Raw genomic sequence first — 57,671 nt, 5'->3', positions numbered from 1 at the left:
TCACTTTATTCGCTAGGCGTGCCCGTTTGATCAGTTGATAGCGGAACGCAGGGGGGGAGAGGCGGCGCTGGTAATGACTATCCACCAGGGTTGCCAGCCACTCGCGATCGATATGAGCCGCAGTGGCTTCTTTAATATCCCGTATGCGGGGCAGATCATCTGCCCGGGTTTCCTGATTCAGCTGAGTCATCGCCATCGCTGTTTGCCAGCTATCCATTGGAATGCTGAGAATAGGCAGGCCTGACTCGCAAGCCCCCGCGCATAACTTCAGTACCGCAGCCGAGGGCGTAACCCCGCCGGTGAGTATCAGTGCTGCCAGCTCTACGCCATTAACGGCCGCCATACAGGCCGCTACAATCATATCGTCCCGGTCACCGGGGGTGAAAATCAGCGTGCCGGGGCGTAGCTCATTGATGGCATTGGCTACACTTTTGGCGCACAGGGCTATACGGTTAACCCGGCGGGTAGCGATCTCACCGGTGTTGATTACAGAGGCGCCCAGATAGTCTGAGATATCCTTCACTCTGGGGGTGATCAGATCACGATTCCAGGGGATGCAGCCAAGCAGGCGGAACTGGCTGTTGAAAATAGTGGCGTGTTCGCGGATGACCTCTTCGGTGAGACTGTGGGTGACGGTGTTTCCGGTGCTCAGGAACGGTTGCATATGGCCTTCGCGATCAATCGGCGCGCCCAGCTTGCTTAGGATGCAACCCAGCAACTGCTTGCTTTTGATGCCACCGTAGGCCCGGGCAGTGATATCGATATGGTCCTGCAGGGCTTCAACCGTGTCGTGTCCCGGGGTTGCCACCAGTACCACCTGAGCATCCAGAGCCTTGGCTATCTCCTGGTTAATACGGGTAGCGTAGGGCTGGCTTTCTGTATGCACCATCCCTTCGATAATCACCACTTCATTATCGGTGGGCAGGCTCTGTTCATAGCGGGCGACGATCTGTTCCAGAACCTCATTGCCCTTATCCTGGCTAACCAGTTGTTCAACATCTCGAATCGCAACCGGGCTGGCGATCGGAGAGGTGCAGTCTCCCTGTAGCATAGCAATCGTGATATCTGTGCTATGGCCATTTCCCTGGGCGATCGGTTTAAAAAAGTGAACTTTTATCCCCTGGCGGTTCATCGCCTGAAACAGGCCCAGCACAGCGGTAGTAAGACCTGCACCGACACCTGTAGGCGCAAGAAGTAATGCTTGAGACATCAGAGTTCCTCAGGGCGTTTGCCGCCCTTGTTCGTTCCCGGCACTTTATTCGGGTACTGAATCATATTAATTGAAAAGGAACCAGATCTGGAAGAGTTGTTATTGACTGGTATAAGTGTCGATTCTACGGGGTTGGAGGCGAAAATTACAGCTCGCCTCAGGGTGTAGAGGCAGTGGTTAAGAGAAAGCGGTTCACAGAGTGGCAGCTGAGAGCGTCATGATGGCTGATATCCCTGTTGTCCTGGCGATTTTCGGGTAATAGAGTCAATTTGATAAAGATGTTCATAATATTGTTATTCATAGCGATATTTTATGATTTTCAATAATTTGATATATGTTTTGAATATCGAACAAATGTCATCCCCTGAAAAGGGTAGTCTTACATAGTGGAGTGGGAGAAAGGCCTTTTCAGATGCATAAAACAGGCTTGTTTTTACTGATTTAAGTCATTAAAACAATAGATTACGGGTACATGTGGTGGAGGGTGAATGGTTTGACACGATGAAGAAAACCCGGTCAAAAATGATTGGTTTAGATGTCGTGTGTCTTTTTTATGAACACTTGTGCTTTCTATTTTTAATAAGCGATGTTAAAAATAACGAACATCTACCCCTGAGTGGTAGATCTATCAATCAGGTGTTTCACAGCAAAAATCAATTAATAGATTAGCTGTGATCTGACGGAAACCTGAGCCATCAGACTTAATAATAAAAGGACAACGATAGTGAAGAGAAGAGATCTGCTTAAAGCGGCTGCAACCGGTATTGCAGCAGCACCACTGGCCCTGTCATCCACAACTGCGAATGCCGGCGATAATGTTCGTCTGCGTATGCAAACTCTGTACGGTACAGAGACTGATGACCTTTACAAAATGTTCGCTAACGATGTTAAAGCGGTATCCAACAAAAGCGTGCGCATTCAGCGTTTCCGTGGTTCAGAGCTGGTGCCTAATGACCAGATGCTGGATGCAGTATCTAAAGGCACCCTGGATATGTGTCAGGGATATGCCGGATACTGGGCCGGACAGCTGGATATCGGCAAAATTGAATCGGGTATTCCCGGCGCCTGGACCAGCTATGATGAAGCGATCTACCTGCATCAGAAGCAGGGCCTGACAGCGTTGCTGGAAGAGGCCTATGCCGAGAAAGGGGTTAAATATCTGGGAGCCATTTTTGGCGGTCCTTACGATCTGCTGACAACTAAGCCGGTGAAAAGCCTCGAAGATTTGAAAACCATGAAGATCCGCGCCACTGCAACGGTTGCCGGTATTCTGGAAAAGTTTGATATCCCAACCGTCTATCTGCCAAGTCAGGAACTTTATGTAGCCCTGTCTACCGGCGCCATTGATGGTGTGATCTACGGTGGATCACTGGAATATAAAGCACTGAAACTGCACGAGTCTGCTAAATATTATACCTACCTGAATATGATCAACCCAGGTTATGCCGACGGCATGCTGATCAATATGAAGAAATGGGAGTCGCTGTCTGAAGATCAGCAGAAATCCCTGGAGCTGGCAACTGCTAAACACGCGGTGAATATGCATGCGTGGAACGTCAACGGTTGTCTGGATGTTAACGGTGAGGGGATCTTTGAGTTTGCTTCACTGCCTGAAGCGGATTCTAAAGCGCTGACCGCTGCAGCAATGGATGTCTGGAAAGAGGAAGCGGCCAAGTCGCCACGTAATGCCAAAGCGATTGCGGCCATTACTGCGACGGCTAAGGCGACCGGGAGAGTCTGATGGCAAAACTTTCTCAATATCTTGCGTTTCAGGACAGGGTATCTGAGTGGGTTGGCCGGACCTTCAGCTGGTTGTGTCTGGCCATGATTGCAGGGCTTTGCTACGAGGTGACGGCGCGTTATCTGTTTAACAGCCCCACCTCGTGGGCACACGAATCGACCACCATGCTGTACGGTACTTTCTGTATTCTGGCGGGGGTTTATACCCATAAACACCATGGCCACGTACGCAGTGAAGTGATCTATAACCTGTTCCCGGAGCGGGGGCGGGCCGTGCTGGATGTGATCACCGGCCTGATCGGTCTGGTGGTGTTTTCAGTGTTCTTTTACATAACCTTCAACTTCGCTGCCGATTCCTGGGCGATCAGAGAGGTTTCCTCTAAAAGTACCTGGGGTCCGGTCGTGTATCCCTTTAAGTCTGTGCTCCCTCTGGCGGTGGGGCTGATGATTCTGCAGAGCATCGCTGCGCTGATTCGCAGCTTTATGGTAGCGATCGGGGTTCAGCCGGACGCGCAAGTCTGATTTGGGTTGTATTCCGGCTACTGCTCTGTAGCTCCCTCTATCTGAACCGGTAGGCAATCTGATTGCTTACTGGTCAGTTCATCATTTAAGCGAAGGTGTATTTGTGTTAGATCTAGATCCCTTAGTGGTTACCTTTGGCATGTTCTTCTCGATGCTGATCCTGCTGGCAATGGGAGCCCCGTTAACCTGGGCGCTGCTGACGGTCGGCACCGGTTCGGCGTATTTTCTGTGGGGGCCAGCCGGGCTTGAGTTACTCGCCACCAGTGCTTTTTCGGCGATGGACAACTTCCTGCTGGTGGCGCTGCCGATGTTTATCTTCATGGGCCTGATGCTGCAGCGTTCCGGTATTACCGATGATCTGTTTGATATGATCAATAAACTCATGGGTGGCATTCCCGGTGGACTGGGTATGGGTACCGTGGTTATCTGTGCCATTATCGCTGCGATGGCGGGCGTTTCGGGTGCGGCAACGGTGAGTCTGGGTATTATTGCGTTGCCATCGATGCTGAGTCGTGGCTACGATAAGAAACTGGTGACCGGAACCATCATGGCCGGTGGTGCATTAGGCTTTCTGATTCCTCCCAGTGTACTGATGATTGTCTATGCATTTCTTGCACGGGAATCGGTGGGTAAGCTGTTTGCAGCCGGTATGATGCCGGGCCTGATGCTGGCCGGCATCTATATGCTGTATATCTTCCTGTTTGCCCTCAAGAATCCCGGGAAAGCCCCCTCTATCTCACTTTCAGAGCGTCTGGGGGCACTGGATAAACTGAAAGCGTTGAAGGCGCTGGTTCTGCCGGGTGCACTGATCACAACAGTGCTGGGATTTATTATCGGCGGAATTACGTCTCCTTCTGAAGCGTCAGCGGTGGGGGCGGCCGGGTCGCTGATCTGTGCCGCGATCTATCGCACGCTCAATCTGAAAATGCTCAAAGAGGTGTTGATGAGCACCACCCAGCTTATGGGGATGTTGCTCTGGATTACTATTGCGGCAGTGTTTTTCAGTAAGATCTATATCGGCCTGGGTGCGGGGATGCTGATTACTGAACTGGTTCAGGACTCTAATCTTTCGCCCTATCTGGTAATCGTCGCGATGTTGGCAACCTACTTCATTCTGGGGATGTTTCTGGATGATTTTGCCATCGTCTTTATCACCGTACCGCTGTTTGTGCCGATTGTGCAGGAGATGGGTTTTGACACGGTGTGGTTCGCCGTGCTGTTTATCATCAGCATGCAAACCGCCTATCTGACGCCGCCCTTTGGTTATAATCTCTTTTACATGCGCTCGGTGGCCCCGCCATCCATAACGATCTACGACCTGTATAAAGCGGTTATTCCGTTTATTATTCTGCAGATTATTGGGCTGGCGCTGGTGGTGATCTTTCCGGAAATAGCGCTTTGGTTGCCCAATCTGATATTTGAATCCTGAAGGGGCTGATAGTGCTGCCCAGAGGGTGAACGGTGTTAACAATACTTTATAAAAAAGCCGCGCGCGACGCGGCTTTTCTGTTTAGTGTCGCTGGCTTGAGTGCATCGCTTTGAGCCACTGGAGGCCATCCTTTTCGCTCAGAAATGCGCGAAAGTTTATGCCATGCATCATGGCGGACTGCTCGGCAATGATGTTCTCTTTCTGATTAAGCGGGTCGGTATCGATGTAGGCGATTGCCAGTTCCGGCCAGAGCCAGTGCTGAACCCCTTCAACAATATTGAATGTATCCATCAGTGAGCGTATTCCGCTGAGTCGGAAGACCGCCAGAATCAGATTGATGTGTTTCTCTTTGCACTCACTGGCAACATCCTGCCACATTCTCAGGGATTCAGTGGTTACATCGCTCCGGTCTCTGCTTCCGTTCACTTCAACCCGCAGGTAGTAACCACATTCCGTAATGGTGTACTGGTATGCCATTAATTGTCTCCAGGCACTAATCAACAGTGGAAGGATAGGTTGATATTGACGCAACAATCAAGCGTTATTATCGCCAGTGAAGCCAGTAGTTATATTCGATGCGATTGGAGTTGTTCAGTGTGGTTTTGAATCTCTCTGTAGGTTGAGGCAGGCATTGAACCGGCTGGAATTCGGGTTCTGCCCAGCCGGTCATGCCTCCCATATATGAGCGCTGATAGCCCCACTGACCGCAGGAGAGCAGTGCATCATAGTGTAGATCCCGCTGGCACACCACGCAGGTTTCAAAACGGACATCGATATTTTCCCCCTCCGTGCCCCAGAAATCAGAAACAAAGGGGGTATCGTAGATGGCAACGGTAGACGCTCTGACCGGTCGCCCATGCCAGGGTTTATCATGATCATCTGCCGGTACCTGGTGGACGCCCCGGCCATATTCAAGCGGATCATTGTCGTAGAAGGGGGCAAGAAACTGCTCCGGGACATCGATCTGTGAGCTATGCTCGCCCGGAACCATACGGGTATTGCTGTGACGGACCTGCAGTATCCTGTAGCGATCACAGTTGGGCAGGTTGAGTTGCTCAGTATCCCCGGCATCATTGCTGAAAAAATGTATCTCCAGGCCAACCCCGGTGGCATTATCGCCCGGGATGTAAGCCGCGTTGCTTCTGCTGCTGTGATACCACGCCCGGGAAAATACCAGGATGCCGACGGCCTGATTCTGAAATGTGACCGGACAGGTTTTGCCAACCAGCAGCTCTTCAGCTGTCAGTTGGGCAGGGATGAGGGGACTGACAAACAGCAGTAGTCCTGAAGCGATAATCGTGCTGCGTAACATAGTCTAAGTTTAGTTGCTGCGGCACGCACTGTTGTAAATTTAACGCAATTGTCACGTTTTATGATATTGCCGAAGGTGCCGCTACAGCGGCTCCAACGGCTGTGTTCTGAACAGCTGGTACGCTGCTGAACGGCGGCTCAGACAGCTATCAGCGTATGGCTGGAGGTTTCAGATAGTTGGTGAGAGGGTCCGGTGGTGAATCGGGAGTCACCATCCGTAATGAGTCGATAAACAGATGAAACATCTCTGCCTGAGAGTTGATATCCAGCTTGGCGTAGATGTTTTTACGGTGGTGTTTAATGGTTTCGGGGCTGATCTCAAGTTTCTCTGCGATATATTTCACCGCATAGCCACGCAATATCAGCTGTAAAATCTGAGTTTCTCGCTGGGTGAGTACCGAACTACCGAAATGACTCAGAGCACACTCCAGATGGGAATCGAGAAAATGATCTTTCTGTACTTTTTGCGAGCTGCCCCACCACTTTAGCAGAATCGCTTTAACGGTAGAGAAAACCCGTTGTATCAGACCCTGCTGGGCAGCGGTAAACTTAGGCTTGTTGTCCTGACGGCTGATCGAGACCTGAATGCTGGCATTGTCAGTGGGGATAATCAGGCAGATCTCATCGCCAAAATTGACCAGCCGGTAATACACCCGATAAAACTCACTCTGTTTAAAGCCATCCGGGGCAACATCAGCAAGGCTGTATACCCCTTCGGCAGAACCATCGGTCGCCAGACGATAGAAAGGGTCCAGCAGGTAGGCGCTCTCCAGATACTGATCGATATGGATACGCGGGTCTTCACCTTTACGGCGTTTACGTGACGGGCAATAGGGCTGTCGGCCTTCAGGGTAGACAATCAGAGTACTGCCATCGGCATCGACCACCCTGCGCAGGGTGTCCATCAGATTATCAACGGCTTCGTCATTCACCCCGTGGGTGATAATCCCGGCAATGGCATCATGCCACAACATCAGGGGCTGTTTAGCTACACGGTGAAACTTCGACAAATCAGCAAACCTTAATCAACGATCTCTAAGTTGCTAATTAAAGCCTGCTTTCAGTGTGGAAACAATAGCCGTTCCACCCGGGATGCAAATTTACATCTTTATCGTGATAGCAATGCGTTATATCGCTTTTGCTCAGTCGGCCTGCACCAGAACTTAACCCTCTGTTCACTCACAGACAAAGAATAAGTCACCGCCTATCAATAAACAGACTGCTCCCGCTCATAGACTGTTTGTTAACCCGTTTGACCCTGAACCCGGAGACGGACAGGGCAAACCCGATTCATACAAAAACAATAAGGGGTACAACATGTCTACCAGTGTCGATCCAATCACACTCGCCGTTGTCCGCGGAGCGCTGGAAACAGCGCAACGGGAGATGACGCTGACATTAGAGAAAACCGGTCGATCCAGTGTCTTCAATCTGGCCCATGATTACAGTAATGCGCTGTTTGACCACTTTCCTGAGATGATTCTGCAGGGACAGGATATCCCGATCCATCTGGGATCGCTGATCCCGGCGATGAAAGAGGTGGCAAAGTTTTTCGGGGATGATATCCATGAAGGCGACGTTATCTATCATAACGATCCCGCCTATAAAGGCAGCCATATACTCGACTGCTGTATGTACAAGCCGGTTTTTTATCAGGGAGAGCTGGTGTTCTGGACGGTGTGTAAAGGCCATCTGACCGATATCGGAGGGCCGGTTCCGGCAGGCTATAACCCGGATGCAAAAGAGATCTATGCCGAAGGGTTGCGGATTCCGCCGGTAAAACTCTGGGAAAAGGGTAAGCGCCGGGAAGATGTGGTTAATCTGTTGCTCACCAACATGCGTGCCCGCCGCGATCAGGAAGGCGATCTGAATGCGCAGTACGGTGCCTGCCGGGTCGGTGAGCGCAATCTGATCGCGCTGCTGGATAAGTATGGCGTTAAGCAGATTCAGGCCTGCATTGCCGAACTGAAAAATATGGCAGACCGGCAGATGCGTTCGCTGATAGAAGCGGTCCCGGATGGAGAATACTTTGGTTCAGCGGTGCTGGAAGATTCCGGTCATGGCTTTGGCGAGATGGAGATCACCTCTAAAGTGACAATCAAGGGCGATAAACTGCACATTGAAGTGCAGAGTCCACCACAGATTCCCTACTTTATTAATTCCTATGAAGGCAACTCGATGTCCGGTGTATACCTCGGGCTGATGATGTTTGCACAGTTGCCACCGCCCTATAACGAAGGTTTATATCGCTGCGTATCGGTGGATCTGGGGCGCAAAGGCACTCTTTGTAATGCTCAGGAGCCAGCACCCCATGTGAACTGTACCACCACGCCGATGGAAACCCTGACCGATGCCGTCCGCAAAGCCCTGGAACAGGCCGCGCCGGATCGGGTGGCTGCCTCCTGGGGGCATGCCAGCGGTATCAACATCGCCGGTATCGATCCGCGCACCGGCGAGCAGTATGTGACGATGGTGCTGGCATCGATTATTTCCGGTGCGGGTGCAACTCAGGTGATGGATGGCTGGCACGCCTGCGGCCCACTGTGCTGTTTCGGTGCACTGAGCTCCGGTGATATCGAACTGTTGGAATATTCCTACCCGATTATTATCCGCCGCTACGGTCTGATTCAGGACAGCGGTGGTGCGGGTATGTATCGCGGCGGCTCAGGCACCGTCTGGGAAGTTGAACCGATCGATCATGAGATGACCGTGGTGGCTTTTGGTGAGGGGCGACAGATCCCCACGATGGGCGCTGCCGGTGCAGAGAATCAGTTGATTGAGCCGAAGCTTGGCAAACTGGTTGTCAAGGGTGAGCAGGAGCAGGTGTATAAGGCCAATACCATCCTCACCGTTAAACCCGGCGAGCGGGTGGCAAACTTTAACCCTGGTGGCGGTGGCTTTGGTGATCCGAAGAATCGGACGCCAGAGGCAGTGCTGTCTGATTATCAGAACGGCCTGGTCTCTCTGGAGGCGGCTGCACAGGAATATGGTGTTGTCATTGACCCCCGCACGATGCGTGTTGATCAGCAGGCCACTGCCGCGCTGCGTCAGCAGTAAACCGATAACAATAACAATTAAGGAACGGAATTATGCGTAATAAATACCGTCTGGGTATCGATGCCGGTGGTACCTTCACAGATTTTGTACTGGCAGAAAACAACGGTGAATTGCGGGTTTTCAAAAGCCCCTCAACACCCCAGGATGGCACTATCGCCATTAAAGCGGGCCTGACTCAGATATCTGAAGCGGTGGGCCGCTCAATCGAAGAGATCGTGCAGGATTGTGATCTCTGTATCAATGGTACGACGGTTGCCCTGAACGCTCTGATTGAGAAGAAAGGCGTTAAGGTGGGGTTGCTGTGTACCGCCGGCCATGAGGACAGCCTGGAGATCCGGCTGGGACATAAAGAGGAGGGCTATCGTTACGAAGCAGACTTCCCGCCGGCCCATATGATCGTGCCACGCCATCTGCGCCGTCCAATCAATGAGCGGGTTATCGGTACCGGTGAAGTGGATCAGCCAATGCGTGAGCAGGAAGTGCGCGATGCCGTCAGCTATTTCAAGGCACAGAGTGTCGAAAGTGTGGCTATCTCCTTTGTCTGGGCGGTGCGTAACCCGGCCCATGAAAAACGTGCTAAGGAGATTGTGCAGGAGATGATGCCGGGGGTGTTTGTCTGCACCGGCAGTGAGGTTTACCCACAGGTGCGGGAGTATACCCGGACCTCAACCACCGTGGTGAATGCTTATCTGAGCCCGGTGATGCGACGCTATGTGCAGAAGATTGATGACTACTTTAAATCGCTGGGGGCAAAATACCCGGTACGCTATTTTCAGTCCAACGGTGGACTGGCGATTGGTGAGGCGATGCAGGGGCGGGCGGTCAACGCGATTAACTCAGGTCCGGCATCGGCACCTCAGGCGGGACTGTTTGTGGGGCAGCCGTTCGGTATCGACAATGTCATCACCGTGGATATGGGCGGCACCTCGTTCGATATCACCCTGACCAAAGATGGCCAGACCAACCTGAATAAGAATATCGACTTTCTGCGCTACCGTATCGGCGTGCCGATGATTCAGGTGGAAACCCTGGGGGCAGGTGGTGGTTCACTCTGTCAGGTGGATCAGTATGGCATGCTGCAGGTCGGTCCTGAAAGTGCTGGAGCCACACCGGGTCCTGTCTGTTACGGCAAGGGCGGCACTATTCCGGCGGTTACCGATGCCAACCTCGTACTGGGTTATCTGAACCCCGAAGCGGTGCTGGGCGGCACCATCAACCTGAATCGGGACGCAGCTATTGCCGCTGTTAAAGCGCATGTGGCAGATCCGCTGGGCATCAGTGTGGAGAAAGCCGCCTACGGCATCAGCACCATCGTCAACCTGAATATGGTCAACGGTATTCGTCGGGTGTCCATCGAGCGGGGTTATGATCCACGGGATTTTGCTCTGCTCTGTGCCGGTGGTGCGGCGGGGATGCATATCACTGCGCTGGCGGAGGAGATTGGTAGCACCACAGTACTGGTGCCGAAAGTGTCATCAGTGTTCTGTGCCTTCGGGCAGATTATCTCCGACGTACGCTATAACTATCTGGCGTCAGAACCGATGCGGCTGGATGATGGCGCCAACCTGGATGCCCTGAATGCCAAATTTGAAGATCTGGAGCAGCAGGGGCGTGAACATCTGATCTCTGATGGCTTTAATGCCGATGATATCAGCTATACCCGTAGTGTTGAGATGCGTTATGTCGGTCAGATCCATGAGTGTAATGTGGAGATCTATCCGGGCAAAATCTGTCGGGAAAAGATGTCCGCTATTCTGGATGACTTCCACAAACGTCACGAAGAGCTGTACACCTACTCAGAGCCACACAATCCGGTAGAGCTGGTCAACATCGAATCAACGATGGTCGGCAATGTTGCCAAGCCTGACTTCCAGACACTGGAGCCCCGGGGCGGCAAAGCTGAAGATGCACTGATCGGATACCGTCCGGCACTGTTTGATGCCGATGGGCACCGGACCGATACCGCCGTTTATTCCGGCCCTAAACTGGATGTGGGTATCGAGATCAGAGGTCCTGCTGTGGTGGAGGAGCCCACCACCAATATTGTTGTGCGTCCCGGCTGGGTGCTGGTTTTGGAGCCGAACCAGTGTTATCGCCTGACCCGCTGCTGATACAGGTTCTACTGCCTCATGGTTGTGCTGAGAGGCAACGGTGAGGCAGTCGTTTTGTTGTTTAATTTCACTATCCTGATGGCAGGATATTCAGTCAGACAGGTTTCGGCCTATCTGACTGCTTTTTTAGACTGACAGGGAGATCGGTAGACGATCAGAGTATTTGCCCTTAATAAAAACAGGGGTACAATTAACAGCCATATGGACTCAATAACAATAAAGAGAGGTGTTCATATATGCACAATCGTTACAGCACCCATTTGCTGCCCCAGCGTGAGCGACAGGATTACTGGCGAGAGGTGATTGAAAATGCTTACTTCCCTCTGCAGCTGGATTTTCGCAATCCCAGCGAGTTTCATGGTCATCTGAGTCAGTGGCAGATGGGCCGGGTGGGCATTTCGCGGATGGAAAGCTCTGCCACCTGCTTCAAACGGGTGAAGCAGCAGATCGATGAATCTGAACCCTATTTTCTGATCACCGTTCCAGCGCAGGATCAGGTCCGGTTTTCCCAGGCGAATCGTACCATCGTGTGTAATCCCGGTGCGTTTATTCTTGAACGCAGTGATCTTCCCTATGAGTTCAGCTACAGCAAGGATAACGCCCTCTGGGTTGTCAGGGTGCCGGTCTCTCTGCTGCAGACCCGTATCCGTCAGCCGGAACGCTTTCTCTATATGGAGTTTGATAAAAGCAAAGGGATGGGCAATGTGTTTTTCAGCTTTCTGAGAACCATGGTGCAGCAGGCCTCCTATACCAATGAAGTGGCCCACGATATTCTCAGTAGTCAGTTGATCGATCTGCTGGCGCATAGCATGGAAAACGACGACCGGGTGCTGATGAGCAATGAAGCAAATCTGCGTAACGTTCATCTGCGCAATATTGAGGCATTTGTGCGCGACAATATCCAGCGCTCAGAACTCTCCCCGGATATGATCGCGGTAGCCTGTAATATCTCCACCCGCTATCTGCATAAACTGTTTAAAGACTCAGACCAGACGGTCGGCCAGTGGATAAAAGAGCTGCGCCTGCAATCGGCCCTCAACGATATCCGTGCCGGCAACCGCCATACCACACTGGCGGAAATAGCGTATCGCTGGGGTTTCAATGATCAGGCGCATTTCTGTCGCCTGTTTAAATCCCGGTTTGGCTGCACCGCCAGAGAGATGCGCGAGGCAAAGTAGACCCCGCCTGGGGCGCAGGTTCAAACATATAACTCTGTACCCAGGCTGCTTTGCATAGCGCGCAGCAGGGTCTTCGGGCATCACTCCTCCATCCAGCTCAGCGCTGCCATCACCGCAGGCAATCCTATCGTGCTGGTTAACAGAATCAGCGTATGCTGAATCTCCTCAGTCGTTGCTCCGGCTTGCCGGGCTCGCCTTACATGACTGTGTAATGCGCCTTCAGAACGGATACTGGCTGCTGCCGCCAGCTGGATCAGCTGCGCCGTCTTTTCATCGATAGGTCCGGCATCCCTGACCACTTTTCCCAGCTGCTCTACCGCCGCCGCGTAGTCAGGATAGCGTCCCATAATCCGGGTAAAGGTTTTTGGTAGTGGGGCTTCAGGTGGATGTAATATTGTTTTACTGGACATCAGAGGTACCTCCTGTAACAAACGAGGGTATTACCAGATTAGCAGTAATTGGCCGGATATCACTGCTTTTATCGCTTCAGACGCGTCGCGGGGCTGATCGGGCACACACCGCTATTCCCTGATTTACAAAAACTGATGCACCTATCGTCAATAATCTCTTGCGCGGTTCTCTTATTCTGAATTCATCCCTAATCAGGGACATTTTAATAATAAGAGAGAGTAGTTATGGCTGGAAATATAAAAACAAACAGTGGTTCGGCCACTCTGTCAGTGCCCCATGAGGAGCGAATGAACCGTGGTTCATTGAGCATGGCCTGGTGGGCAATCTGCAGCGCGATGTTCTGGCTGGTGGTGTCGGCAACACTGGCGATGAACTTCGGTACTGTTAATACCCTGATCGGTCTGGCCTTGTCGGTGGTGACGTATGGGCTGATCAATGCGGTGATCACCCGTTATGCAATCCGCACCGGCCTGTCGGTAGCGCTGTTTTCCCGGGTCCTGTTCGGTAAAGTCGGCGCGACGCTGGCAACCCTGATCTTCTTCGCGACGGCGATCTATTATTCGGTGTTTGAAGGCTCTGTTATCGCGGTGGCGATTCAGGCGTATTTCCCTTCGCTGAGTATCGAAGTGGCCTATCTGATAGTGGTGTTGTACAGCGTGCCGCTGGTATTTGGCAGTGTGCAGAACTGGCTGGATAAATTTAACGGTATTCTGCTGCCGTTCTACATTCTTGGGCTGATCGCTGCGGTGGCAGTAACCATCAATGAATACGGCTACAGCAATGCCTGGCTGAACCTGGGGCCGCAAAGCGGTAATCCTGAAAATGGCTGGTGGAACTGCTTTACCTACTTCATGGGTGTCTGGATTCTGATGATGTACACCTGGGATTACGCCCGTTTCGGTAAGGAGGATGATTCCCGCTTTCATGCCAACATCAACTTTGGTATGCCGTTCTATCTGTTTACCTTTATGATCAACGGCATGGTCGGTATCTTTCTGGCGGCGACGATTCCGACGGAGGGCGGCTTGTCAGAAGTCTCAGTGGTGCTGGCGATTCTGAAGCTGATGGGGATCTGGGGCTTGTTATTTGTCTGGGTCAGCCAGACCCGTATCAACACCGCCAACTTCTATCTGGCTGCGGAGAATATGCAGGCGTTTTTTGAGCGTTTTGGCCTCAGTTCCGTGCCGCGCTTTTTCTGGGCGATCGCCGTCGGCGCGGTGGTTTACACCCTGATGCTGTCGAATGTGTTCAGCTTCATTCTGCAGGCACTGGCCTATCAGGGGATCTTCGTGGTGGCCTGGGTGGCGATTGCCCTGGCGCATATCTTCTCCCCTAAATATGACCAGCTGTTTGGCGGACATATCGAGTGTTGTCCTCAACGTGTAACCTCATTTAACCCTTGTGGTCTGATCGCCTGGTTCTCGGGTGCGGGTCTGGGAATCATCATTCTCAACTACGCCAATGCCTCGCTGGCACTGTTCTCCGCCCCCATCACTTTCCTGGTGTCATTCTGCGTCTATCTGATGCTGCTCAATAGCGCGAAACACCACTGGTTTGTCCGCGACGAATCGCTGACCAACTAGGTTCTGCTCCTCTGGCTGCCACTTTTACGGCGGCCAGTTTTCCACAATTGCACCCTGTTTTGCCAGCCCGGCAGGGCAGGTTGCGCCCGTAAGAAATTAACAATAACAAAAAGAAGGTAACTGAAATGAAAAAACTGTTTTCCGCTCTGGCTTTGGCTGCAACCGCCGGACAGGCTCAGGCACTGACACTCGAAGCCGGTGACTGGACCCTGGGCGTTTCCGGCAACGTGAACAGCCATGCTGTATTTGCCGAGTGTGATGATTCCGGCAATCAGGTGGATGCCAATGCACTGCTGTGTACTGGTGAAAACGCATCGTCGGTTTCAAACGGCTATATCCCGGCTTCGATTATGTGGACGGTGGCAACCCAGCAGCAGGGTTACGATATCTCCGCGAATATCGCGCTGGAGCCGGGGCTGACCACCAACGCTGCGTTTAATGGTCAGGATGATGATCAGGCGATCCGGGCCTTTCTGTTAGCAACGAAAGAGGGCATAGGAACCATTAAAGCGGGCCGTGATTACGGTGTGTTTGCGCTGGATGTGATTCTGGCCGATATGTCGCTGATCGGTGTAGGGGCCCACGGACTGGTCAAGAGTCCCTTGAACACCAGTTTTGGTAGTGTGGGGTATGGCTATATTTTTACTGATCGTATCTCTCAGATCAGTTTCTCCAAGCCTCTGGGCGAAAGCGCTGAAGCCACTATCGGTGTGTTTCAGCCGCTGGATCTGATTAGTCTGGGGGCGGGTGTCAGTACCACCGGTGACAGTGGCTCCTCACTGCCGGGCATACACGGTAAATTGCGCTTTAACAGCGAGAATGGTTTTGTTTCCGCCAGCTTTCTCAGCCAGACCGTCAAGGCGGGCAGTGCCGATTATACCGGCAATGCTGTTGATCTGACCGCCAGCTATAGATTTAACGATCTGGGGGTAGTTGGGTCCTGCTTTACTGCCGATGGGGTCGGTACCGCAGGTCTGTTTATTGATGCCGCAGATAGTAATGGTGAAGCGCGTCGCTCAAAAGGCTGCTTTGGTCAACTGACCTATCAGGCTGAGGCCACTAAGTATGGTATCAGTCTGGGACAGACCCGCCTGGATAAGACCGCTGCCGATCCCGATACGCTGATGAAAAGCCAGACCAAAGCGACCATCGGTGCGTATCATAATCTCACGGATAACCTGCTGATGGTCGCCGAGTATTCCCGCTTTAATGCGAAGAATCATCTGGGTGATAAGCTGGAAAACAGCAGTGTTAATCTGGGGCTGGCGTTCTTCTTCTGAGGCAGTCAAAAAATATTTCCCCCCTCTTTTCAGGCTTACTTCGGTAAGCCTTTTTTATCGTGGGTAGAAAGAGCCTTTACCATCTGGGGCCCAGAGAGCTCTGAGGTGGATTTATAATCGACTGTTGATGGTCTATGCTTGGGTGACTCCAACGATTGGCGCGGATAGTTTCCGGCCAGTGTTGTCTTGCAGTGAAAACAGGTCGTCGGCGTGACAAGTCTGGTCGTGAACGTGAAAGAGTATTGGCACGGATTACCTTAGGCTTTTCTTCTGTTGGTCAGGTTAAGGTAGTGGTGACGATGCTTAACGATGTGCACGGCATCCGCTTTAAAAGCCCTGCGTTTTAGCTCAGAAGTGCCTCTCTGACGTTTTTTATAACCGAAACCGAATCACCATATTTAGTAAGGTCGATACATGTTTCAAGTAATCTCCAGGGTCTGGCCTCTGCTACTCGGCATCGTGTTCATTATGCTGGGCAACGGCATGCACTTCACTCTTATCGGCCTGCGGGGTGGCATCGAGGGGTTTTCAGCCCTCGAGCTGGCCATCGTCACCTCGGGTTATTTCATGGGTTTTCTGTCGGGTGCACGTATCTCGCCGCTGATGATCCGGCGGGTGGGGCATGTGCGCGTCTTTGCGGCGCTGGGCAGTTTCATGTCAGCGGCGTTGATTACATTCCCGCTATTAACCGATCCCTGGGCCTGGACCGTGCTGCGGGTGCTGATCGGCTTTTGTATGTCGGGCGTCTATGTCACCGCCGAAAGCTGGCTGAATAACGCTGCCACCAATGAAACCCGTGGTTCGGTACTGTCGGCCTACATGATCGCGCAGACGCTGGGTATCATTGGTGCGCAGGGGTTACTGACGCTGGGTGATGCGGGCACCTCCGTGCTTTTCATTGGCGCCTCAATTCTGGTATCGGTATCGTTTGCGCCTATCCTTCTGTCGGCGACCTCAGTCCCTGCGGCCGAGGTCGCGCGACCGATGTCCCTGCGTGATCTTTTCAGGGGCTCACCGCTGGGCACCGTGGGTATATTTCTGCTGGGCATCGTCTATGCCACCCAATCGGGTATGGCCGCGATCCTTGGCACCCAGATCGGGCTGACAGCGATACAGATCTCGCTGTTTGTGGCGATGCTGTTCGCCGGAGCACTGGTACTGCAATACCCCATCGGCTGGCTTTCTGACCGCATAGACCGGCGCAAACTGATCTGCGGGGCGGCCTTTATTGGTGTTGTATCCTGCTTGCTGGGATGGTTTACCGGTGGCGCTCTGTGGTCGCTGATGGCGGCCGCCTTCTTCGCCGGAGGGGTGACAACGCCGTTGTATGCTCTGTTGCTGGCCTATACCAATGATTATCTTGATGCAGAGGATATGCCAGCGGCCTCCGGGGGACTGGTTTTCACCTTCGGGCTGGGCGCTATCGCCGGCCCGCTGTTAACCGGCTGGGGGATGGAAACGTTTGGCCCGTTCACCTTCTGGCTGGTGCTGTGTGCCACTTTCGCTGCCATCGCGCTCTATGCACTGTATGCGCTGTATCACATGAGTAAGCGTTCCGTTGTGCCGGTGGAGGAGACCGAAAGCTACCTCTCTGTACTCCCCACCGCCTCACCGGTGGCGGTGGAAGCGGCAGGCACCTGGGCCGCCGAGCATGCCCGGGATGAAGCTGAGTCCCAAGAGGATAGGTAACAAGGTATCAGCTTTAGATTTCAGGTCTTAATGGCAGAGCCGGCCTTCACAGTGTTCGCGTGATGGCCGGTTTATCGAGCAATGTCCCACGGACTAAACCCATACTAAAACCGATGTGAAATGAGCAACCTGTTTATGGCGCAGGGCAGTGCAGAGATCATTGTCGCGACAGAGCAATAACCGGAGAACTTATGATGGAGATCCCTGTACTGTGAATAGAAACAGTATTTCACAGGGGGGAAATCTGTGTAAGTATTGAGACACTAAGGATCAAGTGCCAACCGGTTTAAGGACAATGAATGAAAATGACTCTTATTAAGGCTCATTTTGTCGCATCTCTGCAGATAGACGACAGGCTGTCGTCTTTCCCCAAAACCGTTGTCGTATATTTAGCTGTTAAATACTATGGATGAACCTGAGAAATTTCGAACCTTATGCGAGCGTGTCGGGCTGGCTTTGATGATGGGGCAAAAAGTCCAATATGGCTTATCATTTTATTATTCTGTGTTTCACATAAAACGCAGTGGCTGGTCGGAAGAAAAAGCAAGAGATTCTATTGATTCATATTTATCTAAGCCTATGGGCCATATTGTAAATGCTATTGAAAAAGATGCCCCTCTAGATAGTAAAATATTCGATGGAATTGTATTGCTTAAAAAAAATCGAAACTGGCTTGTTCATGACTTTGATGAAGAGTCTACTCCATTTATAAGTAAGGGGCAGAAAATTGATGAATACATTGAATTAATGGACAACATAATTAAACACTCTGAGATTATTGTGGCTGCCTTGGATGAAATAGGTGAAGAGCTTGTGCCTGTTCGTATTTAACAAGTTGCAGCAGTTCGCAGCCTCCGGCTGCCGGACTCGCTACGCTCGCCGCAGTGCAAGGCGTTATACGCAAAATAGCTGGGTCATGAAATCAGAATTAGAGGATTAAAAGTTTGTACTATCGTTACAGGCCATTTTCTGAATTAAGTATCAAGGAACTCATGTACAGTGAGCTGTTTCTTGCTTCAACGGAAGAGTGTAATGACCCTTATGACAGCAAAGGGTTCTATGAGTTTTCTGGTCGCCTAGATTACTGGGAGAGTCTCGTAAATTTACTTGTAAGCGAGATAGGTAATAACAATGTAAGTGGCCTGCAAATAAAGGAGATAGCGGGCAAGATTTCGTCCTTGTGTCCCCTGACCTATGACGAGGCATTGCTGCTAGATATATCACAGTTGTGCTTTGAAGTATTAAAAGACTTTACTTTATCTCAAAGTCTAGCGGCTTGTTTTACCCAGATTTTGCAAATTTACAAACCAGAACCAAGTTATTTTGCCTGTTTCTCAAAAGCAGATAACGATCCTTTAATGTGGTCGCACTATGCCTCACAACACCAAGGCTATAGCCTTATATTTAAGCCCATTGATGGGAAGCTAAGGCAATATCCTCCTCTCCAAAAACGCTCTATTAGCCGAAAAACACCTAATGGAATCGCTCCAAATAGTAATTACGGATTACCTGAAAGTTTCAGCTTCCAAGAGGTTATTTATCAAGAGGAAGTTAAGCCCCTATGCGGATTTCATAGGCTCCCTGTGGCGGTTGTAGGAGGGGATCTCCCGGAAGAAGAAAGAATTAATCTAGTAACATCACAAGCTGAACAGTTTTTGCACAAGCATATTTCTTGGGGTTATGAACAGGAAGTAAGAGTTTCAATATCTCCTAAAATGTCTTGGGTTTTTGGTGAAAATATAGAATTAAGCTCGCTAGAACGATTGTTTTATTATGAGCCAACGCAATTAGTGGGTATTATTTTTGGTGCTCGAATGCCAAAAGGAAATAAAGATAGGCTGATGGAAGTTCTCCTTTATCGTCAAGAACAGCTTTATAGGTCAGAAGACCACGAAAGAATAATGTTTGAGTTCGCTGTTTTTAATGCCCGCCTTTCTGGATCTAAAAGAGAAATTCAAGTGGAAATTGACAAGATGATTTCTAGTGGTCAGGAAATTGACAAATCTCACAAAAGCTTCGAGTCCGCTTATGATAGATGGAAGAATGGCTGGGGCATTAAATTTGAGGGAAACAAATCTAGCCGGATACAAGTTCTTGGGTGAACAATCGTATAACAATGCGCTGCTGCCGGAAAATTTTTCCGCTACGCTCCAAAATTTCCGCAGAGCGCGACGTTAAGAATCCGAGTGGAATCAGCAATGAAATGTAAAGCTTATGCGCAGAGAGTTTTCTGTTACAACTATTCTAAATGCTTATCCTTCTATAAAGATACCATCGGTCTTCCACTTAAGCTCGGCAATGAGGATACAGGCTGGGCTGAATTCGATGTGGACGGTCTTTCACTCGCTATCGAAAAGCTTGATATAAATGACCAGGAATCAAACGCTTTGGTGGGGCGCTTCATCGGTCTTTCGTTAGAAGTTGATGACCTTTCAATGGTGTATGAAGAATTAAAGAGTAAAGGTGTCGAGTTTACTTCAGCACCAAAACAGCAGTCCTGGGGCGGCGCTCTTGCTCATTTTAAAGACCCGGCGGGCAATATTCTCACGCTATTGCAAAGCGGGAATGCTTAACAAGTTAATATTAATCGACGCCGATAAGCACCCGCATATCCTCCCCATAACGCATGAATAACCGACTCTTTTGGAGATGGGGATAAGGTCAGACTAGTTAACAGGAATAAACCCATCTACTATATGTGGGTATGGAGGTTGTAATGTGTACCGCTCGTTTAACAGGATAGTTTATGAAACGTTTTCTACTGATTGCCGGGGTTGTTCTCCCGCTTGTTATTTTGTTTCTGTTACTTTCGTTTGGCGAGCAACAAGCGGTTAATGTGAAAGCTGATGCTCCCCGTCAGCCAGCTGTTGTGCTCAGGTTTGGTCATAACACGCCTGAAGACAGCGCACTGCATAAGGCATCTCTGAAGTTTGCTCAGATCGTTAATCAGAAGACTCAGGGCAAAGTCGTTATTGAGGTTTACCCTGCCCAGCAACTGGGAAATGACCATCAGATGGTTGAGATGGCGCGAAAGGGCGAGCTGGACATTATTCTGACACCAACAGCGAAGATGAGTGTACCTGTTCCATCAATGCAGTACGCAGATCTGCCATTTCTCTTTCCATCCAGAGCTGATGCCTACGAGATGCTCGATGGTGAGCCAGGAAAGATGCTATTGCAGGATTTAAATTCGATCGGACTGCACGGCGTAGCATTCTGGGAAAATGGTTTTAAACACTTTACCGGAAACCGGGCGTTCCTGTCACCGGACGACTTTAAAAATACAAAGATCCGTGTGATGAAAAGCAGAATAATTATGGAACAGTTCAGGTCTTTTGGAGCAGAGCCTATCCCTATTGACTTCCACGCAACAAAACAGGCACTTGCTGATGGGGTTGTTGATGGTGAGGAAAATCCGTTAATTGCAATCTATAGTATGGGCTTTCATGAGGTTCAGAGTGATCTGGTGTTAAGCAATCATGCCTTTCTTGGGTATGTGCTATCGATAAGCAGTAAAACCATGAACAGGCTGCCTTACGATGTGCAAAAAGTGCTGCTGGATACTGCCATTGAAGTGACACCGTGGGAGCGCATAGAAACACAGAAAAAAGAAGCAGAACTGATTGAAAAGATCAAACAAGCCGGTACCCGGGTTCACCTTCTCAGTGAAGAGCAGCGAGCGGTATTTGCGCATAAAACTGAAAAAATTGCTTCGCAGTTTGAGGGTATCGTTGGCACCGCCCTGATCTCTAAAACAGAGGAGCTTCTTTTTGATAAGTATGGCCCGCCAGCTGAGGATAAAAACCATCTGGTAATCGGTATTAATGCTGACCTGTCGAGAGAATCCAGTTCCGGATTAGCAATTAAAAGAGGCGTTCAGCTTGCAGTTAAAAAGATCAATCGCCGGGGCGGGGTATTGGGAAAAAAACTGCACATGATTGTCCTTGATCATAAGACAATCCCCAGTATCAGTATTGAAAATATGGAGTACTTTATTCAGCGTCCTGATGTGGTCGCGGTAGTCGGAGGAAAGCACGCGACGATTATTGGTGAGGAGTTGACGAGGCTGAGTCGGTCTCATATCCCTTATTTGATTCCCTGGTCTGCTGCTGGGGGGCTGACAGAAAATGGAATATCTGATAATAACGTGTTCAGACTATCAGCGAATGATTTGTGGGCATCGGAATATATTGCCAACTATGCCATAGGAGAATATAAAAAACCGGCAATAGTTGTTGAAAATACAGTGTGGGGCCGTACTAACCTGAAAAATATGAAACGTTTTCTTTTCTCTAAGGGGGTGCTTCCTGCCACTGAAGTTGTTTTTAACCGAGGTGAAACTGACTACAGCAAGGAGCTTATTCCGGTATTCAGTTCGGGGGCTGACAGCGTTATTCTGGTTGCCAATGCAAATGAGGCGCGAGTTATTATTGCGGGGCTGACCCAGAGAGAGCAGCCGCTTCCGATTATATCCCACTGGGGGATTCTTGGGGGAGTCAAAGATGACGCAACGCTGAAGCTGTATAGTCAGGCTGAGTTACGATTTTTTCAGACGTTTCTTTTTGACCGGTCACGGCGGAAGCAATCGAGAGATTTAAAACAAGCTTATATAACGGAGTATGGACTAGAGCAGGGCGAGCAGATTAACTCACAACATGCAGTTGCTCAGGCCTATGATCTGGTGCAGTTATTGGCGCTGGCGATAGAGCGGTCCGGGAGTACTGATCGGGCAGATATTGTTCACGCTCTTGAACAGTTACCAGGGTATGAAGGGGTGGTAAAGCGATATGATTCTGCATTTACTGATAGCCACCATGATGCACTGGGTGAAGAAGACTATTTCATGGCCCGGTTTGGCGACAATGGCCAAATCATCCCTGTTAACTAAGGCTGACTCTTATGAGCGTTAAAGCGTTTTTTAAGTTTAACAGTATAAAGCACAAAGTTATCTTTCTTGTGACCAGTCTGTTATTGCTGGTGCTTACAACGCTTCTGATCGTTTCATTATTTCTGGTTAATAAGCAGTTAGGTATTCAGACCGAAAAACTGTTTGTCAATAACACCGCCGCCCTCAATCGCTCAATTGAACAGCGCTTAAGTTATCTTGTCGAGAACAGCGAGTTATTGGCAACGAATGAGTTGATGGTGAATGCGCTTATTGATGATGAGGGGCGGGATACCTATCTTGCCCCACTTATCTCTAATTTCATGAAAGGTAAAGATGTACTGTATCTGGATGTGGTCGACTTTGATGGACATCCGGTGTTTCATTCTGGCGATCAAATCCCTGAATATAACCGGTCTGAGCAATTAAGAGTTGCTCTGGCATTGAATCAAACATCGGTTTTTGTTGGTAAAAACAAAAAGTTAATTGTTATCAGTCCGATAGAGTATTACTCGACGACTCAGGGAGCGCTGATCATCAGTTTTGATCTGGACAAAATTATTGCCAGAAATATTCTCGATGACTCTCAGACTTACATCAGGGTTCTGAAAGATGACCTGGTTATCTACTCCCATAATTACAACCCTGAAATAAGTTATCAATCATACCTTTATCATGCCGGAGGGGAGCTGCCGCTTTTCTCTAAGTTAGGCATCATGTTGCAGATAGGCTTGCCTGAAAATATTTATAATGCCCCGGTCAGAGAGGCGATGCAGGTACTTCTGATGGTTGGACTTGTGCTTGTATCCGTGAGCTTGTTCATGTCCCGCTGGATCGGCACCCGAATAACGGCCCCGATTTTAGAGCTTTCTTCCCGGGTGACACGGGCCCATGCAGGGCAGGATGTCCGCTGTAGCCCACTGGGGGGGGATGATGAAGTCGAAGGGTTGGCAAGAGCCTTCGATGAGAGAACCTTGTTGCTTGAATATCAGGCTGAGCATGATTCGCTTACGGCACTTCCAAACCGGTTGCTCTTTGTTGATCGTGTTAGCCATGCGGTTCAGCTTGCCGAGCGAAATAATGGTACGTTTGCGGTTTTGTTCATCGATTTAGATCGTTTTAAAGAGGTGAATGATTCATATGGCCATACTGTTGGTGATCAGCTTCTTCAGATTGTTGCGGAAAAAATACAAGAGTGCCTCTGGGATTGCGATTCTGTGGCCAGAATGGGCGGTGATGAATTTACGGTCTTAATTGATTCAATAAAACACGAACAAGATGTGTTTCATATTACCGAAAAAATACTCTCTCTATTCAGATCGCCAATATCATTTGATCGCTTTACCTTTTATCTGACCTGTAGCGTTGGGGTCGCAGTGTATCCCATAGATGGCGCGGATGTTGATACCCTGCTAAAGAATGCAGATGCCGCCATGTATAAAGCGAAAGCGGATGGGCGAAATACCTGTCGGTTTTATAAGCCGGAGTTCACAGAGCGTATATTAGAGCGGGTAAGACTGGAACGGCAGCTCAGACAAGCAGTAGATGATGATCAGTTTGTGGTTTACTTTCAGCCTCAATATGAGCTTTCAACTCAGAATATTATTGGAATGGAGGCTTTGATCAGATGGCAGCACCCTGATAAGGGGCTGATATTTCCAGATAGTTTTATTCCGCTGGCGGAAGAGACAGGCATGATTATCGATATCGATCGGCTAATGATGCGTGCTTCAATGAGTCAGTTCAAATCATGGTTAGCTGATGGTTTAAAGCCCGGTGTTCTGTCGATGAACTTATCTATGCTTCAGCTGGATCAGGATGACTTTATTGAGTTTGTAAAAAGGTGTTTTTTGGATTACGAGCTTGAACCTGCCAGTATCATGTTTGAGGTGACGGAAACCCAGGCTATGCTCAAACCGGAGCAAACCGTGATTGCGCTTAAACAGTTGAGTGCCCTGGGGGTTGGCTTGGCCATCGATGATTTTGGAACCGGCTTTTCCTCTCTGTCCTATTTAAAAAAATTCCCGGTGAATAAGATTAAGATCGATCGGTCTTTCATTTCAGATCTGCCAGAAGATCGTGATGATGCAGAGCTGACCCGGGCGATCATCTCGTTGTCAAAGAGCCTCAATCTCGATGTCATTGCGGAAGGCATAGAGAGCAAAGATCATCTTGAATTCCTGTTATGTCACCATTGCGACGAAGGGCAGGGCTATTTATTCAGCAGGCCTATCCCGGCAGAGGAGATGCGTTTATTACTTGAAACGAGTGCAAAGAACCACCTGGAGCGGGTAGTACAGACTTAGATTTTTCGCTGAGCGAATTGTCTGAGCGATTTAAGAGACGTTCTTCTCGATATGATGTCAGGCCCTGATGGTTGCCAGATCTATTTTTCTGATCTTATCCGCTTTTTGTTTAGCCTCATTGACTGATATCCTAACGGCGATTTTTCTATTTTACTGAAAGGACATGAATAGACATGGACAGTAATATTTATAGCACTCCCGAAGCCAACGTTGAGAAAAATACGGTGTTTTGTCGTGAGTGTGGCGAGAAAATAGCGAAGACTGCTGTTAGCTGTCCTCAGTGCAGTGCTTCTCAAAATCTCGGTGGGAAAAGTAAAGTTGCGGCTGGCCTGTTAGCGATTTTTATTGGCGGCTTCGGGATTCATCGTTTCTATCTGGGACAGTGGTGGGGGATCTTCTATCTGCTGTTTTTCTGGACCTGGATTCCGGGCATTATCTCGTTGGTTGAGGGCATTGTCTTTTTGTGTACCTCAGAACAGTCCTGGACTAAGAAATATGGCAACACCAAAGGCGCATCGGCACTGGTGCTGGTGCTTGTCTCGGTGCTGGTTATTATTCCGGTTATTGGTATTGTGGCGGCTATTGCACTGCCTGCGTATCAGGATTACGTACACCGGGCCGAGATGCTGCAGCAGTAACGATAAATTCATATCAGCACAGCTGTTCGTTTCGGGTAATCAGGGATTGCTGCAGTCTTTGTTACTGCTGTAACTGTTCCAGCAGCCACTTCAGCCCCGGATCGTTGGAGTAGAGCGGGTGGTGCAGACTAACCATCTCGATCTCCGGCATCCCTGGCGGAGGCGTTATCAGCTTGACCGGTAGCATCTGGGCAAACAGCAGTGCCATCTGTCGTGGCAGTGTCATCACCGCGTCGGTCGCAGCAACGATGCGCGCACCCGCCATATAGTTCACGGTGCAGGCGATAAAGTTTCGCCGCCGTTGTTGTTGCGCCAGCCACTGGTCAATCTGGTCTGAGGTGACTCCGGCCAGGTCGGAAAATATCACATGGTTCAACTGACAATACTGTTCCAGAGAGAGGTGTTGATCCACCTGGGTATTGCCTTCCGCGATCAGACAGGCAAGGGGTTCTGTGTGCCAGGATCGGCTGATCAGTTGCGGGTCAACCGGCTGTTTGCTGTCCAGTCCGACAATCAGATCCAGCTCGCGGTTTTCCAGCTGTTTCAGATTACCATCCTGACGAATAACCTCGATCTGAATACGGATGCCAGGTGCAGTGAGCTGCAGATTCTGCATCAGCGGTGGCAGGATCAGCGCTTCAAAGAAGTCGGTGCTGGCGATGGTGAAGCAGCGATCAGAACGGGACGGATCAAAGGGTGCCGGGGGGCTGAGACTGTGTTCAATCATGCGGATCGCCTGGCGAATCTCTGGCAGCATGGCGGTTGCCCGGGGGGTGGGCTTCAGGCCGTTACCGGAGCGCACTAATAACGGGTCATCCAGTTGCTGTCTCAGCCGGTTGAGGGCGTGGCTCATGGCTGACTGACTGAGGAACATCCGCTCTGCAGCCCGACTGACATGGCACTCTGTCAGCAATGCTTCCAGCAGCAGTAACAGGTTCAGGTCAAACTGGCGCAGCGGTTTCATCGGTGTGGTCCTGGTATTCGCTCACGGTATTAATCTTATGCATTTAGTTATTATAACTATGCATTTCAATAATTATAGTGTGAATAGTAAGCTGGTCTTAGTTAATTTTTGAGGGTTGAGGAATGTCTGAGATATCAAGTACTACGGCGAATGCTGATCTGCCGATCTATGGCTCACTGGGAATGACCTTTATGGAGTTTCCGGTGGTGAGTGATCTGAGTGTTTCTGATGCGGAGGTCATTGTTGCCGGAGTCCCCTTTGATCTGGCGACATCGGGACGTTCCGGTGCCCGCTTCGGGCCGCAGGGTGTACGTCAGGCATCCTCCCAACTGATATGGGAAGGGGCGCGGTGGCCCTGGTCGTTTGCCCTGGATGATCACCTGAAAGTAGCGGATTCCGGCAACGTGTTGTTTAAGCATGGCGAGCCGCAGACCATGGTGGATAATCTGCAGGGGCATATCAGCGCCATCCTTGATGCGGGTAAATCATCCCTGACTTTTGGTGGTGATCACTTCATTACCCTGCCGGTGTTGCGTGCCTATGCTAAAAAACATGGCCCGCTGGCGCTGATCCACTTTGATGCCCACACCGATACCTATTCCGGTGGCACCAAATATGATCACGGTACGCTGTTTCATCACGCCGTTGAAGAGGGTTTGCTGGACACGGAACACTCAATTCAGATCGGTATCCGTACCGCCTATGATGTAGAGGGGCACCCCTTTGAGGTGCTTGACGCTGCCTGGGTGGGAGATCATGGGCCTCAGGGGATTCTGGAGCGTATCCATGCCCGGGTTGGCGATAAAAAAACCTATGTCAGTTTCGATATTGATGGGCTTGATCCCGCGTTTGCGCCGGGTACGGGAACGCCGGTTGCCGGTGGCATGAATATGGATTGCGCTCTGAAAGTGATCCGTGGCCTGCAGGGGCTGAACCTGGTGGGAATGGATGTGGTTGAGGTTGCCCCGGCCTATGACCACGCCGAGATCACCTCGCTGGCCGGTGCGACCCTGGCTCTGGAATATCTCTATGTGCGGGCCGCAAATAAGATGGCTGCGAATAACTAGAGCTTCTAATAGCGCTTTCTGACAGGGCTTCCTAACAGAACCTATTAGTAGCTCTTTCAGAATGTTTAATTGCTCTTGATACAGGCTGCATTCCTGCGTGGGTGCGGCCTTTTTTAGCTTTTCAAGTGATGCTCCAGAATCGGTTTCAGCAGGGCTAATCCGGCGTCTATCCGGGCTTCATCATAACCGCCAAAACCGATAACCAGCCCGCTGCGGGCGGGTTGTTTATCATAATAATAAGACAGTGGCCGGATACCCAGTCCCACTTTCATTGTCTGTTCGACAATTGTTTTGTCATCAATGCCAGGGGGGAGCAGAAAAACCCCATGCATCCCGCCATCACTGGGTTCCCATCTTAGCTGACCGTTAAAGATCTGTGTTACCTGCTGTAACAGGTAACTGCGTCGGGTTTTATAGAGTTTACGCATCCGTCTGAGGTGACTTGAGAATATTCCCCGGGCCATAAAGTCTGCCAGCGCCAGTTGAGGTAGCGCTGATAAACCACCATCCATAAACCCGCGCATGCGGTTGAATGGGTCTACCAGTGCCGGCGGCAGAACCAGGTATGCCAGTCGCATAGCCGGGTGGAGAATGCGGCTGAAAGTGCCGGAGTAGATCACGCTGTGTTCGCCATCCAGCCCCTGAAGTGCGGTGAGGGGCGGGCCGTCAAAGCGGAACTCACTGTCGTAGTCATCTTCGATAATGCAACAGCCCTGTTTCCGGGCCCACTCAAGCAGTTGCAGGCGCCGTTCAAGGCTCAGGGTATAACCCATTGGGAAGTTGCGTGACGGGGTGATAAAGGCGAGCCGGGCGTCCTGCTGGTGGTGCAGGGCGATATCGGTACGAAAGCCGTTACGGTCAATGGGAATGGAAAGCTTAATCCCGCCAGCGTTGCTGATGGCACCGTCGATACCCGGAAAGCCAGGGTCCTCCACCAGAACCCTGTCGCCAGGATTAAGAAGCATGGAAAAAGCCAGTTGCATCCCCTGTTGCGAACCGGAGCAGATCATCACCTGTCGCATATCGCAATGAATGCCACGGGTCGCTGTGAGATAGGCTGCGATCTCAGTGCGCAGGGCGGCTTCGCCCATAAAATCACGTTCAGTATGAAACTTCATCCCCCTGCTGGCGTGAGTCACCGAACGTTGCCACTGCTGCCAGGGAAACTGATCCAGCGCGGGTACTGCGGGGAGCAGCAGTTGCTGCTTGTGCTGCTGGTAAAGTGGCCGGATCTGCTCCAGCTGTTCGCTTTTGGCTGAGAGCCTGATCGGTCGGGTGTGCGGGCCAGGGGACCGCTGTGTTGTCCTGCGGGACAGTGTGAGTTGGGGGGAAACATAGCTGCCATCGCCATGACGGGTTTCGATATAGCCCTCGGCCTGAAGCATCTCATAAACCTGCTTTACGGTATTGCGGGAGAGGCTCAGCAGGTCAGCCAGCTCCCGACTGGAGGGCAGACGGCTCCCTGCGGGCAGTTCGGCGGACAGAATCCGTTGCTGGATATAGTTAAATAACCCCCGATAGAGCGGCCGCTGGGTTTTCCCCTGTTCCAAAAACGGGGTAAAGCGTTCTGAGTGGGGTGTTTTATGGGGCAGATACTGTTTCAAATTGGGCCTTAAGGATGTCTATAAATTGGGTCTTAATAAGATCCACTATAACGGCTAACCTGTGACTTTCAAACCTACCATTGAGAGCAAAGGACGAAAGATGAGTGAGATTAAAGTGACTGAGCGCACCCGGGTGAAACGGGGGCGTAAAATCGCCAACTATGACCGGGATACCATCTACAGCATTCTTGATGAGGCCTGGGTGTGTAATATCGGTGTCAGTCGCGATGGTCAGGCGATGGTGCAACCCACCTCTCACTGGCGGATAGGCAATGAACTGTTTCTGCATGGGTCAGTTAAAAACGGTCTGTTTCAACAGGTGATGAAAGGTGAAACCGCCTGCATTACGCTGTTTTTGCTGGATGGACTGGTATTTGCGCGTTCAGCGTACCATCACTCGGTGAATTTTCGATCGGTCGTAGTGTATGCAAAAGGACGGTTAGTGGAAGACCCCCGGGAAAAACGACAAGCGCTTGATGCGATGCTGGATAAATACAGTCCTGGCCGTTCAGCGGAAGCCCGTCCGCCAAATGATATTGAGATGAAGGCGACGGCCGTGTTTGCTTTTCCAATAGAGGAGGTGTCAGCCAAGATTAGAGTCGGCGGGCCTAACGAAGAGCCGGAAGATATGGCACTGGATATCTGGGCCGGGGTTAAACCTGTTGTTTCGGTAGTGGGAGAATTGATTCCGGATTAACCAATTCGTTATCAGTAGTGACCGGGCTTCGCCTATACTGACTGTAATATATACAGGGGGGCGCAATGGTTTACGACTTGAAACGAACCGATAGTTGGCTGGCTGTTCTCGTAGTGGCAATGCTGCTGCCAGGTTGCGCCACTTTTACAGACCTGGCCGGAGTAAAGGATAACCCCCAGGCTGCAAAGCAGACATTCAGTCAGGGGCTGGATGTCACTCAGGGCAGAGGCACTGAACAGGATTACCGGCAGGGCGTCACCCTGTTCAGGGAAGCTGCTATGAATGGCTCTGCTGAAGGGGCCTATATGGCAGGGATGTCATATCTGACAGGCAGAGGCGTTGAAACCAGCTTCACCGAGGCTGCTCACTGGCTGGATCTGGCAGCCCGGAAAGATCATCCCGGGGCACTCTATCAACTGGGGGTGCTCTATATGAATGGACGAGGCGTGGACAAAAACCGACTCTGGGCCGGTTTTCTGTTAAGTCGTGCGGCGGATCTGGGGCATCAACAGGCTATTTTTGATCTGGGCGTGGTCTATGCGCGGGGGTTGGGGTTGCCGCAAAGCCCGGCGGCAGCCTGGTACTGGTTTTCGCAGGCAGAAAAGCGAGGCGTACCACTGGCTACCGAGTTGAAAAATCGGATGTACTCACTGAGCAGTCCGTCTTCCCGCCAGTATATGACGCGGATTATGGCGTACAATGGCGGTCGTGTGGATCGTTCAACCACCCTGTTTTTGCAACTCAGATTGCAGCAACTGGGCTATGATTCCGGGACACCCGATGGCATCTGGGGAGTTAAAACCAGCTATGCTTACCGGCGTTTCAGCCGCCAGGAGCTGTTATTGAGTGATCTGGAGATTAACTGGCAGAATCTACAACTGATCAGGGACTTTTAACCTCACACCTGTGAGTCTGTGCCGGTTGTTGAGGCTCCGCTATTATCGTCCGGTGTTTCGTTGTCCTGCTCGTTATCAGCATCGGGGGCAGTCTCGGTTTCAGGGGCTATACCTAACAGATCGTTCACTGCAGATATCACCTCTTCATTCAGTTCTCTGTTCGCAGCCTGACCCAGAAAGTTCATGGCCTCCTGTTCCAGGGCCGCGCGCTCCTCTTCAGTTGCCGCTGTTCTGGCCGCAGCAACAGTTGCTTCGTACTGGGCAATCAGGCCCACTGCTGAGTTGGGGGCAGCATGGCTTCTGGCCGTTGCCGAGGCGTGGGCAGCATTAAGTCTGCCCAGACTGGCAGCCACCGACTTTTGATTATTGCCCAGCCCTTTTCCATGTCCGAGGCCGTTACTGCCTGCTGTCGCTGACTTTCCCGGGCCGTTGTTGTCATGGCCAAATGCATACCCATTGCCGTGACTACTGCTGGCTGAATTACCATTGCCGCCGCTATTGCCGCCGCCGTTTCCACCGCCGTTTCCACCGCCGTTTCCACCGCCATTGCCGCCGCCGTCTCCGCCCTTGGCGATGGCCTGATTTCCAAGATTAAACCCAGAGAGTTGTTGGGTGATCAGTGGGGCAAAGGTCAGCGTCAGCGCCAGTGTCGCTGTTGTTAAAAGGGTCTGCAGGTGTTTAGAACGCGGTGTGTTAGAAGACATAATGGGCGGCCTCATAGAAGGATACCCTTCAGCCTAATATGGTTTTTAAGGTGCGGCAAATGAATATTATTTTACCCGGTTGTCACTTGTTTCGATAATACGGCAGAAGTGTTTCAGCAGATAGGGGTCGTGCTTGCTGCCTGATTCCCTGTTTATCTGATCAATAATGGCTGAGTGACCACGGCCCATATGATATGAGCGGGTGTAGGCCATGGCATCATAACTGTCAACGATGCCGATAATTCGGGCGCCGACAGGAATGTCTTCACCAGCCAGTTTATCGGGATAGCCGCTGCCATCAAAACATTCATGATGATGGCGAATAATATGTGCGGTTTGTGAGGCACCATCCAGCTCTGTGGAGAGCACAATCTGTTCGCCAATGGCAGGATGTGTATGCATAACATCCCAGTCATCCTGATCCAGTTTTCCCGGCTTCATGAGGATGCGGTCGGGGATGCCGATTTTACCGATATCGTGAAACCTGGAACTGATGCGTAAAGCGCTGATCTGGCCTTCGCAAAGGCCCACCGCTTTGGCCAGTTCGACTGCCAGGGTCTGTACCCGGTCTGAATGCTCCAGTGTTGACTGATCCCTGAAACCAAGGGCGATTGCCAGCGCTTTTGTACGGTTCTCCAGTGTCTGGTAAGTAAACTTTTCAGCAGGACTCATAGACGCTCCTTAATGTTTTGTGTAGCCGATGCTTTGGAGACTGGATTTCGGTTGGTAAACGTGGCGCTATTTTTTTGCTTCATATTTGTTTATCGATCAAAGGACGCTAATCTTTAACTTATAGATAAGGGACTAACCGTTATGCTACAGATTATGAGATACGGTGCCAGTGGTTTTTTGTTACTGCTTTGCCTTACAGGCTGTGCATCTGATGGCCATTTCGGCTCACAAAACTACATTGTCGATCTGGACAAGCAATGTTATTGCATTGAGGGAAGCTCAGATTGTCATTTGTTGTCACTGATCAACCCCTCTTTCCGGGAGGGCTGGATCGCCGATGCCTATGGGATGCCGAAGCAGTATTACAGCTGGAGTGCCAGTGAGCTGGCAAACCTGTTAATAAACCCGCCGGATAATAGTTATCAGCCGGAGCCCATCGGCGGCGGACAATACCGCTTACCACCGACTTTCGCAACCCATATGGTGTGGGATGTGTTGGCAATGGAATACTTTACGTTATATCGGGACGATGATGGCTTTATGTCAGTACTGGAACTGTGGCCCCAGCCACGCCGTTTCTCAGTGCCACACTGAACCGCTTGTCAGCCGACTGCCAGCCAGATTCCCACAGCGATCATCAGTGACCCGGCAATCCGGTTCATCAGTTTGACATTACCCCGGTCCAGCAACAGATGACGCAGCGCTTTTCCGCCGCTGGCGTAGATCAGTAAACAGCTGAACTCTAATAGCAAAATCATGGCGATCAGCATCAATAGCTGCGGTGCCAGCGGCTGCTGCTGGTCAAGAAAGGGGGGCAGCAGTGTGACAAAGAAGGCCCAGCCTTTAGGGTTGGCGATGGCCGTTATAAAACCATTAAGGGCCAGCTGCAGGTTGCCCTGCTGTTTTACGGCTGCTCCGGGTTCTGGCATCACCAGTTTGCCTTTCGACTGCCACATCTGTACACCCAGCCAGCCGAGATAAGCTCCCCCTCCCAGCTTAAGAAAGATAAACGCTTCGGGAAACTGCAACATCAGTGCAGCAACACCAACGGCGGCTGCTGCGGCCACCAGGCCAACACCGATCAGTTCGCCCCACATCATGTGCAGGCTGCGGCGTACACCGATCGACATGCCCAGGCTAAGCGCCAGGGTCATGCACATGCCGGGAGTGATCGATACAAAGAAAAACGTGGGAATAAACAGGGAGAGTAGAGCGATTGACATCCGTGCCTCGGAACCAGAAGATTAAAGCAGGATTTTACGCCCTGACAGATGAATAAAAAAGGCCACACCGAATATTCTGTGTGGCCCGTATCAGGCAGCAGAAGGGGGATATCTGTACGTGCCTGATTGAGTTTTAGTTCCGCTTAGAACGTGCGTGATACGCTTACTAACAGCGTGTTGTCATTACGGAATGCACCTTTATCAATCTCATCAGCATTATCGATGCTGTTAAACAGATACGCCGCTGACAGATCCAGACCGATAGCAGAACCAGAGATACCGACAGAGTAGTCCTGATAGTCGTTAATATCGGCTTTGCCCCAGTAATCCCCGGTGCTGTAACCCGCATGAAGATCCAGGCTGACCGCATCAGTGATGCCATAGCTGTAATCCACACTGTAGTACTGAGCGGACTCGCCAGTATTGAAGAAATCGTCAGAGTAAGCCATGGTAAAGCCCAGATCACCGTAATACAGCGCCAGCGCCAGCTCACCATACTCCGCGTCAGTGTTATAGCCGGGGTAGGTATAAAACCCGTAGGAAACGTCGTAGCTCAGATCATCATTGATATCATTGGCAAAGCCAACGTAGTAATCGATCTCCAGCTTTGCATCGTCTTCAAAGTCGACATTGCTACCCCAGATGCCGGCATAAACGCCATTGTCAAAAGCTGCATCCAGGCTGCCCTGAACAGCGGGATCTCCCGCAGACTGTGAAATACCGCGGAAACGGTAATCATTGGTAAATGAAACGGTGCCAGTAACGTCAGCAGCCTGAACTGTCGATGTCAGGGCCATTGCGGCGGCCAGGCCTGTCAAAATCTTCTTCATCGATTTTTCCTGTAATAATTTTTATGGATCTTGATTATCTGCAAATCACGGCATCAGAGGATATACCCAGCAGAGGGTATGCCTTTGGAGGTAGTTTATTGAGGGTAAGCGGTCAGGTTATCTGTATTGCGAAGTGCTCTGCTGCTGTTCATTCAACTACCCCCTGATACATATAGAGGAACTCAAACGGGAGGGAATATACTGTCAGTAAACCTGTATGGCAGACAGCGCTGAGTCTGTTAGTCCGTTTCTGTCAGCAAACAAGAGATTCTGGAGAAGAGAACCGATGAAAAGCTATTCTGAATGGCAAGCCCTGAGCAAGACTCTGAATTTGCATCATCAGGCTTATATTAATGGTGGATTTCAGTCTGCGGTGAGTGGAGAGACGTTCCCCTGTATCAATCCGGCTACCGAGAAGTTGCTTGTGGATGTATCCAGTTGTGATGTTGCCGATGTGAATATCGCCGTTGCTAATGCCCGTGAAGTTTTCCGCTCCGGCGTATGGTCTGAGATGCACCCCCGGGAACGTAAAAAAGTGATGCTCAGATGGGCCGATCTGGTTGAACAGCACAAAGATGAGTTTGCCCTGCTGGATACTCTGGATATGGGTAAGTCGATCTCTGAAATGGTCAATATTGATGTGCCGGATGCCATCGATTGTATCCGCTGGACCGCAGAAAGCATTGATAAAGTCTATGGTGAGATTGCGCCGACCGGGCATGATACTCTGGCGATGATCCAGCATCAGCCGGTGGGTGTAGTGGGAGCAATTACCCCTTGGAACTATCCGCTACTGATGGTCAGCTGGAAGATCGCTCCGGCAATTGCCGCGGGCAACTCAGTGGTGCTGAAACCATCAGAAAAGTCTCCGCTAAGCGCATTGCGGCTGGCCGAGCTGGCGGTAGAAGCGGGTATGCCGGCGGGTGTACTGAACGTTCTGCCAGGCTTTGGCCATACCGCTGGTAAAGCGCTGGCGCTGCATATGGATGTTAATGTGCTGGCCTTTACCGGTTCGACCCGGGTGGCCGGTATGCTGATGGGCTATGCCGGTGAGTCAAATATGAAACGGGTCTGGCTTGAAGCGGGCGGTAAGTCGCCCAATCTGGTGTTTGCTGATGCGGATATTAAAGCCGCAGCGGCCGCCTCTGCAGCGGCTATCTTTTGTAATCAGGGCGAAGTCTGTATCGCCTGCTCCCGTCTCTATGTTGATAAGAGTATTAAAGAGGAGTTTGTAGCGGCGCTGGTTGAAGCCGCTGCCCGGTTCCAGCCCGGTGATCCGTTAGACCCGGCAACCACCATGGGGCCGATGGTTGATGCAACTCAACTGGCAACGGTTGAGCGTTATATCCGCTCAGCTCAGGAGGAGGGTGGCAAGGTGATCATGGGCGGCCTTCCAGACTATCAGCAAGGTAAAGGATTCTATGCCAAGCCTACCATCGTTGATGGTGCCAATAACGCTATGACCTTTGTTAAAGAGGAGATCTTCGGGCCGGTACTGGCGGTCTGTGAATTTGAAACGGAAGAGGAAGCGATCGCGCTGGCCAATGATTCTGTTTATGGTCTGGGAGCAGCCGTCTGGACTCAGAACCTGTCCCGGGCTCACCGGGTCAGCCGCAAAATCGAAAGCGGCATGGTGTGGGTGAATACCTGGGGTGAGGGTGACACCACCGTGCCCTTTGGCGGGGTGAAGGCATCCGGTAATGGTCGTGATAAATCACTGCACGCACTGGAGAAGTATACCGATATCAAGAATGTTCTGATGCGGTTGTAAAACAGCGGCTAGTGCGCGGCTGCGCCCCTGGCCAGACGTCGCTATGCGACTTATCAGCTAAAAAAACCGCCATCTGGCGGTTTTTTTGTAGCGGGATTCAGGGTTAAACTTTTACCACTTTTGTGTTAGCCAACTGGTCATGCAGGCAGCGGTTTTCTTTACTGAAGATAAACACTGAGTCGACGATGCCGATGAATTGTCCGATACCGGGCAACTGACTCACTACAAATAACGGCAGATAGCGGACCCCAAAGATTTTCCAGAAGGGCAGTAGTTGATTGGTATCGTAATCAACCACCCGGATGTTGAACATTTTTTTAGCGATGGTTTGGCCTGAGGTGGCCAGTAGATAGCCATTTAAGAGTGCGTAGAACAGCAGTACCAGAGCACTTAAGAGAAGGTCTGATGATTCAAACTGCTGACCTTCAATCCGGTCGTATAGACCTAACAGAAACATCGTGGGAACAAACACAACGAGGATGATAATCGTATCAAGTAACGCCGCCCAGAACCGGGTCCAGCGTCCTGCCAGAACCGTTTCATGCTGTTCGTCCAGTTCTAAATTTGCTTGTGGAGCAGAGTAGATATTTTCATCATTCATAGTGACCGTCCCTAGTATGCTATGTGAAATTTGCTACCTCAAAGTCTGCCTTAAACTGAGCGTACTGACAATTAAAATTGCTATCACAGCAGTTTTTCTGCCGGACAGGGAAGTGAAGCGTTATCTCTCTAACCAGCACTAGACATAAGACCGATCGCTTTTCTGGCGATAGGGGTTAGCTCATCCCCCCCCTGGTTTAAATATTCAGAGATTTGCGCCTTCATCGACCGCGCCCAGAATTTGGACAGGTGGTTGGCTACCATCTCCGCCTCAGCGTTTTCGTCGCCAATATGGGTGTTATTGGCAGCGATCTGGTTGGCCATGCGGATCAGGCTGGTAAGCTGATGATTTGCCATTGTTATTCCTCGTTATCTCTTGTTGGAGAGAGTCCTGACTGGTTATAGACGACATGACGCCCGGGTCTGGCAAAACCAATCAGGTTGAGCCCCGCCTGTTTTGCCAGATCCAGAGCCAGGCCGGTGGGGGCTGACACTGCAACCAGCGTACTGATGCCACCACTGGCGGCTTTATGTACCATCTCATAGCTGGCACGGCTGGAGACCAGCACAAACCCCTCACTCAGGGTGGTGTGTTTGCGTTGCAGTGCCCCGAGCAGTTTATCCAGAGCGTTGTGGCGACCGACATCCTCTCTCAGCAATTGGATATTGCCTTCGTTGTCACACCAGGCGGCACCGTGACAGGCACCGGTTATCCCTTGCAGGGGTTGTTTATCCGTCAGCCTCTGCAGGGCCGCCTCTATTGCTTCAGGCCCTGGAGGTGGTGATGTGGTAACGGCCTTTACGGGGCGGATCGCCTGTTGCAGCGATTCTGCGCCACACAGACCGCAACCGGTACGACCGGTGAGATTACGGCGACGCTGTTTTAGCTGCATCGAACGCTGTGTGGTAATCGATATCTGAACTTCGATACCGGCTGCCAGACTCTGTGGATCGGCCATTACCAGATCCAGACCGTAAATCTCTTCCGGTTTTTTGATGATCCCTTCACTCAGGCTAAAACCCAGAGCGAAATCTTCCAGATCGCAGGGACTGGCCATCATCACAACATGGGAGATGCCGTTGTAGACCATCGCCACCGGAATCTCCTCGGCGATACTGTCCAGCGCATCCAGCCACTGCCCCTGTTGCCAGCGGGTCACGGCGGATTGCTGATAACAGCTTTCCACCGTGACCCGGCTTTCGGGGGTATCTGCCTGGGGTTTCTTCAGCGCCATCTTACTTACCTGCAATGGCAGACTCTTCTGAACGAGGCTCGTTTAAACGGGCTTTGTTCAGATGGCCTAGCTGCTGCTGGTTAAAGTCGCGATAGCGTTGCTGCCAGTCCGATGGTTCGGTGACTTTTACCGCCTGTACTGCAGTGACCTTATACTCGGGGCAGTTGGTCGCCCAGTCGGAGTTATCCGTGGTGACCACATTGGCGCCACTGTGCGGATGGTGGAAGGTGGTGTACACCACTCCCGGTTGCATCCGTTCAGAGATTTTCGCCCGCATCACGGTCTCACCGGCACGGCTGGCGATGCCAACCCAGTCGCCATTATTGATGCCACGATCTTCTGCATCCTGTGGATGTAGTTCCAGCACATCGTCATCATGCCATATCTGGTTATCGGTACGGCGGGTTTGTGCGCCCACATTATACTGTGACAGAATGCGGCCGGTGGTCAGCAGCAGCGGATATTTGCGGGTTGAGCGCTCCTCCGTGGCGACATACTCGGTGATCGCAAAGTGACCTTTGCCAATCGGAAAGCTCTCCTCGTGCATGGTCGGCGTGCCATCCGGTGCCATCTCATTACAGGGCCACTGAATGCTGCCCAGCTTTTCCAACCGTTCATAGCTGACATGGGTAAAGGTTGGCGTCAGCTGAGCGATCTCATCCATGATCTCTGATGGATGGTTGTAGTTCATTGGATAGCCCAGGGCATTGGACAGCGCCTGAGTTACCTCCCAGTCCTGCAGCCCCGCCAGTGGTGGCATCACTTTGCGCACCCGGTTGATTCGTCGTTCAGCGTTGGTGAAGGTGCCGTCTTTCTCCAGGAAGGAGGAACCCGGCAGGAACACATGGGCATACTTCGCCGTTTCATTGAGGAAGATATCCTGAACCACCAGGCACTCCAGTGAGCGCAGCGCCGCCTGGACGTGGTTGGTATTAGGGTCCGATTGTGCAATATCTTCGCCCTGACAGTACATCCCCTTGTAGGTGCCATCCAGTGCGGCATCGAACATGTTCGGAATCCGCAGACCCGGTTCGTTATCCAGTGTGACGCCCCAGGCCGATTCAAAGCGGGCGCGTACGGCATCGTCAGCAACATGCTGATAACCGGGTAGCTCATGGGGGAAGGAGCCCATATCGCAGGAGCCCTGTACGTTATTCTGACCCCGCAACGGGTTAACCCCAACCCCTTCGCGGCCAATATTACCGGTGGCCAGTGCCAGGTTGGCGATACCCATTACCATGCTGGAGCCCTGGCTATGTTCAGTGACCCCCAGACCGTAGTAGATGGCGCCGTTCTTCGCGTTAGCGTAGATGCGCGCAGCGCTGCGCAGTTCAGCGGCCGGAATACCAGTGATCGATTCGGTGTTCTCCGGTGAGTGACGTTCTTCGCTGATAAAGTTGCGCCAGGCGTTAAAGGCCTCGGTGTCACAACGTTCGGCGATAAAGGCTTTATCTTCCAGCCCCTCACTCATAATCACATGCGCCATCGCATTGATAAAGGCGACGTTGCTGCCGGGACGCAGGGTCAGGTGGTGCTGAGTCTGTACATGGGGGCTCTTCACCAGATCGATACGGCGTGGGTCCGCAACAATCAGTTTTGCACCCTGACGCAGCCGTTTCTTCAGCAGAGAGCCAAATACCGGGTGGGCATCGGTGGGGTTAGCACCGATCACCATCACCGCATCGGCCTGCATGACTGAGTCAAAGGTTTGGGTACCGGCGGATTCACCCAGAGTGGTTTTAAGACCGTAACCGGTGGGTGAGTGACACACCCGGGCGCAGGTATCGGTGTTGTTATTGCCAAACGCTGCGCGGATCAGCTTCTGCACCAGATAGGTCTCTTCATTGGTGCAACGGGAAGAGGTGATCCCGCCGATGCTTTCGCGGCCATATTTTTCCTGAATACCGCGTAGTTTGGTTGCGGCAAAGCTCAGGGCCTCATCCCAGCTGACCTCCCGCCACGGCTGATCGATTGAGTCACGGATCATCGGCTTGGTAATACGGTCTTCATGGGTGGCGTAACCAAAGGCAAAACGCCCCTTAACACAGGAGTGGCCGTGATTCGCCTGACCACCCTTATAGGGCACCATGCGGATCACTTCGCTGCCTTTCATCTCCGCCTTAAACTGGCAGCCAACACCGCAGTAAGCACAGGTGGTAACAACACTGTGTTCCGGCTGGCCCGCTTCAATCACTGATTTTTCCATCAGAGTTGAGGTTGGGCAGGCCTGGACGCAGGCGCCGCAGGAGACACACTCAGAATCGAGGAACGGCTGGTTCTGACCGGGTGAAACCTTAGAGTCGAATCCGCGGCCATCGATGGTCAGCGCGAAAGTCCCCTGAACCTCTCCGCAGGCGCGTACGCAGCGGGAGCAGACGATACATTTACTCGGATCAAAGCTGAAATAGGGGTTGGAGTGGTCTTTTTCCGCCTGCAGGTGGTTGTCTCCGCTGAAACCGTAGCGCACTTCCCGCAGACCGACTTCACCGGCGACATCCTGCAGTTCACAGTTGCCGTTGGCCGGACAGGTGAGGCAGTCCAGCGGGTGGTCGGAGATATACAGCTCCATAATGTTGCGGCGCAGTTTCCCCAGACGTGGGTTCTGGGTGGTGACCTTCATACCGGCTTCTGCCGGTGTGGTGCAGGAGGCCGGGGTTCCGCGCCGGCCCTCAATTTCGACGGCGCAGATGCGGCAGGAACCAAAGGCTTCCAGATTGTCAGAAGCACACAGTTTAGGAATATTGATATCGGCCAGCGCTGCAGCACGCATCACTGAAGTACCTTCGGGGACGGTGATGGAGACACCATCGATCTCCAGCGTGATCAGGTTTTCTGAAACGCTGGCGGGGGTGCCGTAATCTTTGTCAAAATCTTGCTGCTTAGGATTGAAGTACTGAAGCATGATCAGGCCTCCCCATGGTTGTATGGCGCGGGTTGATTGAAATCCTCAGGGAAGTGCTTCACGGCACTCTGTACCGGGAAGGGTGTCATTCCTCCCATGGCACATAAAGAACCGTCGATCATGGTTTCACACAGATCACTGAGCAGTTCCATATTTGCTGCACGGTTTTCGTCGTTACGGATGCGGTCGATTACCTCAACGCCGCGGGTAGAGCCGATGCGACAAGGGGTACATTTACCGCAGGATTCAGCGACACAGAACTCCATTGAGAAACGTGCCTGCTCTGACATATCCACAGTATCGTCAAATACCACGATACCGCCATGTCCGAGTGCGGCACCGACCGCCTGGAACGATTCATAATCCATCGGCGTATCCCACTGGCTTTCCGGCAGATAAGCACACAGCGGGCCGCCCACCTGAACGGCACGCATCGGACGGCCACTGAAAGTGCCACCGCCATACTCTTCTAACAGCTCACGCAGGGTGACACCAAAGGCCAGCTCAATCAGCCCGCCGCGCTTGATATTGCCTGCCAGCTGGAACGGCAGAGTGCCCAGCGAGCGTCCCATACCGAAGTCAGCATAGGCCTGACCGCCCCGGGACAGAATATAAGGGATCGCCGCCAGAGACAGAACGTTATTGACAATGGTTGGCTGGCCAAACAGGCCGACAATCGCTGGCAGGGGCGGTTTAGCCCGCACCATACCGCGCTTACCCTCAAGGCTTTCCAGCAGCGACGTCTCTTCGCCGCAGATATAGGCTTTGGCCCCCAGGCGAACTTCCAGATTGAAGGTTTTGCCGCTATTGAGAATGTTGTTGCCGAGAAAACCGGCGGCTTCCGCTTTAGCAATCGCTTCGTTAAGGATCTGGTGTGCCACCGGATATTCTGAACGCAGATAGATATAACCCTGGTCAGCGCCCACGGCGAGACCGGCGATGGTCATCCCCTCAATCAGCATATAGGGATCGGCTTCCATCACCATCCGGTCAGCAAAGGTTCCAGAGTCGCCTTCATCAGCGTTGCAGACGATATATTTCTGATTATCCCGGGTTGGCGTCGCATCCAGTACGGTTTGCCATTTAATCCCGGTGGGAAAGGCGGCGCCACCACGGCCACGCAGGCCGGAGGCTTTAACCTCATCAACGATACTCTGGCTATCCATCTGCAGCGCTTTTTTCAGGCCATTAAAACCATCCAGTTGCTGGTAATCCTCCAGTGACACCGGGTCGGTAATACCGGCGCGGGCAAAGGTAAGTCGCTGCTGTTTTTTTAGGTAGGGTATCTCTTCGGTGAGTCCCTGACACAGCGGGTGGGAGGTTTCGCCGCTGAGAAATGCCTGATCAAACAGACTGTCGATATCGTTAGACTCAACCGGTCCGTAGGCGATCCGTCCGCCAGCGGTTTCTACCTCCACCAGGGGTTCCAGCCAGAACAGCCCCCTGGAGCCGTTGCGGATGATCTCGATGGTTTCGCCACGCTTTGCAGCTTCTGCTGCAATTTCGCGGGCCAGACGATCGGCACCCATGGCCAGCGCTGTAGTGTCCCGGGGGATAAAGATCTTTGTCACTGTATTATTTGTTACTGAACTGGACATCAGTGAACCTCCAGCGTTTGCGAACGCAGTTCATCGACCAACTGATCAAATTTTTCCGGAGTGACCCGGCCGACGATCTCATCATTGATTCGTACTGAGGGAGAGCAGGCGCAGTTACCCAGGCAGTAAACCTCTTCCAGCGTGATATTCTGATCGCTGGTGGTACCGTGATAATCCACTCCCAGAGTTGCCTTGGCATGGGCTTCCAGTTGACGTGCGCCCATCGACTGACAGGCCTCAGCGCGGCAAACCTCAATGGTGTGTTTGCCCGGGGCGGTTGAGCGGAACTGGTGATAAAAACTGATAACGCCGTGGATATCCGCGCGGGACTGATTCAGTGCTTCTGCGATCAGCGGAACAGACTCCGGGGGGATATAGCCCAGTCGGTTCTGGATCTCATGGAGGATTGGTAGCAGGGCTCCGGGTTTATGCTGTAAACCGGAGATGACTTCCCTGACTAGCGGCAACATCTGCTCGTTAACTGCGGTCATTTTTTTATTCTCTTAAACATATGAAGTGTAGTTCATATGTCTCTGTATTGAGGTGATAATACATGAGTTATGTACTTTATAGCTCTGTTTAAAGTAGCATTAGTCGCTGTTATACGAAATATGAAATATTGTGCATATGAAACGAATTCAGGTTGTACCAAGCTGGTCGTTCCGGGATTCCGGTGGTAACCAGTTGAATCCCCAGCTGTTTTCTCTGTTGGGGGCAATCCATGACACCGGTAAACTGACCGAAGCGACGTCGCAAATAGGCATCTCTTACCGTCACGGCTGGAATCTGCTGAATACCTGGGCGGCTTTTTTTGGTTTACCACTGGTGGATATGCAGAAGGGTAAAGGTGCGACACTGTCAGCCCTGGGAGAGAAGTTACTCTGGGCAGAGCAGCGGGTGCTGGCGCGTCTGGAACCCCAGTTAGAGAGTCTGGCGTCTGAGTTGAATCTGGAGATTCACCGTGCCCTGGAAGGGGTGAGTCCATTGCTGCGACTGCATGCCAGTTACGGTTATGCTGTGGCGTTGTTACCGGGTTTCTCTGACGATATCCAGCTGGACCTGCAGTATAAGAGTGCCGAGGAAGCCCTGGCCTCACTCAACCGGGGTGCCTGTGATGTCGCCGGTTTCCATGTGCCCGTTAACGGTCGCAAAGGGGGGATGAGTGACGCGCTCTATGAAACCTACAGCCGTCATCTGAAACCCCGGGTACATAAGATCGTTAAATTTATCACCCGGCAGCAGGGACTGATGGTTAAACCCGGTAACCCAAAACAGATCACCGGGCTGAAAGATCTGCTGCGTAAAGAGGTGAAGTTTATCAATCGGCAGAAAGACTCCGGCACCCGCGCACTGCTGGATGAACTGCTGTTGCGTGAAGGCGTTAATAGTAAGAAGATCAGCGGTTTTGCCGATGAGGAGTTTACCCACTCCGCAGTCGCTGCTTTTGTGGCAGCGGGGATGGCAGATGTAGGCATGGGGGTGGAAGCCGCAGCCCGCCAGTTTGGTCTTGATTTTATACCGTTATCTTCTGAGCATTACCTGCTGGTGTGTCATAGCAAAACCCTGAAGCAGGAAGCGATGGGACGGTTGTTGGCGAGTATTCGGGGAGAAGCGTTTCAGCAAGCGGTGATGAAGCTGCCCGGGTATTCACCGGATGAGTGTGGGGTGGTGGTGCCGGTTGACTCTATTTTTACTGGATAGGTTAAAAGCCGTTGCCAGACCGCTGCTGCGCAGCTAGCCAGACGCGGCTTTGCCACTTGCAGGAAAATATCGGTATTACGCTTTTTGTGGGAGCCAACTTTTGCGGGAGCCACGCCCCCCCGTGGCGATTATCCTTGTTTTCCTCAGTGTTCTCTGTGCCCTCTGCGGTAACAATCACTAGCAATTTTCTTTCCTATTAAAGATGCGCGTGATGTTTTGAATACAGCGTAAGAGACAATCCGGCGACAATTAATTCAGCAATCATAGCGCTGACCAATGTCTGAGCTGGAACACTTCTGAATTGTGTTTTTTGTGGGAGCCACGCCCCCGTGGCGATGATCTTTGCTCTCCTCAGTGCCCTCTGTGTTCTCTGTGGTAAAAAATCATTAGCAGTTTTCTTTTCTAATAAAGATGCGCTTAAGTGTAGCGATTAGACACAATTCCAATACCCATGGCGATCAGGCTGGCGCCGGGTGGCATAGAGCCACCCATAACCTACGTTTCTGGACTGTTAAGAGGCGCAGGCCCCTAGCTTTCTTACCTGCTTCAACCAGCGCTCTACTGCCGCGGGTTTCGCATGGCTGGCACTACTAAACTGAATGATTCGGGTTGGTTTGAACCCGATAAAGCCAAATATCTGTTTGCGTAACTGATGATGCAAAGCGTTTTTATAAAATAGCCGCATGAATAAGTTTGGTGTATCTGATGTGACTATTACCCGTGCGGTGCGGCCTGACAGCATTGGGCTGGGTATGCCGAATTTTGTTACTTGCGTATCAAACACACGTCCCGGCAGAAAAGCACGATCAAACAGGCCCTTTAGTTTTGCCGGTATACCACCCCACCACAGGGGGGTCGACATCACCAGATGTTCACACCACTCCAGATCGCTAAGCACTTTTTCTAAAACGGGTTCAAGTGGCTTATAGGTTGTGTATCCCGCGAAACCATAATCACTGTCAAATTTCATATCGTGCAGATGCGCCATGCGTACTTCATGCCCAGCTTCACGGGCTGCATGTGCGTAGGATTCGAGCAGAGTTTTTGAGAGAGACTCTTGGGCTGGATGGCCATTAAGTATGAAGATTCGTTTGTGTTTCATGAGCAGACCTCTTAAATTGACCATGGTCATTATTCATATAAATTGACCGCGGTCAATTTATTTATTGCCAATAATTGTTTTTAAGGGCATCATGCGCACATGACAAAAACCGTACAGAAACGCACACTTGCCACTCGCGCCAGGCTGGTTGAAGCGGCAAGTAACGTTATTGCCGAAAATGGCTATGAAGCCCTCCGCGTCGAAGAAGTGGTAAAGAGGGCGGGTGTTGCTAAAGGCACTTTTTTTGCCCACTTTGCTGATAAAGATGCCCTGATGGATCGCTTAATTGGCGAGGGGATCAACCGTTGTTTAGATGAGCTGGAGCAGTGCAAAGCCCCTGCGGATGTTGAAGAACTGGTGGCTACACTCATGCCGTTGCTGGAGTTCATGACCTGCGAAAGATATGTCTTTGATGTGATTCTGCGTTACTCGGGAGCAGCTGCGATCGAACGGATCGGGGATATTGCCATGACCTTTGAGCGTCATGGCCAGGTGGTATCGGCATGGCTTGCAGATGGACCGTTTCGCCGTGATGTCAGTACGCAGCTATTAGCAGAAGGGATTCAGGCTTTTTCGGTACAGGCGATGGCGCTAAAGTTTTGCGCACTGCATGCCAGCGAAAGCATGGAAAGCCGTTTGCTCACCTATCTCAGGGCATGGCTTATTGTTTAAGCAGTAGCCAGACGAGGCTTCTCCACTTGCAAAAAATATCTGAATTGTCCTTTTTGTGGGAGCCAGCTTTTGTGGGTGCCACGCCTCGTGGCGATTTTCCTTGTTCTCCTCAGTGTGATCTGTGTTCTCTGTGGTAAAAACAGTAAGCCCAATCCTGGAGAACTGGCTTTAAATTAAGCCAGTTCTTTATTGCAGCCCTCTTTTTTAGTTCCTTATTTCAATAAAGTCTCGATACGTGCCAGTTTTAAATCATCTGGCGCTTTTTCCCGAAGGAGCCTGACTATCTGATCGACATCCTTGCCGGATATCAATGGGATGTTGCTTTTGGTTTTAAGGTGTTTATTGGCCCCTAACCCGGAATAAAAGCGAACAAAATTTTCATTACGGGTGATCACGGCTTCCTGCAGGGGTGTCATTCCATAGTCGTTAAACTGATCAATGTAGGCACCGCGGCTTTGATAATGCTGAGCTAACGACATAATCTGCTCATCACACTCTGATTCGCCCAACTCTGATGCGGTCAGCAAAATGTGAAATACACTTTGATTGCTTACCAGGCCGTCAGTGATAACAAAATGGTCGTTAAACAGCATCTGATCCCAGCGAAGCAGGTAGGGGATGTAAGGGGCCAGATAGTCAAACCCCTGGAACAGCGCACCATCATTCTGTTGGATCTCTTGCTGATTTTTGCAGCCGGCAATGGCCGCATAAGTAATCTGAAATGAGGGAGGAGTTGCTGCTTTCATCAGCCCCGTCATCAGAAGCAGATAACCGACCGCCGCAACAGCAAAAAGTAAAACAATACCCAGTGGAATAATAATCAGCTTTTTCATTTACTCATCCTTGAGAGCAGTTTCATTTAAATGATTCGGGCTCTGTTAGCTTTTGTGTTGGAGAGTATAGCGCGTTGGCAAAAGGTTTAAGCTAACCCTAATTGCTAAGTATTTAAGGCTACTTGACGAAAATTTTATACTCAATGTCCTGGGCCATTTTACTATATGCACCTTTTTCACGGTTATACATCGCATTGAATTTTAAAATATGAGTGCCCTTTGAAAGCGGTTTCAGCATGACCCAATAGCCATCTGTTGCTGCAGGGTATAGATTTGGCGGGCTGTATCTCTTTGGAACTAACCCCAGCAAATTAAAGCAGTTCTGAGAAGCGACCCTCATGCTTGTCGGATTTAGCGCTTTCATTGAATCCAGCTCTACCTGGATGGAAAGCAACTCGTCATTATTAAGTGCCGCACTTCTTTTAGCACTGTCACAGGACATTGAGCCTTCCGTTCTGGGCCAATAAGCCATATTTATTACAGGAAAGAATATGTACTTTCCCTGAGGTATTTCACATCTTCTTTTGATTTTTGATGTACCGTAACCGCCAGCGAGAAACCATACTTCACCTTGTTGCCCTACATGGCAATATTTACCTGTTGTGTCACGAACCGGGCTGATCTCTTTTGGCATTGTGTACGTCCACTGCCACCAAATATTGGCATATTCATCCAGATGCTTACCTGATACGGATTCTCCCGGATTGACTATGGCGTCTTCGAACGACAATGCATATGAGTTTGTTGCCAAACAAATTGATACTGCTAAAAAGATTGTTTTCATGACTTCCATGTCCCAGTTTGAGGTTACCACAAGCCGTATTTAGGGGGCGTTTTACATTGTGTTGCTGTGCTAAGGAGTATATACATAGGTGTACGCCACTAGCCCAGCCAACCACGGCCCAAGCCATATACTCATAAGGCCAAGAAAGAATACAAAACCTTCAAAACCTCGTGTTGTGATCAGGTAGTAAGGCAGGGCGGCTGGCCAGAAGAGGTAAATGAGAAAACCAAAATCAAATGGTTTCTTAAAGTCATTTGTTTCTGAGTCGGCGATCACCCAAATAATAGTAATAACGAGAAATATAAACCCCCAGAGAGACTGCGTTTCATCTGAAACGACCTCTCCCTGGCTGTTAAGCATGACCTCTACTACAGCCATTCCGAATGAGAGTAGAAGCAGTGAAGTAATAGAAAAATTTTTCTTACTCATGATTACAGATATCATTTATTGTCAGACTGAGGAGGACCCGGGCCGGATAACATTGAGAAAAGACGTATATCGATAAGAGATAAAAGAGGCAGTGCTGAACATCGTAATCTCCATTAAGACAAAACGAGAATGCGCGGTAGCATTCTTAACCCGGTGGAGAATCCCACCAGCGCTTTAACCTTTCCCTTTGTTTACCGATTTTTGCGCATTATATGGAGCAGCAAAAAGGCCTTTCTGTAACGATAAACTGAGCATAACGGCTGGATTGAAAAAAATAAACTGCTAGTTTTTCTCTTTCTCGGTGTTCTCTGTGCCCTCTGTGGTAAAAATACCTTCAAAAAATTGTCACCACAGAGGACACAGAGAGCACCGAGGGTTTATATACAGGCCTCTATGAAACAGTTCTTTGTTTGCCCTGTCCTGGGCGGCTTATACGCTTTCTCTGGCAAGCGACGCAGTCGCGTCGAACCACGAGAGTTTGTTTCTATACAGCTCCCCTCTGGTCCATCCGTGGTAAAAATACCCTCAAAAAATTATCACCACAGAGAACACCGAGGACACAGAGAAGAGCAAAGGCACATCTATCGGGATGTTCGCGTTGTTATTCTGTGCATGCTAATGCCCTGTCCTGGGGCGGTTCTTACGCTTTTTCGAACAAGCGACGCAGTCGCGTCGAGCCACGAACAACGAGCTACGTCTTAGCCTTTTTCCCGTCTGGCATAAACCATGCAGTCTGACTCTCTATAAAGACCAGTTTACGGAAAAACAGTTCTATCAGCTCTTTTGTGGTGCGTGTGTGTGCACTGCAGGAACTCTTCTGCACTGAATTTGTGCGTTTTTCGGGCCGTTTCAGAGGGTTAAGTCAGGAGTTTATGTCAGCTTTCCAGAAGATCCTTAAAGTTCGCCGCCACTATAACAAGTGGGTTGCTGACCAGACGCTGGAGGATTACGCGCTGCGCTTTACCGCGCGTAAAGGGCGGCATATGAGTATCTCCCGGGTGGGTAAAACGGCGCTGGGGGCTGCTTCATTTCTGGCACTTGAGGGGCTGGCGGCTGCGGTAACCCTGAGCTATGGCTTTACCAATACGGTGATGGCGATGGCGGCTGTCTGTATTGTGCTGTTTATTACCGGTTTTCCCATCGCCTATTACTCCGCTAAACACGGGCTGGATATTGACCTGCTTACCCGGGGGGCCGGTTTTGGTTATCTGGGGTCGACACTTACCTCCCTGATCTATGCCTCGTTTACCTTTATTTTCTTCGCCATCGAGGCTGCGATTCTGGCCTCGGCACTGAAGGCGTTGTTCGGTATTCCGCTGGCGCTGGGTTATCTGCTCTGCGCTATTGCAGTGATTCCCATCGTGACCCACGGGATTACCGCCATCAGCCGGTTTCAGGTGGGCACGCAAAATCTATGGTTAACACTGCAGCTGGCCGCAGTGGCGGTAGCGCTGTGGTTTGAGGCAGATAAGTTGCAGGGTTGGACAGAGTTCAGTCCGGGGATGGCCTCTACCGCCAGTGGTGAGTTTGACATCATCATGTTTGGTGCAGCGGTATCGGTGTTTTTTGCCCTGTTTGCGCAGATCGGTGAGCAGGTGGACTACCTGCGATTTATGCCGGAGAAAACCCGGGATAACAGAAAACAGTGGTGGTTCTGGCTGATTCTGGCAGGCCCCGGCTGGGTGTTTACCGGGATGATTAAGATGTTGTTGGGCTCCTTTCTGGCTTATCTGGCGATCACCCAGGGGATCGGCATCATCGAAGCTTCTGATCCGACCTATATGTATCAGCGGGTGTTCCAGCTGATGACCGGCTCACCGGAGATCGCCCTGTTACTGGCGGCGCTGATGGTGGTGGTCTGTCAGATGAAGATCAATGTCACCAATGCCTATGCCGGTTCTATCGCCTGGTCGAACTTCTTTTCCCGGCTGACTCACAGCCACCCGGGACGGGTTGTCTGGCTGGTGTTCAATGTCACCATTGCGCTGATTCTGATGGAACTGGGTATCTATCAGGCACTGGAAGCGATTCTGGGGATCTTTGCGATTATTGCGATCAGCTGGCTGGCGTCATTGTCTGCGGATCTGCTGATCAATAAGCCACTGGGACTGAGTCCGCCAGAGATTGAGTTTAAACGGGGTCACCTGTACGACATCAACCCGGTGGGGATGGGGTCGATGGTGATCTCTACAGCACTGGGGATGCTGAGTTATCTGGGGCTGTTCGGCGAGATAGCCCGTAACCTGTGTCATTTTGTCAGTCTGCTCAGCTGCTTTGTCTGTGTGCCCCTGATCGCCTGGCTGACCGGCGGTCGATACTATATTGCCCGGACGAACGAAGAGTTGAATCAGTATATTCGTCTGGTGCCGGTGCAGGGTGATGCGCGCACCGTGAGTATTGTCACCTGCGGGATCTGTGAAAACGATTTTGAGCGGGAGGATATGAGCTACTGTCCCGCTTATGATCTGCCGATCTGTTCCCTCTGCTGTTCACTGGATGTGCGCTGTCTGGATAACTGCAAGCCAAAGGCGCGGCTGTCCCGACAGGTGATGGAGATGCTGCATCTGTTCCTGCCCCGTCGGGCAGTGAAACTGGTCAGTTCCCGGCTGGGTAAGTTTATCGCCCTATTGCTGGTGGTTAATCTGGTGCTGGGGGCATTGCTGGCGGTGATATTCCGACAATTAGCGCCGGCAACCCCAGAGGAAACCGCCCTCGTACTACAAACCATCTGGACCCTGTTTTTTACCCTGTTTATCGCTTCGGGCGTGGTTACCTGGTTGTTTCTGCTGACCCATGAGAGCCGGGTGGTCGCGCAGCAGGAGTCCAACCGGCAGACCATGAAGCTGACCCGGGAGATCGAGGCACATGAACAGACCGATCTGGAACTGCAGCAGGCCAAGGAGCTGGCGGAGCGCGCGAATGCAGCCAAGAGTCGCTATCTCTCCGGTATCAGCCATGAACTGCGCACGCCATTGCAGTCGATCCTTGGCTATGCGCAGCTATTGCGGGAGCGTTCCAACCTACAGGAAGATCAGCAGCGGGGACTGGATATCATCCATCGCAGCGGTCTCTATCTCACCGACCTGATTGAGGGATTACTGGATATCTCGAAGATTGAGGCGGGCCGTTTAGATCTCTATCGGAACCAGGTGAATCTGCCGGAGCTGATCGAACAGCTGGCGGAGATGTTTCGTATGCAGGCGTTGCAGAAGGGGATAGCGTTTAACTGTCATATCGCCAATCCTTTGCCAAAACGGATTGTGACCGATGAAAAACGGTTGCGGCAGATTCTGATCAACCTGCTGTCTAATGCGATCAAGTATACCCCCAGTGGACGGGTGGATTTTGATATCCATTACCGTAACCAGGTGGCTGAGTTTGCTATCCGTGATACGGGCCCGGGTATTGATGAATACCAGATGACGCGCATCTTTTCGCCGTTTGAACGGATTCGAAACCGGGACACCGCCCATCTGCCGGGCACCGGCCTGGGGCTGACCATCGTTAAACTGCTGACTGAGATTATGGGGGGCGATCTGCAGGTGGAGAGCAGCCCCGGGCAGGGAAGCTGTTTCCGGGTGTCGATGATGCTGCCCTGGGTCAGCAGTGAAGAGCTGACACCGGTGCTTCAGGAACAGCGGATTATTGGCTATGAAGGTTATCAGCGAACCCTTTGTCTGGTGGATGATGACCCGGTATTGCGGGGGCTGCTGGCCGATATTCTGGTGCCGCTGGGCTTCAGTATTATGGAAGCGCAGGATGCCGATGCCTGTCTGGCGCTGTTGCAGCAGAATGAGCCGGATCTGTTTCTGCTGGATATCTCCATGCCGGGGATGTCGGGTTTACAGTTGGCCAGCATTCTGCGGCAGCGTAAAGTCGCCGGTAAAGTTGTGATGTTGTCCGCCGATGCCCGGGAGCTTTCCGCCAGGGAAGATGGCCATGATAGCTATGATGATTATCTGGTTAAACCGGTGGCGAATCATCAATTGCTGGAAACGCTGGGGCGCTACCTTGAGCTGAAGTGGATCTACCGGGGCGGTTCAGAACCGCTGAAAGCGGAAGAGGCCGGGCCGCCGCTGGCCCCGGTTGTTGAGATTATGCAGCCGGATCATCCGTTGCTGATGGAACTGAAAAACTGTGCCGAACTGGGTTATCACAAAGGGGTGATGCAGTGCCTTAAAGAGATCGAAAGGCTGGAGGTTCTGTCCGTAGGGGCATTAACACATCTGCGCCAGCTCAGTGAAAGTTTTCTGTTTGATAAATTGGTGGTGTATCTGGAGAAGCGGAATCAATGAATATGAGAGAGAGCGGATCAGATCGTAATGACGTGGTGCTGGTGGTGGATGATTCCCCCAATGCGCTGAGTCTGATTAACGATGCCCTGGAGGGGGCCGGGCTGGATATTCTGGTGGCGCTGGAGGGGCGTCAGGCACTCACCATCTGCAAGCGTATCCGCCCCGATATTATCCTCATGGATGCGGTGATGCCGGTAATGGATGGCTTTGATACCTGCCGTATGCTGAAGGCTGATCCCGATCTGGCCACCATACCGGTGGTCTTTATGACCGGTCTGACCGATACCGATGATATCGTGCGCGGGCTGGATTGTGGCGGAGTGGATTATCTGACCAAACCGATCAGTCCCAATGAGTTATTGGCACGTATCCGGGTGCATCTGGGTAACGCCCGCCAGACCAGCAGTGTTCACAGCGCGCTGGACAGCACCGGCCAGCATCTGCTGACGGTGGGCAGGGAAGGTCTGTTGCGCTGGGCAACTCCCCGGGCCTATGCGCTGTTGGGCCGGGCAGGGGTGACCGAGCAGATGCAGGAGGAGAGTCTGATACCTCAGATCAGTCACTGGCTGTCTCACAACCCTTTAGAACAGGAGCGGATGGCCGTTAAAAACCTCGACTACCCATTAACCCTGAAGCTGATCGGCTATCAGAGCAATGGCGATGTGCTGATGCAACTGATCGATGGCAATAAGCCCACCGGCGCCGAGCTGCTCAGGCAGGAGCTGGAACTGACCGAGCGGGAAGCGGAGGTATTGTTCTGGCTCGCCAACGGTAAAACCAACCGCGATATTGCTGAAATTCTCGAAATCAGCCCCCGCACCATCAACAAACATCTGGAACAGATCTTCCCCAAACTCGGTGTCGAAAATCGCACCGCGGCGGCGGGCGTGGCTTTGAGACTGATTGCCAGTCATGAATAAAATCAGTAGCTAGAACGTCACAAAGAGCGTGACTTGCTAGTAGTTAGTGGCTAGGAAGAGCCTTCTTAATGTACTCCATAACTAGTGTTTAAGTCGGGTGCCTGTAAGGCAGTTGTTGGTATTGCCTGTTTAGTGGCTTCGGTTTCAAAAATCGCTATCAGGAGCAGGCTTAGGCCGTTTTTGCCTGTTGGATACGTTGGTTGAATTTATCGTTTATCATGAGTGCTAACAGATTAATTGCCCCTCCGATCGACAGGCGCAAAATATCCGCATCACGGTTCCAGAATAAAACATTAACGACAATGCCCGCAGGGATTAGCAGGTTGTTGGCGACAGCCAGTGTCCCGACGCTGACTTGCGTTGCCCCCTTGTTCCAGGCGAAATAGCCCAGACCTGACGCAACGAGTCCTAAATAGGTCAAAATTGACCATTGCAGGGGGGTAGTCGGTAGTTTATCCGGGTTGCCAAGGATGAGATAACAGGGGATCACAACCGCTAAAGCACCAATAAAAAACCAGCCAAACACGGTGCGCTGAGGCAGGTCCGGGCGCTCTTTTGCAATGATACGTTTGTAACCCACTTGCCCTGCGGCAAAGCATACGTTAGCGCCTTGTACGATCAACAAACCCTTCAGATAGCCTTCATCCACCCCTTGATAGCGAATAGTGATCGCGCCAATAACGGCTAATAATGCACTGATAATAAAACCAATATTCAGCCGGTGATCGAGTAAGTCATTCAGCAGGGTGATGTAAATGGGCGTCATGACGGTGAAGAGTAAAACTTCGGGTACAGACAGGTATAAAAAGGATTGGTAATAAAAGCCATACATGATGCCAAGCTGAAAAGCCCCACACACCATCAGCAGAAAAGCGACTTTAGGCTCGATTTGACGCAGCTTCAGAAAAGGTAAAAAGATCAGTGTCGCCAGGGCGACACGCATCAATACCGAAAACCAGGCATCGACCTGCCCCGCGAGATACACCCCGATCAGGCTGAACGAAAACGCCCATAAAATAGTGACGGCAACCAGTATTGGCATGACAGTTAAGTCCATATAGATAAAGTGGCGCTCAGTTTAGCGACTTCTCTCGTCAGGGTAAAACTGTTCACGAAAATAGTTATTAATGGATACTGCTGGGTGTTTTGTGATCGATCTTTGGGGCAGTGGCTAGACGTCGCTTCGCGACTTGCTAGTCGTTAGTGGCTAGGAAAAGCCTTCTTAGTAGGATTTAGTGGTGTGCGTTTGAGTTAAGTGCGCTGTAAGCTGTTGTTGGTTTTGGCAGTTTATTTTCTTCAGTTAAGCGGTTATGCTGGCTTTATCGTTAGATAAGGGGTGTTTTGCGGCTTAGAGCTCCGTAAAACATCAGAAACAAAGGGATAAGTTGGAACGCTGGTGGGGTTCTCCACCGGATTAAGAATGCAACTGCGCATTTTCGTTTTTGTCTTAAGGGAGATCGCGATGTTTAAAACTTCCTCTTTACTATCTGATAGTTACTATGCCTTTTGGCAATATTGCCCGGTGTTAAATTGATCACCCCCCTAAAATACTAGAGATACGATATGGTGGATAGAAGATTAGAGTTGCTTGATTATATAAGAACTTTGTATGACAGACAGAATAGTAGAGCTTCTAAAGCCGGTATGACTTTCTGGACAATTCTTGCTGGGATGATATACGTTGTTTGGCAATTGCTTCAAACTCTTTCAGATCTTGAGGTGAAAACGTCAAGCCTTTCAGATTTTTATAGGTCATTCAGCCAAATTCATTTGGTTATTATTTCTATTTCATTTTTAATTGTTTTAGGTAGAAAGTCTAATGTTAAGCGCGACTTGGATTACAGGGTTTTTCGAGAGGAAGGAGGAGTGATCGCTGTTGTAGTATTAATGTTTATTTTTCTAGGGTCACCTTTGTTTGCAATAAATTATATTATAAAGTTCGAAGTTGTAGCCTCATATTTTTCATGGCAAGTGATGATAAATTATTACGCTTTAGTTTTTGTTGTGGTTACTTTAATTGCAGGTTTTTTTTATGAGATATTTAAAAGGAAAGAGGAGCAGTTTCCTCCAGTGTCAACATTGATTTCTGACTCGTCTGCTCTTACAAGAGCCTTCAAAACTGTAATATCCTTAGTGCTTATTGAAATTTCTATAGGAAATTCTTTGAATACTATAACTGATGTATATGGTTCTGATAATATAGCTAAAACACAAATGGCTGCATTTGATATTTCATTATTGATATTTGGTTGTTTTTTTCTTTTCAGGAATGGTAAAACAGACGAGCGACTAGACCGTTTAGCGAGTTTTGAGCGTGACATATTGGTTCACAATCTTTCAGAAAAAGAAATAATTGAAAGATTGCAGGATGATTTTTTAGGAAAATATTTAGGTGATTGGATTTCACAAAAATTGAGCGATATAAAAGAAAAAGCACAAGTTCTTATTAATCATTCTCAAGGTTCTAGCGAAATACTTCGTGAAGTAGAATCAATTGACTTGGCCTACGAACGAGAAAGAACCGGGCGGGTTGGTGAATATTTGGCTGATCTAGAAGAGAAAAATGAGTCGTATCTAAAAAGCCTAACTCCACTTGTAAATTGGCTAGAAAAATTGAGTAATCAAGCGGCTCTACATAAAGATGATATTATGCTTGTATTGGTTAAAGAAAGTATATCTGATATTAACAAAAGTAGTAAAGATGTCAGAGAAGAAGTGAATTGCGCGATATCTAATCTGAAAGGATGGCTTGAAAAATATAGCAATAGAGCAGAGTGAGCTAAAATTCTTCTTTAATTTTCAAAATAAACAGATAAAAATAATCGGGTCATATCACTTTAAAGGGTCAAAGCCCTTTAACTCTGATAAAGATAACAGATCTATTTTCCAAAGTGATGATATAAACAGCCACTACAATATTCCCCCGCTCTTACGAACAACGAGCAAGTCACGCTCTTTGTGACGTTCGAGCTACGAGCGACGGCTTTTGCTTTTCCTAGCAAGCGAAGCGTCTAACCCCTAGCCACTGCTTTCCCCGACTGCTTTCCCCGTCAGACTATAATCCGGGATCCTTCCATCGCTTTAGCTTCATACATTTTTTTATCTGCGATGCCGATCATGTCATCCAGGCTCATGTGTTGTCCGGGGCCGGTGTCCACAATACCCACACTCAGCGAAAAGTCCGGATGCATTTCGGCAAAGCTTGCGATTATTCTTTCAGCCACAGCTTGCGCAGACTGGGCATCCGCGTCAGGCAACATGATGCAAAACTCATCGCCGCCGTAGCGGCAGGGGACATCCGATTCCCGAATATGTTGTCTGATACATTCTGAAATGACTTTTAAAACTTCATCGCCTTTCAGGTGTCCGTGCTGATCATTAATCTGCTTAAAATTATCGATATCGAAGTAGATCAGTGCAAAAGAGGCCTTGCGTCGGGTAAGTGAAGCCAGTAGTACACTGGCCAGTTCACGCATCGCCCGCTGATTATTGATACCCGTCAGCGGATCTTTTTTAGCCAGTTCCTCCAGCTGGGCAGTGCGTTCCGACACTTTCACCTCAAGGCTATTGGCATACATCTCGGTTTTCTTCTTAGCCAGCTCCAGTTCAGAGATCATGCTGGAAATATAGGTATCAAATACCAGCGTCGTATCGAAATACAACAATTTGTCTAAGGCCTCTTTTGTCTGTCTGAGGACTTCAGCGTCAGTCATAGACTGATCGAGCACTTCAAAGAGAATCAGTTTCAGTGAACAGATCGCGCTCAGATAGAGTTTTGGTTCAACCCCAATTCTTTTATGAACCATCCCGATACGTAAGCGGTTGTTGACATAAGTACTGTCATACTGGCCTGAAAACAGGTCGAGAATATACTGATGCTGTGCGCCTTTCAGCCGGTTCAGAGTGTCCGCATCACCGATCAGTACAGCGATTTCATCAATGGCCAGCTGAGAGATATAGAAGCGTTCAACAATTGAATCCACCTGCGCATTGATAAGCGGAAGTACGTCTTTAAGCAGTTCAAAGTGACTCAGGGAAAGCGCAGCAAGTTCGAGCCTGCTCTGGATCTCCGCATCACTAATTTTCATCTGGTCCAACAGTGTCTGATGTGTTCGAAGCATCATTTTACCCCTGGCTGCTGATTTCCTTTCAACTAAGACCCTTACAGTCTCGAGCGGCAATAGCTTATTCCACTAAATACCATAGTAGTTTAGTCAAGTAAAATTGCTTGCTATCAGTACCCATGATGAGGAAGTAACGGATTCTCTTTTCAGATTCTCTATCACCAAATCCAGATCGCTTTTGTTGAGCAACGAACAACATGTTTTGCCTTTGCCTTTGCCTTTGCCTTTCCTAGCAAGCAAAGCGTCTAACGCCTAGCCACTAGAGACTTTTCAGATAAAGGCAGCAGATATATTTTCCAAAGTGACAATGTGAATTTCCCTACAATATTCACCCGCTCTTCCGAGCCACAAGCAAGTCACGCCCTTTGTGACGTTCGAGCGACGAGTAACGTCTTTTGACGTTGCTTTACCTAGCAAGCGAAGCGTCTAACTCCTAGCAACTAGCTACTTTTTTCCCCGCTCTTCCGAGCCACAAGCAAGTCACGCCCTTTGTTACGTTCGAGCCACGAGCTACGTTTTTCTAGCAAGCGAAGCGTCTGACCCCTAGCCATTAGCGACTTCTTCCCCCCCCCCCTATACGTCATTTGACGTATAGGGGTGCGTCAATCACCCCATACCTTCATTGAGCCGTATTTCTAATAATGGTCTGGTCAATAACAGATTCCCGGGATACCGATCCTGCCCGGAACAAAAGAATC

Annotated in this window: 49 protein-coding genes (1 of these 49 only partly in view); 26 read left to right on the top strand and 23 right to left on the bottom strand. The window is 50.6% G+C overall.

The window, feature by feature from the left end:
• Positions 1-1,210 carry the 5' portion of a phosphate acetyltransferase gene (gene pta, locus JW499_RS00505; protein ID WP_205208743.1) on the bottom strand. It extends 938 nt beyond the left edge of the window, so 1,210 of the gene's 2,148 nt are visible here — the first part of the coding sequence; its start codon is at positions 1,208-1,210; its stop codon lies beyond the left edge, outside the window.
• A gap of 724 nt (positions 1,211-1,934) precedes the next feature.
• Between pta and dctP the strand changes: the two genes are divergently transcribed.
• The 3 genes from dctP (at position 1,935) to JW499_RS00490 (ending at position 4,901) form a co-directional block, all read left to right on the top strand.
• The gene (gene dctP / locus JW499_RS00500; RefSeq protein ID WP_091356852.1) at positions 1,935-2,951 is read left to right on the top strand and encodes a TRAP transporter substrate-binding protein DctP; all 1,017 of its coding nucleotides are present in this window, start codon (positions 1,935-1,937) and stop codon (positions 2,949-2,951) included.
• A complete protein-coding gene (locus JW499_RS00495; RefSeq protein ID WP_205208742.1) occupies positions 2,951-3,472 on the top strand; it encodes a TRAP transporter small permease subunit in 522 nt (173 codons plus the stop codon). The genes dctP and JW499_RS00495 overlap by 1 nt, the downstream gene beginning before the upstream one ends.
• 103 nt (positions 3,473-3,575) lie before the next feature.
• Complete coding sequence (locus JW499_RS00490; protein WP_332873990.1) at positions 3,576-4,901, top strand: TRAP transporter large permease; 1,326 nt, start codon at positions 3,576-3,578, stop codon at positions 4,899-4,901.
• 81 nt (positions 4,902-4,982) lie between these two features.
• Here the strand turns inward: JW499_RS00490 and JW499_RS00485 are convergent, their stop codons facing one another.
• The 3 genes from JW499_RS00485 to JW499_RS00475 form a co-directional block, all read right to left on the bottom strand.
• Positions 4,983-5,378, bottom strand: coding sequence for a hypothetical protein (locus JW499_RS00485; RefSeq protein ID WP_205208741.1), 396 nt, complete (start codon positions 5,376-5,378; stop codon positions 4,983-4,985).
• 67 nt (positions 5,379-5,445) lie between these two features.
• Complete coding sequence (locus JW499_RS00480; protein ID WP_205208740.1) at positions 5,446-6,213, bottom strand: hypothetical protein; 768 nt, start codon at positions 6,211-6,213, stop codon at positions 5,446-5,448.
• A 148-nt stretch (positions 6,214-6,361) separates the two neighbouring features.
• Positions 6,362-7,222 carry a response regulator transcription factor gene (locus JW499_RS00475; protein WP_205208739.1) on the bottom strand — a complete coding sequence of 287 codons (861 nt, stop codon included), beginning with the start codon at positions 7,220-7,222 and terminating at the stop codon, positions 6,362-6,364.
• Positions 7,223-7,529: 307 nt separating this feature from the next.
• Between JW499_RS00475 and capB the strand changes: the two genes are divergently transcribed.
• From capB to JW499_RS00460, 3 genes are all read left to right on the top strand, one after another.
• Positions 7,530-9,269 carry a caprolactamase subunit beta gene (gene capB / locus JW499_RS00470; protein ID WP_205208738.1) on the top strand — a complete coding sequence of 580 codons (1,740 nt, stop codon included), beginning with the start codon at positions 7,530-7,532 and terminating at the stop codon, positions 9,267-9,269.
• Between the two features lie 32 nt (positions 9,270-9,301).
• Complete coding sequence (gene capA / locus JW499_RS00465; RefSeq protein WP_205208737.1) at positions 9,302-11,380, top strand: caprolactamase subunit alpha; 2,079 nt, start codon at positions 9,302-9,304, stop codon at positions 11,378-11,380.
• A 236-nt stretch (positions 11,381-11,616) separates the two neighbouring features.
• A complete protein-coding gene (locus tag JW499_RS00460; protein WP_205208736.1) occupies positions 11,617-12,558 on the top strand; it encodes an AraC-like ligand-binding domain-containing protein in 942 nt (313 codons plus the stop codon).
• Between the two features lie 80 nt (positions 12,559-12,638).
• Here the strand turns inward: JW499_RS00460 and JW499_RS00455 are convergent, their stop codons facing one another.
• The gene (locus tag JW499_RS00455; RefSeq protein WP_205208735.1) at positions 12,639-12,968 is read right to left on the bottom strand and encodes a carboxymuconolactone decarboxylase family protein; all 330 of its coding nucleotides are present in this window, start codon (positions 12,966-12,968) and stop codon (positions 12,639-12,641) included.
• 225 nt (positions 12,969-13,193) lie between these two features.
• Between JW499_RS00455 and JW499_RS00450 the strand changes: the two genes are divergently transcribed.
• The 10 genes from JW499_RS00450 to JW499_RS00405 all read left to right on the top strand — a co-directional run bounded on the left by JW499_RS00450 (position 13,194) and on the right by JW499_RS00405 (position 25,350).
• A complete protein-coding gene (locus JW499_RS00450) occupies positions 13,194-14,552 on the top strand; it encodes a purine-cytosine permease family protein (RefSeq protein WP_205208734.1) in 1,359 nt (452 codons plus the stop codon).
• A gap of 125 nt (positions 14,553-14,677) precedes the next feature.
• Positions 14,678-15,832, top strand: a complete 1,155-nt coding sequence (locus JW499_RS00445; protein ID WP_205208733.1) for a porin — start codon at positions 14,678-14,680, stop codon at positions 15,830-15,832.
• 191 nt (positions 15,833-16,023) lie between these two features.
• On the top strand, positions 16,024-16,179 hold the full coding sequence (locus JW499_RS00440; RefSeq protein ID WP_205208732.1) for a hypothetical protein: 156 nt from the start codon (positions 16,024-16,026) through the stop codon (positions 16,177-16,179).
• 67 nt (positions 16,180-16,246) lie between these two features.
• On the top strand, positions 16,247-17,521 hold the full coding sequence (locus JW499_RS00435) for an MFS transporter (protein WP_205208731.1): 1,275 nt from the start codon (positions 16,247-16,249) through the stop codon (positions 17,519-17,521).
• Between the two features lie 405 nt (positions 17,522-17,926).
• The gene (locus tag JW499_RS00430; RefSeq protein ID WP_205208730.1) at positions 17,927-18,352 is read left to right on the top strand and encodes a hypothetical protein; all 426 of its coding nucleotides are present in this window, start codon (positions 17,927-17,929) and stop codon (positions 18,350-18,352) included.
• A gap of 113 nt (positions 18,353-18,465) precedes the next feature.
• Positions 18,466-19,623, top strand: a complete 1,158-nt coding sequence (locus JW499_RS00425; RefSeq protein ID WP_205208729.1) for a DUF2971 domain-containing protein — start codon at positions 18,466-18,468, stop codon at positions 19,621-19,623.
• Between the two features lie 96 nt (positions 19,624-19,719).
• On the top strand, positions 19,720-20,094 hold the full coding sequence (locus JW499_RS00420) for a VOC family protein (RefSeq protein WP_205208728.1): 375 nt from the start codon (positions 19,720-19,722) through the stop codon (positions 20,092-20,094).
• Positions 20,095-20,267: 173 nt separating this feature from the next.
• On the top strand, positions 20,268-22,409 hold the full coding sequence (locus JW499_RS00415; protein WP_205208727.1) for a DctP family TRAP transporter solute-binding subunit: 2,142 nt from the start codon (positions 20,268-20,270) through the stop codon (positions 22,407-22,409).
• 11 nt (positions 22,410-22,420) lie between these two features.
• Positions 22,421-24,712 carry a bifunctional diguanylate cyclase/phosphodiesterase gene (locus JW499_RS00410; protein WP_205208726.1) on the top strand — a complete coding sequence of 764 codons (2,292 nt, stop codon included), beginning with the start codon at positions 22,421-22,423 and terminating at the stop codon, positions 24,710-24,712.
• Between the two features lie 173 nt (positions 24,713-24,885).
• Positions 24,886-25,350 (top strand): NINE protein, encoded by a 465-nt coding sequence (locus JW499_RS00405; RefSeq protein WP_205208725.1) that lies wholly within the window; start codon positions 24,886-24,888, stop codon positions 25,348-25,350.
• A gap of 61 nt (positions 25,351-25,411) precedes the next feature.
• On the opposite strand, the gene JW499_RS00400 is transcribed toward JW499_RS00405, so the two are convergent.
• Entirely contained in the window at positions 25,412-26,314 is a 903-nt protein-coding gene (locus JW499_RS00400; RefSeq protein ID WP_205208724.1) for a LysR family transcriptional regulator, read from the bottom strand.
• A 122-nt stretch (positions 26,315-26,436) separates the two neighbouring features.
• Between JW499_RS00400 and speB the strand changes: the two genes are divergently transcribed.
• Positions 26,437-27,381, top strand: a complete 945-nt coding sequence (speB, locus tag JW499_RS00395) for an agmatinase (protein ID WP_205208723.1) — start codon at positions 26,437-26,439, stop codon at positions 27,379-27,381.
• 113 nt (positions 27,382-27,494) lie between these two features.
• On the opposite strand, the gene pdxR is transcribed toward speB, so the two are convergent.
• Entirely contained in the window at positions 27,495-28,985 is a 1,491-nt protein-coding gene (gene pdxR, locus JW499_RS00390) for a MocR-like pyridoxine biosynthesis transcription factor PdxR (RefSeq protein WP_205208722.1), read from the bottom strand.
• A gap of 100 nt (positions 28,986-29,085) precedes the next feature.
• Between pdxR and JW499_RS00385 the strand changes: the two genes are divergently transcribed.
• Both JW499_RS00385 and JW499_RS00380 read left to right on the top strand, forming a co-directional pair.
• A complete protein-coding gene (locus JW499_RS00385; protein WP_205208721.1) occupies positions 29,086-29,682 on the top strand; it encodes a pyridoxamine 5'-phosphate oxidase family protein in 597 nt (198 codons plus the stop codon).
• A gap of 65 nt (positions 29,683-29,747) precedes the next feature.
• The gene (locus tag JW499_RS00380) at positions 29,748-30,578 is read left to right on the top strand and encodes a tetratricopeptide repeat protein (protein ID WP_205208720.1); all 831 of its coding nucleotides are present in this window, start codon (positions 29,748-29,750) and stop codon (positions 30,576-30,578) included.
• Positions 30,579-30,580: 2 nt separating this feature from the next.
• Here the strand turns inward: JW499_RS00380 and JW499_RS00375 are convergent, their stop codons facing one another.
• A complete protein-coding gene (locus JW499_RS00375; RefSeq protein WP_205208719.1) occupies positions 30,581-31,282 on the bottom strand; it encodes a hypothetical protein in 702 nt (233 codons plus the stop codon).
• A gap of 66 nt (positions 31,283-31,348) precedes the next feature.
• Positions 31,349-31,954: an HD-GYP domain-containing protein gene (locus tag JW499_RS00370; RefSeq protein ID WP_205208718.1), complete on the bottom strand. Its 606-nt coding sequence runs from the start codon at positions 31,952-31,954 to the stop codon at positions 31,349-31,351.
• 141 nt (positions 31,955-32,095) lie between these two features.
• Between JW499_RS00370 and JW499_RS00365 the strand changes: the two genes are divergently transcribed.
• A complete protein-coding gene (locus JW499_RS00365) occupies positions 32,096-32,548 on the top strand; it encodes a hypothetical protein (protein ID WP_205208717.1) in 453 nt (150 codons plus the stop codon).
• 8 nt (positions 32,549-32,556) lie between these two features.
• On the opposite strand, the gene JW499_RS00360 is transcribed toward JW499_RS00365, so the two are convergent.
• Together JW499_RS00360 and JW499_RS00355 are read right to left on the bottom strand one after the other, a co-directional pair.
• Complete coding sequence (locus JW499_RS00360) at positions 32,557-33,177, bottom strand: LysE family translocator (RefSeq protein ID WP_205208716.1); 621 nt, start codon at positions 33,175-33,177, stop codon at positions 32,557-32,559.
• Positions 33,178-33,320: 143 nt separating this feature from the next.
• Entirely contained in the window at positions 33,321-34,007 is a 687-nt protein-coding gene (locus JW499_RS00355; RefSeq protein ID WP_205208715.1) for a TorF family putative porin, read from the bottom strand.
• Positions 34,008-34,293: 286 nt separating this feature from the next.
• Here JW499_RS00355 and JW499_RS00350 point away from each other — a divergent pair, with 286 nt between their 5' ends.
• Positions 34,294-35,778, top strand: a complete 1,485-nt coding sequence (locus tag JW499_RS00350; protein WP_205208714.1) for an aldehyde dehydrogenase — start codon at positions 34,294-34,296, stop codon at positions 35,776-35,778.
• Positions 35,779-35,881: 103 nt separating this feature from the next.
• Here the strand turns inward: JW499_RS00350 and JW499_RS00345 are convergent, their stop codons facing one another.
• The 6 genes from JW499_RS00345 to JW499_RS00320 all read right to left on the bottom strand — a co-directional run bounded on the left by JW499_RS00345 (position 35,882) and on the right by JW499_RS00320 (position 42,604).
• Positions 35,882-36,379 carry an RDD family protein gene (locus tag JW499_RS00345; RefSeq protein WP_205208713.1) on the bottom strand — a complete coding sequence of 166 codons (498 nt, stop codon included), beginning with the start codon at positions 36,377-36,379 and terminating at the stop codon, positions 35,882-35,884.
• A 128-nt stretch (positions 36,380-36,507) separates the two neighbouring features.
• The gene (locus tag JW499_RS00340) at positions 36,508-36,735 is read right to left on the bottom strand and encodes a formate dehydrogenase subunit delta (protein ID WP_205208712.1); all 228 of its coding nucleotides are present in this window, start codon (positions 36,733-36,735) and stop codon (positions 36,508-36,510) included.
• A 2-nt stretch (positions 36,736-36,737) separates the two neighbouring features.
• On the bottom strand, positions 36,738-37,613 hold the full coding sequence (gene fdhD / locus JW499_RS00335) for a formate dehydrogenase accessory sulfurtransferase FdhD (protein ID WP_205208711.1): 876 nt from the start codon (positions 37,611-37,613) through the stop codon (positions 36,738-36,740).
• A gap of 1 nt (position 37,614) precedes the next feature.
• On the bottom strand, positions 37,615-40,515 hold the full coding sequence (gene fdhF, locus JW499_RS00330) for a formate dehydrogenase subunit alpha (protein WP_205208710.1): 2,901 nt from the start codon (positions 40,513-40,515) through the stop codon (positions 37,615-37,617).
• 2 nt (positions 40,516-40,517) lie between these two features.
• A complete protein-coding gene (locus JW499_RS00325; protein WP_205208709.1) occupies positions 40,518-42,113 on the bottom strand; it encodes a formate dehydrogenase beta subunit in 1,596 nt (531 codons plus the stop codon).
• Positions 42,113-42,604, bottom strand: coding sequence for a formate dehydrogenase subunit gamma (locus JW499_RS00320; protein WP_091356944.1), 492 nt, complete (start codon positions 42,602-42,604; stop codon positions 42,113-42,115). The genes JW499_RS00325 and JW499_RS00320 overlap by 1 nt, the downstream gene beginning before the upstream one ends.
• 136 nt (positions 42,605-42,740) lie before the next feature.
• On the opposite strand from JW499_RS00320, the gene JW499_RS00315 reads away from it, so the two are divergent.
• Positions 42,741-43,814, top strand: a complete 1,074-nt coding sequence (locus JW499_RS00315; RefSeq protein ID WP_205208708.1) for a substrate-binding domain-containing protein — start codon at positions 42,741-42,743, stop codon at positions 43,812-43,814.
• 511 nt (positions 43,815-44,325) lie between these two features.
• Here the strand turns inward: JW499_RS00315 and JW499_RS00310 are convergent.
• Complete coding sequence (locus JW499_RS00310) at positions 44,326-44,916, bottom strand: NAD(P)H-dependent oxidoreductase (protein WP_205208707.1); 591 nt, start codon at positions 44,914-44,916, stop codon at positions 44,326-44,328.
• A 99-nt stretch (positions 44,917-45,015) separates the two neighbouring features.
• Between JW499_RS00310 and JW499_RS00305 the strand changes: the two genes are divergently transcribed.
• The gene (locus JW499_RS00305; RefSeq protein WP_205208706.1) at positions 45,016-45,588 is read left to right on the top strand and encodes a TetR/AcrR family transcriptional regulator; all 573 of its coding nucleotides are present in this window, start codon (positions 45,016-45,018) and stop codon (positions 45,586-45,588) included.
• 212 nt (positions 45,589-45,800) lie between these two features.
• Here the strand turns inward: JW499_RS00305 and JW499_RS00300 are convergent, their stop codons facing one another.
• The 3 genes from JW499_RS00300 to JW499_RS00290 form a co-directional block, all read right to left on the bottom strand.
• The gene (locus JW499_RS00300; protein ID WP_205208705.1) at positions 45,801-46,421 is read right to left on the bottom strand and encodes a hypothetical protein; all 621 of its coding nucleotides are present in this window, start codon (positions 46,419-46,421) and stop codon (positions 45,801-45,803) included.
• A 118-nt stretch (positions 46,422-46,539) separates the two neighbouring features.
• Entirely contained in the window at positions 46,540-47,205 is a 666-nt protein-coding gene (locus tag JW499_RS00295) for a hypothetical protein (RefSeq protein WP_205208704.1), read from the bottom strand.
• A gap of 69 nt (positions 47,206-47,274) precedes the next feature.
• Positions 47,275-47,634, bottom strand: coding sequence for a hypothetical protein (locus JW499_RS00290; protein WP_205208703.1), 360 nt, complete (start codon positions 47,632-47,634; stop codon positions 47,275-47,277).
• Between the two features lie 872 nt (positions 47,635-48,506).
• Here JW499_RS00290 and JW499_RS00285 point away from each other — a divergent pair.
• Both JW499_RS00285 and JW499_RS00280 read left to right on the top strand, forming a co-directional pair.
• Entirely contained in the window at positions 48,507-51,929 is a 3,423-nt protein-coding gene (locus tag JW499_RS00285; RefSeq protein WP_205208702.1) for a hybrid sensor histidine kinase/response regulator, read from the top strand.
• Positions 51,926-52,849 carry a response regulator gene (locus tag JW499_RS00280; protein ID WP_205208701.1) on the top strand — a complete coding sequence of 308 codons (924 nt, stop codon included), beginning with the start codon at positions 51,926-51,928 and terminating at the stop codon, positions 52,847-52,849. The genes JW499_RS00285 and JW499_RS00280 overlap by 4 nt, the downstream gene beginning before the upstream one ends.
• 169 nt (positions 52,850-53,018) lie before the next feature.
• On the opposite strand, the gene JW499_RS00275 is transcribed toward JW499_RS00280, so the two are convergent.
• Entirely contained in the window at positions 53,019-53,891 is an 873-nt protein-coding gene (locus tag JW499_RS00275; protein ID WP_205208700.1) for a carboxylate/amino acid/amine transporter, read from the bottom strand.
• 521 nt (positions 53,892-54,412) lie between these two features.
• Between JW499_RS00275 and JW499_RS00270 the strand changes: the two genes are divergently transcribed.
• On the top strand, positions 54,413-55,627 hold the full coding sequence (locus JW499_RS00270) for a hypothetical protein (RefSeq protein ID WP_205208699.1): 1,215 nt from the start codon (positions 54,413-54,415) through the stop codon (positions 55,625-55,627).
• Between the two features lie 272 nt (positions 55,628-55,899).
• On the opposite strand, the gene JW499_RS00265 is transcribed toward JW499_RS00270, so the two are convergent.
• Positions 55,900-56,973 carry a GGDEF domain-containing protein gene (locus tag JW499_RS00265; RefSeq protein ID WP_205208698.1) on the bottom strand — a complete coding sequence of 358 codons (1,074 nt, stop codon included), beginning with the start codon at positions 56,971-56,973 and terminating at the stop codon, positions 55,900-55,902.
• Positions 56,974-57,671 lie beyond the last annotated feature (698 nt).

Origin of the sequence: Amphritea pacifica (assembly GCF_016924145.1) — a bacterium.
Classification (GTDB): Bacteria; Pseudomonadota; Gammaproteobacteria; order Pseudomonadales; family Balneatricaceae; genus Amphritea; species Amphritea pacifica.
Note: the sequence above shows the minus strand (reverse complement) of the source record. Positions and strands in the feature narration are given on the sequence as shown.

Excerpts from the sequence above, each read along its gene's own strand:
- JW499_RS00495 (WP_205208742.1), top strand. The coding sequence starts at position 2,951 with ATGGCAAAACTTTCTCAATATCTTGCGTTTCAGGACAGGGTATCTGAG.
- JW499_RS00485 (WP_205208741.1), bottom strand. The coding sequence starts at position 5,378 with ATGGCATACCAGTACACCATTACGGAATGTGGTTACTACCTGCGGGTT.
- JW499_RS00480 (WP_205208740.1), bottom strand. The coding sequence starts at position 6,213 with ATGTTACGCAGCACGATTATCGCTTCAGGACTACTGCTGTTTGTCAGT.
- capB (WP_205208738.1), top strand. The coding sequence starts at position 7,530 with ATGTCTACCAGTGTCGATCCAATCACACTCGCCGTTGTCCGCGGAGCG.
- capA (WP_205208737.1), top strand. The coding sequence starts at position 9,302 with ATGCGTAATAAATACCGTCTGGGTATCGATGCCGGTGGTACCTTCACA.
- JW499_RS00460 (WP_205208736.1), top strand. The coding sequence starts at position 11,617 with ATGCACAATCGTTACAGCACCCATTTGCTGCCCCAGCGTGAGCGACAG.
- JW499_RS00455 (WP_205208735.1), bottom strand. The coding sequence starts at position 12,968 with ATGTCCAGTAAAACAATATTACATCCACCTGAAGCCCCACTACCAAAA.
- JW499_RS00450 (WP_205208734.1), top strand. The coding sequence starts at position 13,194 with ATGGCTGGAAATATAAAAACAAACAGTGGTTCGGCCACTCTGTCAGTG.
- JW499_RS00445 (WP_205208733.1), top strand. The coding sequence starts at position 14,678 with ATGAAAAAACTGTTTTCCGCTCTGGCTTTGGCTGCAACCGCCGGACAG.
- JW499_RS00435 (WP_205208731.1), top strand. The coding sequence starts at position 16,247 with ATGTTTCAAGTAATCTCCAGGGTCTGGCCTCTGCTACTCGGCATCGTG.
- JW499_RS00430 (WP_205208730.1), top strand. The coding sequence starts at position 17,927 with ATGGATGAACCTGAGAAATTTCGAACCTTATGCGAGCGTGTCGGGCTG.
- JW499_RS00420 (WP_205208728.1), top strand. The coding sequence starts at position 19,720 with ATGAAATGTAAAGCTTATGCGCAGAGAGTTTTCTGTTACAACTATTCT.
- JW499_RS00415 (WP_205208727.1), top strand. The coding sequence starts at position 20,268 with ATGAAACGTTTTCTACTGATTGCCGGGGTTGTTCTCCCGCTTGTTATT.
- JW499_RS00410 (WP_205208726.1), top strand. The coding sequence starts at position 22,421 with ATGAGCGTTAAAGCGTTTTTTAAGTTTAACAGTATAAAGCACAAAGTT.
- JW499_RS00405 (WP_205208725.1), top strand. The coding sequence starts at position 24,886 with ATGGACAGTAATATTTATAGCACTCCCGAAGCCAACGTTGAGAAAAAT.
- JW499_RS00400 (WP_205208724.1), bottom strand. The coding sequence starts at position 26,314 with ATGAAACCGCTGCGCCAGTTTGACCTGAACCTGTTACTGCTGCTGGAA.
- speB (WP_205208723.1), top strand. The coding sequence starts at position 26,437 with ATGTCTGAGATATCAAGTACTACGGCGAATGCTGATCTGCCGATCTAT.
- JW499_RS00385 (WP_205208721.1), top strand. The coding sequence starts at position 29,086 with ATGAGTGAGATTAAAGTGACTGAGCGCACCCGGGTGAAACGGGGGCGT.
- JW499_RS00380 (WP_205208720.1), top strand. The coding sequence starts at position 29,748 with ATGGTTTACGACTTGAAACGAACCGATAGTTGGCTGGCTGTTCTCGTA.
- JW499_RS00375 (WP_205208719.1), bottom strand. The coding sequence starts at position 31,282 with ATGTCTTCTAACACACCGCGTTCTAAACACCTGCAGACCCTTTTAACA.
- JW499_RS00370 (WP_205208718.1), bottom strand. The coding sequence starts at position 31,954 with ATGAGTCCTGCTGAAAAGTTTACTTACCAGACACTGGAGAACCGTACA.
- JW499_RS00365 (WP_205208717.1), top strand. The coding sequence starts at position 32,096 with ATGCTACAGATTATGAGATACGGTGCCAGTGGTTTTTTGTTACTGCTT.
- JW499_RS00360 (WP_205208716.1), bottom strand. The coding sequence starts at position 33,177 with ATGTCAATCGCTCTACTCTCCCTGTTTATTCCCACGTTTTTCTTTGTA.
- JW499_RS00355 (WP_205208715.1), bottom strand. The coding sequence starts at position 34,007 with ATGAAGAAGATTTTGACAGGCCTGGCCGCCGCAATGGCCCTGACATCG.
- JW499_RS00350 (WP_205208714.1), top strand. The coding sequence starts at position 34,294 with ATGAAAAGCTATTCTGAATGGCAAGCCCTGAGCAAGACTCTGAATTTG.
- JW499_RS00345 (WP_205208713.1), bottom strand. The coding sequence starts at position 36,379 with ATGAATGATGAAAATATCTACTCTGCTCCACAAGCAAATTTAGAACTG.
- JW499_RS00340 (WP_205208712.1), bottom strand. The coding sequence starts at position 36,735 with ATGGCAAATCATCAGCTTACCAGCCTGATCCGCATGGCCAACCAGATC.
- fdhD (WP_205208711.1), bottom strand. The coding sequence starts at position 37,613 with ATGGCGCTGAAGAAACCCCAGGCAGATACCCCCGAAAGCCGGGTCACG.
- fdhF (WP_205208710.1), bottom strand. The coding sequence starts at position 40,515 with ATGCTTCAGTACTTCAATCCTAAGCAGCAAGATTTTGACAAAGATTAC.
- JW499_RS00325 (WP_205208709.1), bottom strand. The coding sequence starts at position 42,113 with ATGTCCAGTTCAGTAACAAATAATACAGTGACAAAGATCTTTATCCCC.
- JW499_RS00320 (WP_091356944.1), bottom strand. The coding sequence starts at position 42,604 with ATGACCGCAGTTAACGAGCAGATGTTGCCGCTAGTCAGGGAAGTCATC.
- JW499_RS00315 (WP_205208708.1), top strand. The coding sequence starts at position 42,741 with ATGAAACGAATTCAGGTTGTACCAAGCTGGTCGTTCCGGGATTCCGGT.
- JW499_RS00310 (WP_205208707.1), bottom strand. The coding sequence starts at position 44,916 with ATGAAACACAAACGAATCTTCATACTTAATGGCCATCCAGCCCAAGAG.
- JW499_RS00305 (WP_205208706.1), top strand. The coding sequence starts at position 45,016 with ATGACAAAAACCGTACAGAAACGCACACTTGCCACTCGCGCCAGGCTG.
- JW499_RS00300 (WP_205208705.1), bottom strand. The coding sequence starts at position 46,421 with ATGAAAAAGCTGATTATTATTCCACTGGGTATTGTTTTACTTTTTGCT.
- JW499_RS00295 (WP_205208704.1), bottom strand. The coding sequence starts at position 47,205 with ATGAAAACAATCTTTTTAGCAGTATCAATTTGTTTGGCAACAAACTCA.
- JW499_RS00290 (WP_205208703.1), bottom strand. The coding sequence starts at position 47,634 with ATGAGTAAGAAAAATTTTTCTATTACTTCACTGCTTCTACTCTCATTC.
- JW499_RS00285 (WP_205208702.1), top strand. The coding sequence starts at position 48,507 with ATGTCAGCTTTCCAGAAGATCCTTAAAGTTCGCCGCCACTATAACAAG.
- JW499_RS00280 (WP_205208701.1), top strand. The coding sequence starts at position 51,926 with ATGAATATGAGAGAGAGCGGATCAGATCGTAATGACGTGGTGCTGGTG.
- JW499_RS00275 (WP_205208700.1), bottom strand. The coding sequence starts at position 53,891 with ATGCCAATACTGGTTGCCGTCACTATTTTATGGGCGTTTTCGTTCAGC.
- JW499_RS00270 (WP_205208699.1), top strand. The coding sequence starts at position 54,413 with ATGGTGGATAGAAGATTAGAGTTGCTTGATTATATAAGAACTTTGTAT.
- JW499_RS00265 (WP_205208698.1), bottom strand. The coding sequence starts at position 56,973 with ATGATGCTTCGAACACATCAGACACTGTTGGACCAGATGAAAATTAGT.